This window comes from Chroococcidiopsis sp. CCALA 051 (assembly GCF_003015105.1).
GTDB classification, from domain to species: Bacteria; Cyanobacteriota; Cyanobacteriia; order Cyanobacteriales; family Chroococcidiopsidaceae; genus Chroococcidiopsis; species Chroococcidiopsis thermalis.
The window spans coordinates 1-57,671 of record NZ_PYCI01000013.1; the positions used below are offsets into that span (position 1 = coordinate 1).

A 57,671-nucleotide genomic window follows, 5' to 3' on the forward strand; every position below is an offset into this window, starting at 1 on the left:
AAAAAAATTAGTCAAATTTAAAGGGAATATTTTGAGAAAAAACAAAAATTTTATAAATAATCTATTTGCAAAAAACTAATAAAAACTGACAAAGGCAAAGTCAATCAATTGTCAGGCAGAGATTGTTTCAATTCAAAAACTTAACTTTAAATCGTCAATTTAAATTTGACATAAAGCTAAGGTTACAGCCCGTAGTTTTTATGAAATGCAGGCATTGCAGTTAATAAAAATGCAATTAAAAAATTGATTTTGACTTAGAAATATAGATTTACTTAATCAAACTAAATAAACAAAAATTTAGTCAATTGTTTTTTGTGTTAGAGAAGCAAACGAACTTGCTTGACAATCGGTATTTTAAAACTTCACCCGTTTTCTTTAAAAAGCAAAATATGAATTCAAATAGAGTTCATTCCAAACTAAAAGTTGAGAGTAATTCAATGAGAATGAGGATAATGTCCAAAAAAACCGATCGCCAGAACAAACATCAGAAAAAATGTTTGTATCATTCAGCCTTATTTTTAAGTAGATCTCTACTTCTAAGTACGCTTTTTCTGCTTGTAGTAGGAATACGTCAGTCCCATGCAAGTATAATTGACTCATTGACTGAAATTTCACGATCTATAAATAGGAATTGTTCCAGAATAGAACCTTCGTACGACATAACAAGAGCTGGACAAACAGCTTTCAGACATCGAATAGACCGCTGCGGAGAACGTGCCGAGTTAGAAATGCGTAGAACCGAAATCGGCAAAACCTATTGGTACGGCTGGTCGATGTTTGTCCCCCTAGACTGGAGCGATACCGATCCAGGTTTTGATATTGTCAATCAATTTGCGGCTTGGCCTAGCAGACCAGGTAGGAGATATCCGTGTGGTGGTGTTGGTTCTAAAATCTCGCGCCGAGGTAGTAACTTTATCTTAGATCTCCAACGCAGAGGCGATACTGTAGATGCTGTATGTACTAACTACACTTTAGCGCGAGTTTCTGAAATAAGAGGGCAATGGACTGATTTTGTAGTGAACGTCAAATGGACGGGGAACAATGATGGATTCTTTAGACTTTGGATGAAAACAGGTAGCGGTGACTACATTCAAAAAATCAACTATCAAGGAGCTACGTTTTGGAATGATGAAGGTACAGGACCGTATTTTAAGATGGGATTATACAAAGGCAATCCCAACTTTCGAGGTCCTGCCCCTCGAATTATTTATACTGATGAATATCGCTTAGGCGATGCAAATTCTAGCTTTGGACAAGTTGCACCTTGAGATTGTTTGAATTAATTGGTTACGATGTTTGCGATCGGTAGCTGAGTAGTTAAGTTTGTAGAGCGATATCGTAACAATTGAAACACGACAATACTTTGCCTCAGATCGGACTTGGAAAAGCCAATTTCCTTAACCAATCGGTCTATTGCTTTTTGAACTGAATCGATATTTCATCCTTTTATCTACTGAAAATATCAACTAATTCAGGTGTTTGTAGCGTGTTACAAATACCTGAATTAGTTCTTTAGACCTCCTGCGTGAATACTTGAATTGTCATCCACATGCGAAGCGAAACATCTGGGAGATTCTTCACTACACTGCGTTGCGTACCCTTCGGGAAGGCTTCGCCAACAGAATGACATCCATGATTTTTTGATTCATGCAGGAGGTCTTTTGTATGTGTTTACTTATAGCAAAAGATACTTTTATATATATTCTTTTTGCTTTATACTCAGAAATAACTACAATTTCCAAAAATATTGGTGCCACAAAAGCCAGCTTTGTCAAGATAACTGAACTTTTCCGAACTTTTCTGTATCGACAAGTTTTTGCTGTTAAGAGACCATAACAAGGAAGCAAAAATGTGTATATCAGATTTGTTAAGGTATAAATGAGGCAGCACTATAGCTGCTAAGTTATTCAGAGAAGACACTAAGAGTGCGCTCTAGTAACTTTGGTCAAGAGAGTACCTGTACTTAAAATACCTTCTTGGCTTTTCAAGATTAGTTAATTTTAAAGAAGAGAGAGAAGAAATTTCAGAATTGATTCATGAGATTCACTGGTAGCTATCAGGCGATTCTTTACTTCTCATGTAGTAACTTTTAATACAAATTCTTAGACCTTACCTTAAGGGTATAGGCAATTATTTTATTAATTATAGAATATTTGTAAATCCGCGATCGCATCTATTAGCTATTCTTTATAAATTGCTAATGCTGTTTTATTTGAATAACTTAAAACACAGGCATTGCCCTGTAAAACTGTTATGACAAGCTTTTGAGATATGTTTTATTATGTTTTGCAATCATGAACTTGAAGTATCTGTCATTATTCCAGTTTATAACGGAGGAGAGAATTTTCGTCGCTGCTTGTCTGCTCTAGCTAACACAATCCCTTCTCCATTAGAAATTATTGTGGCGGCGGATGGAGATACAGACGGATCTTGGTTGATAGCTAGAGAATTTGGGACTCAAGTTGTGAGAACAAATACACGGAGCGGTCCAGCTGTAGCACGTAATTTAGGAGCTTGTTTTGCTCAAGGTGAGATCCTATTTTTTGTCGATGCCGATGTAGTCGTTCGTCCAGATGCTATCAGTCAAGTAGTCAGCACTTTCAAGCGCGAACCAGACTTAGCCGCTCTGATTGGCTCCTACGATGATACCCCAGATGCAACCAACTTCTTGTCACAGTACAGAAACCTGTTGCACCACTACGTGCATCAGTCTGGCTGTGAAGAAGCTTCAACCTTTTGGGGTGCTTGCGGTGCTATTCGCCGCGAGGTATTTCTGGAAGTTGAGGGTTTTGACGATAGTTATCGACAGGCTTCCATAGAAGATATTGAATTGGGCTATCGACTCAAACAAGCTGGTTATAAAATTCGACTCAATAAGGCATTGCAGGTTAAGCACCTAAAGCGATGGGAAGTTGGTTCTCTACTGAAGGCTGACTTCTACTATCGTGCCCTTCCCTGGACAGAATTGATTTGGCGCGATCGCCTATTAATTAACGATCTGAATCTCCAAGTTTCTAATCGCCTGAGCATCGTACTAGTATTCGGGTTACTTATTGCTGTAGTTGCAGCCTTCTGGTGGTCTGGATTTTTAGCCGTAGCTTTGGGAATATGCATGGCGCTCTTATTTCTCAACCTACCTGTCTATCGCTTCTTTTGGCGCAAACGGGGGATACGGTTTGCGTTCCAAGTTATCCCCTGGCACTGGTTTTACTACTTCTATAGCGGTTTAGCATTCATTATCGGTACAGCGCGCCATCAATTGCGGCAGTGGGGTTGGCTCAAAACGAGTTCTTCTAAATTTGTGTGAACTCAGAATTTAACTAAACAACTGGATTGACCCATATATGAATATGAACCATTATTCTGTCGTTATTATCGGTGCAGGTCCGGCAGGTCTAACTGCTGGCTACGAACTTATCAAGCAAGGTATCAAACCTATAGTCTTAGAGGCAGGCGATAAGGTAGGTGGAATTTCACGGACAGAGACATATAAAGGCTACCGCTTCGACATTGGCGGTCATCGCTTCTATACCAAAATTGGTGAAGTACAGCAAATTTGGCAAGAAATTTTAGCAGCCGATTTTATCAAAGTTCCTCGGCTATCCCGGATTTACTACGGAGGTAAGTTTTACAGTTATCCACTGTCGTTGTTCAATACGTTATCCAATTTGGGCATTATTCCGAGTATCTTTATTTTGTTTAGCTACTTGAAGGCAAAGGTCAAAACGAGATTGTTTCCCGGTCCTGAACCGGACAATTTTGAAGACTGGGCGATCGATCGTTTTGGTTATCGCCTGTACAGGATCTTCTTCAAAACATATACTGAGAAGGTTTGGGGTATTCCTTGCAGTCGAATTCGGGCAGATTGGGCAGCTCAACGTATTCAAGGGATGTCGCTCAAACGAGCAGTTGTTAACGCTTTATTTGGTAGTCAAAATGCTAAGAGCTTAATCAAAAAATTTGACTATCCAGTTTTAGGACCAGGGATGATGTGGGAGCGCTGCCAGGAAATTATTGAAAGTCAAGGTGCTAGGGTGCAGCTGAACACCGCAGTGACTCGCATCGAACGGGAAGGAACTTGGATTAAGAGCATTACTGCCCGACAAGGAGATCGCACAATTCAGATCTTGGGCGATCGCTTCATCTCTAGTATGCCTATAACAGCACTAGTACAAAGACTCGATCCGCCAGCACCCGAGCGGGTACTGACAGCAGCACGTAGCTTGAAATATCGGGATTTTTTAATTGTGGCGCTGATCGTCAACCAACCAGATTTATTTCCTGATAATTGGATTTACATTCACAGCCCAGAATTCAAAGTGGGGCGGATTCAAAACTTTAAGAATTGGAGTGCAGCAATGGTTCCCAACCCTAATAAGACATGTCTGGGGATGGAGTACTTTTGTAGTGAGGGCGATGCTCTTTGGGAATTATCTAATACAGAATTGATCGATCTGGCAAGTCGCGAGGTTGTTGAATTAAACTTAGCGTCTAAGTTGTCCGCGATCGAGGATGGATTTGTGATTCGTCAGCGCAAAGCTTATCCTGTATATGACGGCGAGTATCGCCAGCATCTCCAAGTCATTCAAGAATATTTAAAGCAGTTTGACAACTTACAAACGATTGGGCGTAATGGAATGCATCGCTACAACAATCAGGATCATTCCATGCTAACTGGACTGCTAGCAGCTAAAAACATTCTTGGAGAGCAGCATGATTTGTGGAATGTCAATACCGAACGCTCTTACTATGAAGATTTTACTAAAGAAGAGAGATCGAGTCTGAAAAAGCAATCTCAACTAGAAAAATTGCCTACGGCAATCTCTAGTAAAGTCAATTAAGACGATATCGTGTCTGTCTAATTGCCAAACCTCATTCTTAAATTCCTCTTGATTAAAAAACGTAACTGCTAGAAACAGAGACTGAGTAGCATGACAAACCCTCAAGTCACGATTGTTGTAGCACCGCGCGAACGTTTCAGCTATGCTCGCCAGTCCCTGGAGAGTATTTATGCGAATACATGCATTCCATTTGAGCTGATCTACGTAGATGGTAATTCCCCTACTGAGGTACAGCGCTACTTAGAAGCCGCAGCACAGGAAAAAGGTTTTCAACTGATTCGGACAGATTATTACCTTTTCCCCAACCGCGCTAGAAACTTAGGCTTAGCTCGCGTTAACACCAAGTACGTCGCCTTCGTCGATAACGATGTTATCGTTTCACCTGGTTGGTTGGAAGTATTAATTCAGTGTGCTGAAGAAACTGGCGCTACGGTTGTTGGACCTCTGATGTGTCACGAGGAACCAGTGCATGAAGTCGTCCACTGTGCTGGCGGGGAAGCACGTGTTGTATGCGATGCTACTGGTAGAAGGCGCTTGCGGGAAAAGATGTACAAACAAGGTCATCAGGTAGTAGACGTGCGCCCCAAGATGCAGCGGACGCAAACGGAGTTATGCGAGTTTCACTGCATGTTAGTCCGCGCTCAAATATTTGAGCAACTAGGTTTCTTCGATGAGTTAATGCTTAATTCCAAAGAGCATTTGGACTTCTGCATGAGTGTGATTCAGGCAGGAGGAACAGTTTATTTTGAGCCGAGTAGTATCATTACATATGTGCCAGGACAACCCTTGAAGCCTACAGATCTGCATTTTTACATGCTGCGTTGGAGCGATGCATGGGAGTTGGCTAGCCTAAGTCGTTTGCGCGAAAAATGGCAATTAGCAGAGGATAGCTACTTCCAACATAAGTACAAAGCTTTGGGATGGAGACGCAGAAACACAATTCTCCTTCCTCTCATCGATCGGTTAACCTTGGGAATTAAAAATCAGTCTCTAGAAAAAATATTGATGTATGGTCTTTTTGCACCACTAGAAGCACTACTGAATCGTTACCTGACTGCAAGTTATGCTAGAAGACACCTAAAGCAGAAAAATACTCAAGCTGCGCCTGCTCTAGAAGAACCGATCGCGACAGCAACACCGCGATGCTAGGTGCAGATGCATGAAGATTCTTCTGATCAATGATTATGGTACAGCAACTGGGGGAGCCGAGTTACAAATGCTAGGCTTGCGTCAGAACTTGCGCGATCGCGGTCATGATGTTCGCCTATTCTCTAGTCGTGCTATGCAAGTTGCTAGCAGCTACTGCCTATCTGACTACAGTTGTTTTGGCACTACAACTCGATTGCAAGTTTTGTCCCAGACTGTTAATTTCTCTGCCTATTTAAAGCTACGCCAGATTCTGCATGAATTTCGACCTGATGTGGTTCACGTACGCATGTTTATGTGGCAGCTTTCACCACTCATCCTTACTTTACTTAAAGACGTGCCGTGTTTGTACCAAACAGCCGTGTATAAAGCAATTTGTCCTGTAGGCACAAAACTTTTGCCCGATGGTCGTCCCTGTAAAGCTACTGCTGGAATTGCTTGTCTGCGCGATCGCTGCCTTACACCTCAATCTTGGGCAGTATTGATGGTACAGCGGCAACTTTGGCAACGCTGGCGCTCTGCTTTCGATCTAGTGGTTGCCCTTAGTTACGGCATGAAAGCACAGTTAGAAGCAGAAGGGATTGGAGCGATCGAAGTTGTACACAACGGTGTACCTGTTCGACCGATGCGTCCACCCCTTGCCAATCCCCCAACAGTTGCTTTTGCTGGACGGTTAGTGTCAGAAAAAGGGGTTGACGTTTTGTTGCGAGCCTTTGCACGTGCTAAAGCACAAGCGCCTAAAGCGCAGTTGCTCGTTGCAGGTCGGGGTTCAGAGGAAGATGCTTTACGAGCTTTAGCGGCGGAACTTGGCATTGCAACTGACGTGACTTGGTTGGGACACTTACCACGTTCTGAAATGGAAAAACATTTTGATTCAGCCTGGGTGCAGGTAGTACCTTCACTTTGGTCAGAGCCATTTGGTAACGTAACAACTGAGGCAATGATGCGCGGTACATCTGTCATTGCTAGTGCTGTTGGCGCACAGCCAGAGATTGTTGTTGATGGTATTACGGGTTTTTTAGTACCGCCTCTCGATGTGGATGCCTTGACCGCTGCCCTGTTACGCTTATTGCTCAATGCAAGCTTAGCCGAGCAAATGGGGCGAGTTGGTCGTCAGTATGCTTTAACCTACTTCAGTGAAGACCGATGTACGGAGCGGTTCTTGGAAATTTACCAGCGGCTGCGCGCATCGGCAGTAAGCGTATCATCGTCGCGAAACCGATCATGAAGAACTATTCCGCACGACGAAGAACGGATCTACAAAGACCGGAACTACCACCAGCGATCGTTTACACGCCAGAGAATCTGCTCAGGCATCCAGTTCATCTATTCAAACTGATGTGGCGGGACTTGTTAGCTTCTCGCGAACTGGCATGGCGGCTGATGGTGCGAGATATTAGCGCTCAATACCGTCAATCATTTCTAGGTTTTATCTGGGCATTCTTACCACCGCTGGCTATGGCAGCAGGATTTACACTTGCGAGCGAGTCCAATATTATCAAAATTGGTGTCACGGACTTGCCCTATCCCGCCTATGTGATGTTTAGCACGGCACTGTGGCAAACGTTTGTAGAAGCAGTCAATGGTCCAGTACAAGCTATAAACTTGTCGAAGCCGATGCTAGCTAGAGTCAATTTTCCCCGAGAGGCAATTATCTTAGCAAAGGTAGGTGAAGTGTTATTCAACTTTGCCATCAAACTAATCTTAATTGTAGGGCTATTTGTCTGGTATCAGATTCCTATGAGGTGGACAATCCTTCTCGCTCCCGTAGCGCTAGTTCATTTAATTATGCTGGGGACGTTAATTGGTACTCTATTGTCTCCTTTGGGAGTTTTATATCAGGATGTGTCAAAAGGTCTAACAATGGTAACAAACTTTTGGCTTTTTTTGACTCCAGTAGTTTATCCCGTGCCTAATGAAGGAACCTTTGGGTTTCTAGTGAAACTAAATCCTGTCACTCCGTTACTAGTAACAACACGAGAGTTAGCAACAACAGGAGATATCTCAAATGCTTGTGGGTTTTGGGTTGTCAGTGTCATAACTTTAGTTGGGATTTTACTAACATGGGTTACATTTCGTCTTGCGATGCCTTACGTAATTGAGAGGGTAAGTTCATAATGTCAATTGAAATAATAGATAGAAAGACTGCAACTCACCCCAAAGAAAGTGAAGTCGTTATCTCCGTCGATCGCCTCTCTAAAAAGTTTTGCCGAGACTTAAAGCAGTCTTTATTCTATGGTATCCAAGATATTACAACAGATCTGGTGGGTGGGAGGCGAAAAAGTGATACTCTGCGTCCAGGTGAATTCTGGGCTTTAAAAGATATCGATTTTCAGCTGCGGCGAGGAGAAGCACTGGGATTGGTTGGAGCAAACGGTGCTGGAAAAAGTACCCTGCTACGAATTATTAGTGGTTTGATTAAGCCAGATACTGGCAGTGTAAAAATTAGAGGTAGGGTGGCTCCATTAATTGCCCTGGGAGCTGGATTTAACCCTATCCTAACGGGACGAGAAAATATCTATGCAAATATGTCAATTTTGGGCTTATCAACTCAAGAAATTAAAGAGAGATTTCAAGATGTGATAGATTTTGCCGAAATCTGGAATGCTATTGATGCTCCCGTACAAACTTACAGCTCTGGAATGGCAGCCCGATTGGGATTTGCTTGTGCAATTTATACGGAACCAGAAATTCTCCTGATTGATGAAGTGCTGGCTGTAGGAGATATCAAATTTAAAGCTAAGTGCTATCGAAAGTTACATGAGCTGCGCGATAAAGGTACATCTTTTATTTTGGTCAACCATAATCCGCAGGCAATATTGCATATATGCGATTTTGCAGTATATCTATCAAAGGGTGAATTAATTGTGTCTGGCAAAACAGAGAAAGTCATAGAAAAGTATGAAAACGATTTATTTTTGAACGATCCGCATGAGTCCTCGCAAGTTTTGTTTTTGCCAGAAAAAACAGAATCTGAAAGTTTAGGACTAGATATACGATCGCTCTTCTTTAGAGATCTTGAAGGAAATATTATTAAATCACTAGTAAGCGGTAAACCAGTAAATTTCTGTGTGGGATGTCAGGCGCATCAGAGGGTTGATAATGTTACTCTTCACTTGAAAATTAAAACAATAGGTGGTGAAGGTGGAATGGGTACAGTTTTATTTCTGAGTGGCGAACACGATGAAAAATTTTTTGAAATTCCTTCAGGCAAACAAGAGCTTCAAGTTGAACTGCCTTATCTAGGGTTAGGACCTGGTACATACACTATGAGTATCAAATTAAAGCAGAGTTCTATTTATACTTTTGATGTGGTTGAGTCATTCAGGTTTACAGTCAAGTCAAATGGAAAAATGAGTGAATGTTGTTTTTATCAACCACGCCTATGGAAACTTGCGAGTCCAGAAAAAAGCTAACCCACTCTTGAGCTATGCAATCAAATAGGTATTCTTCTATTAGCACAGTTTTTAGCTATAGATTTAACAATTACTGTAAGTTTGTTCTACTAACTCTACTTAACGTAGTCAAGATATTAATTAAAATTGTTACTCATAATGGATAGAAAATTTAGAATAGCACGAGTTTGGTCGAATCGAGAACTTAAGAAGTTAGCTCCCCTTTTTAAAGGGGATGTAGTTAATATTTCTGCATGGGACGATCGAGATAAAGAAGGAGGTTACTACCAAGATTATTTTACTCAAAAAGATCGCTATTACTTCACTAATTATTCTGGGGAGAGAGGGTGGCAAGGCAAGGAAAATGAATATTTCCTCGATCTAACACAAGAACTCCCCTCCGAACTACACCAAAGATTTGATGTGGTGTTTAATCACACCACATTAGAACATGTCTTCGATGTAAGAAAAGCTTTTCAAAATCTTTGTCTTGTATCGAAAGATATCGTTATCGTTGTAGTTCCCTTTTGTCAGAAACAGCACGGAAAAGATATGTATTGTGACTTCTGGCGTTTCACGCCGACTTGTCTCAGATATTTATTTAAAGAAAATGATTTTGAAGTTATATATGAAGCACAAAGTCAACACAAAAATGCTGCGATTTATCTCTTATTTGTTGGTTCTCGTTATTCTGAAAAATGGAGGCATATTATGCCAACTCACAAAGAAATTAAAGAGTGCGGTAATTGGATTGGTCATCCTTTACATCCATTAAACTTTCAATTCATAAAAAATATTTTAAGTTTTTTGAAAAATTTCCGTTTTGCATTCTAGGAAATTTAATTGTCATTACAATGGTTTGACGTAGCTAATAAAGTCCCTTAATACCATCTATTACAAGCAATTTAATTGTCTGGAATTGCTTCACAATTCTGGAGAAAACTGCATGAAATAGACTATCGGAAGTATATGACACATGAGCAACCTTTCTTCTCAATTATTATCCCTACCTACAATCGCCCCGAACGACTAGCAAATTGCCTTCAATCGATCGCTCAGCTAAACTATCCCCCAGATCGCTTTGAAGTCATAGTGGTAGATGATGGTAGCGAGATACCAATAGAGCCAGTTGTTGCATCCTTGCGCAAACAACTCAATCTCACTGCGATCGCGCAACAAAATTCTGGTCCGGCAAACGCACGCAACTCTGGTGCGACTCGTGCCAGGGGTAAGTTTCTAGTGTTCACCGATGACGATTGTATGCCTGCTCCTGAATGGTTAAAAACCCTAGAGGTTCGTTTCAAGGCAGCACCACATTGTCTCGTCGGTGGTCGGACGCTCAACGCCCTGCCCGATAATCTCTACTCAACAGCTAGCCAAGTACTAATTGATTTTCTCTATGAGTACTACAATGCCGATCGCGATCGGTCAAGCTTCTTTGCCTCTAACAATCTAGCTTTACCCGCAGAACGTTTCCACTCCCTGGGCGGCTTTGACACCACTTTTCCCCTAGCTGCGGGAGAAGATAGAGAGTTTTGCGATCGCTGGTTACAGCACGGTTATCAAATGATTTATGCACCAGAAGCCCAAGTTTATCACGCTCATAAACTCACGTTATATGCATTCTGGCGACAACACTACAACTATGGACGCGGTGCTTTTTGTTTTCATCAAGTACGCGCTCGTCGCAATATGGAACGCATCAAAGTAGAACCTTTATCTTTTTATTTCAACTTGTTAAAGTATCCTTTTTCGCAGGGAGCAAGTCAGCCAGCACTAGCGATCGCAACTCTATTTATGTTGTCTCAAATCGCCAATGTATCGGGCTTTTTTTGGGGAACAACAAGTTATTCAAGATGAGCTACTCGTCTTTTTAGCTCTGCGCTTCATGACATTATTCTAGGATATTACTGTCATGAAATAGGTTCTTCCAACTACTAAAGAATCTATTTAGAGCCAGCAATTCTTACCATTCTTAGCGATCGAAACATGCTTGCTTAGGTATTAGCTTAAGCCAGCAATCTGTGTTGCTTGACAACTAGCACTCGCTTTCACTGCATCGAAAACAAATAAGGCGATTTAGCCAATTAATTCTGAATTGATTCCATTTAGAGGTATAAAATGAAATTCTCTCAAAAGCTACAACATCTAGCTCAAAAGTACTCACTATTACAAGCGCATAAATTCTCTAGAATATTTACTTCTTTACTCGTCACTTCTACTCTGTTCTACACTCTACCAGCGCGATCGCAAACTAGCTATTTAGGTATCAACAACGGTACTGGCTACAACACCGATCCCACATTTACCGACCGCTCTATCCAGCAAACCAAGGACTTAGGTATACAATTAGTTCGTATGGGTATGGATGGAGTTTATGGCAATCGAGAGGGTGCTAGCTTCAATTGGTCGGCTAGAGATATTGTCGTTAACAAATATATCCAAGCTGGACTGAGAATTCACTCAACAATTTCTCCTCGCCATCATGTTGACCGAGATAGTAACTACGAGCAATGGAAGGCAAATTATCGCTACTTCGTACGTAACGTAATGGAACGTTACAAAGGCAAGATTTTCTACTACATTATCAACAATGAACCTGAGCTAGATTTTGGCAAAGGTACGATGACAGCACAACAATGCGTAGATATGACTCGCATTGCTTACGAAACAGCAAAATCAATTGACCCTAACATCAAAATTGAATCTCCCCCTCCTACAAGTCCTAGCAGCTATATCTTAAAAGAGATGATCGATTTAGGAATCGATAAGGTCACCGATTTTATTGGCATTCATGCTTATGGGGGGCAGATTCGAGAAGGTGAATTTGGCAATCCCTGGCGATTGCTAGCAGCTCGTAATATTAGAAAGCCAGTTGTAGTAAGCGAATCCGGTACAATTTCTAGTTGGTATCAAGGTTCTAGTACTGAAAGAGAAAACTATCGCAAAAGATGGTTTGTCATCTTTGGACAACAGCTAAAAAGATACGGCTATAACCATGCATTGTTTTTCGATCTGGACAATCATGGCGAATGGGCAATTTCACCGAACTTTAACCCAACAGCAACGTACTATCAAATTCAAGATCTGCGGTTGAACAAGAAGTTCTCTAACCCTGGTTTTGAATTAGCTAACAACGCAGACAACGAATGGGTACATTTCGATAACGATGATGTCCGGCTGGGAGCTTCGCCAAATGTTGCTTTTATCTGCGGCGATCCTAATGGAGCGCGTGGGGGCAATTGCTACGCCAGACTCGATAGTGGTAGAGCATCACGAGGTAAGCAGATTTTTATCCGCCGAATTTTAGGCGATGTGCCAAAAAATCGAAATATAAAAATCGGTGCATGGGTGTATGTTAATGGCGGAGCAACAGCAACGCTCAAAGCTTTGGGCTATGACTATCTTGATGGTGATGCTGAGATATCAAAAACTGCAAGTCAGAAAAACGTTTGGCAGTATTTAGAAATTACCGTGCCGATTTCAAGATACTGGGCGGTTGTCGAACTAGGTACTTCGGGAACAGGAAATTCAGGAGACTATGTAAAATGGGATGATGTAAGCGTTGTAACACCTTAAATAGTCATTTGACGATATACTAAAAATTCATCAAGATTTCTCCAAGTAAGTTGAAGAATTCTCAAGTAGAGTATTACTCGATCTCCACGCCGATCGCGAACAATAACCGTGCAGTCTGTTGAATTCTATTTCTGGAAATCATAAGATTTGAGAGTTTTAGGGGCGGGTGCTTAGCAACTATTTCTACATCTAACAGTTCTTGCTTTTTGTCTGATGATAAAAAGCAAGAATTAATCCATATCTTGTCATGCTGACAGTGAAGATAGAATTATCAAATCGGTCATTTTTTAGAAACCCTCTAAGAGTTTTTTATGGATGTTCTACTAAAAGCTAACAAGCGACTTAATCGTTCTATCCTTGGCTTGAGAAAACAGATATCTTGGTTAAACTTTGCATATAAAGAGGATACAGCTTGGATAAATGTGTTAGTTATCGCTTTTTTAGTACTCGGTTTGATTGGCGTTTTCAATCACGAAATGTGGCGCGATGAGCTACAGGCATGGATGATAGCTAGAGACAGCTCATCTCTAATTGATTTATATAGAAACTTAAGATATGAAGGGCATCCTAGTTTATGGTATATCTTTTTATATGCAATTACTAGATTCACTGATAATCCGTTAGCAATGCAACTTTTACATTTGCTAATTGCCAGCGGAACAACTTATGTGTTTGCCAAGTTTTCTCCTTTTACTAAATTGCAAAAAATCTTATTTACTTTCGGGTATTTTCCTTTTTATGAGTATCATTTAATTAGCAGGAATTATAGTTTAGGTGTTTTATTAATTTTCCTTTTTTGTCACTTTTTCACGCAGCAACAACGAAACTACCTACTTCTATCAGTTGTTCTAGCTTTCCTAGCAAATACTAACGTATATAGCTTAATCATTGCTATTTCTTTAGCAATAACCATCGTCTTTGAAAAATTTTTCACTAAAAGCTCTGCTACTAAGAGATTAAATTTTACTAACATAGCTATATTGACTTGTGGTATAGCAATAGCAATTGTTCAAATTATTCCACCTAGCGATGCCAAGTTTCAGGGAATTGCCAAACAAGACTTAACGCCAATCAATCACATTAATTACCTTCTATTTACTATTCTGCCGTCTGTGTGGAAAAGTTATATCCCTATACCAGATTTTCTTAATTATAATTTTTGGAATACTAATGCTTTTATAAATGATAATAGCTCTAAACTTATACTACTATGTATCTGCTTATTATCTTTATTACTATTACTATCTGCCATAGCTCTATTTAATCAGAAACCAGTTGTGTTATTTGCCTACACATCCGGAACATGCCTTCTGATCTGGTTTGCTTATGAAAAGTTTTTTGGTTCTTTAAGGCATCACGGACATTTATTTATTCTATTTATTGCTTGCCTATGGATTTCCACTTTCTATCCTGAATCAAATCGTCCTGTAATTTCTTTTATTAAAGGTGCAGCCAAATTTCTAAGCGATCGCAAAAATCAATACGTAAACTTTTTATTATGCATTCATCTTTTAACTGGGATTCATGCTTATAGTATGGATTTAATTCATCCCTTTTCTGCTAGCAAAGAAGTGGCAAAATTTATTACCGAAAATCAACTACAAAATAACTTAATTATTGGTAGTCAGGACAACGAAGTTTCTCCCATTGCTGCTTTATTAAAACAACCAATTTATTACTTTGAGAGCAGTAGATATGGTAGCTTTATTAACTGGAATCAAAGAAAAAATCTTGACTTCCAAGCAGTAGCTCCTACTAAATTAAATAGACTTATACAACAAGATAACAGAAAAAGTTTACTGATACTTAGTCATAAACTCAATCAGAAGATACCAGGGCTTCATCTAACTGAAATATACAACTCTAGCCAGAGTATTGCTCCTGGTGAAACTTATTATTTATACCAGGTAGAATCTAAAACTGGGGTTTGAGATTTCTGTTAAACTTAATTTTTAATTTGAGCTGCTCCAAGCTGAAAAAGAGATGTGAAACAACAATTCTAGCTGCTTCGCAGTCTCGTAATCATCTAAAAGTGTTTCTTAAAAATTTATCCGTGAATTTGCAAAGTAGCGAGAGTGATGCGTGAATCTTACAACTGAAGGATAAAAGCTTTACTCTCCCGATCGCATTCTTCTCTTTTTGCTAAAGATTGAATCCAGTTCCATTCTCTTGCCAACCCGTCTTTCAACGAAACCTGGGGTTGATAAAGTAGTATCTTCCGAGCTTTTGATACATCTACCGCTGTATATAGCTTCAATCTTTTGCGAGTATTTATAAAAACGCTCGGAGAATTAATACTACTTTTCTAGTAGTTGCTGAACTGCAAGTGAAAAGTTATTCCATGTCAAGTGTTCGACAGTTTTTCTAATATCTGTTTCGATCTGATAGGCTTGTTCGATTAACTTGCATACTGATTCAGCAGGTGCATCAACTTCAAAAAGAAAGCCATTGTTGCCGTGGTGAATAATGTCGGGAGCAAATCCAGTTTTGCTCGCCACAGGAACAACATTGCACATCATGGCTTCAATCAGAGGAATAGGACCACCTTCTAAGATTGCGGCGGAGACGAAGACATCCATTTGGGCGTAGTAGCTAGGGTATTCGGCATAAGACGCTTCGATATAAGAAAAGTTAGGCATGGCAGTCAGCTCTGTAAACTTTTCATACCGATCCCAATCTCTACCCAGAAGAATAAACTTTCGGTGAGGCAACATTTTAATAATGTTGAAGATGCGATCGGGGTCTTTACGAGCATAATATGCAGTGCAGAAGCCAATAGCTCCATTCATGCGCTGATGCGATCGGAAAAGTTTTGGGTCGGCTCCGCCGCCGATAATGAAGCTAACTTTCTCAGGTTTCACACCATCCTTAAGCATTTGTTTAGCGAATTGCGAACACATAGAGATGACTTTCGTGGAACAGTTCATCGCATAAACAAGTTCTTCATTATTGATGATGCCTTTGGGGTGAGTGTAAAAAATCAGAGATTTACTACCCCAAAGACATGGATTTAGTTTTAAACATGCTATATAGAATGAGTAGTGAGCGAAAAAGTATCCTTTCGATAAAGGTAGGGAAGATGGTGAGTAGTGAAAGCAGTATTTTCCTTTAAAGTAAGTAGCAATTTCTTTACATATTGCTTCAAGTATCCAACCTTTACTTTCCTCAAAAATCACGAAAACGAGATCGTAATATTCACTTGAAGATTTACTAAAATACTTGTCGATCAAAAAATCAGTATAGCGAACATAATAAGAGTATTTATAAGTTTGTATTTTAAATATTTTAAAAATTAAAAATATGAATTTGTAAGCAATCTTCTTAAGAAGGTTGCGTATAATTTTTATATCAAATTTAGTCATGTTGCATAATTATGTATGACTTAATCTGGACAAGGCAGCTAAAGTTCTTTTCACCATCTTTTCTTCAGAAAAATCTTGAGCGCGCGATCGAGCATTCTGTGCCATCAGTTGCATCTGTTCGGGATGTCTAAGAGCCCAAAGAATGTTTTCTAGAAAACCATAACTATCACCTGGATGGCATAACAAACCATGAACGTTATTTTTCACAATTTCTGGAATACCGCTTGCATTTGAAGATACGATCGGCAAGTTATAGATCATTGCTTCTAATAAAGCCCAGGGAAAGCCTTCAGAATGTGTCGGAAATATAAAAAGATCTGCTGCTTGCAGAAGCCTTGGCACATCAGATCTATAACCTAGCAGCAATACCTTATCTTCAATTCCATATTCTTGCAATCTACTGATTAGATTCTTTGATTGACCTCCTCCAGCCCACACGAACCTAATATTTGGAAACTCTTTGATTAGGTATGGTGCTATCGGTATAAGATCGCCATGACCCTTGCGAGGATTTAAGTCAGCAACTGTTAGTAAAATTTGACTTGTTTCAGCTAGTCCTAGCTCTTGACGTACTTGGCGACGAATTTCAACAGTTTTTTCTAAGGCGCTACGATGACTTGAAAGTAAATTAGTTCTAGCGCCATTATAAATTTGAACTATTTCTGTTTCAGGAACATTAAATGATTGACATATAATCTGGCGATCGCATTCTGTGATCGCAATCCATTGCTGATTTCTAGCACGAGCCCATGCGTAAAGTTTCAATCTTTGATTAGTAAATGCCTGGTTGGGAAAAATCAGAGCAAAACGTACAGCTGTTGGCTTTTTTAAAAGCGCGCAGGCAAGTATAGAACCTAAGCAGAGATCGGCTAGAGGAAGGTTAATTAAAACAAAATTTGGCTTAACCTTGAGTAATAAGATAAGAGTTTTAAGGAACCACAAAAATTGCCATGTTATTTTCTGTTTCTGCGCTTCTACATCATCAACGGTTGCCTCATGATATTGCACGCCACTCTTTGAGAAGTCAGTAATTAAGGATACTGTTTTTTCAGTTTTGGGAAATGCTGCATGTACATCCCATCCTTGTCTTACAGCTGCCGACGCAATAGTAAGAGAGTATTCTTCAGCTCCCCCACGAAGCCGTGAAGGAAAAAGGATTAGCAATCTCATCTTACTTTTATTGCTCATTCTAAAACCTGAATAGCTGACATTTGTACTTTATAATGCAAAAAAATAAAAATACTATATTTTTATTTCTCAGCAACCACAAGACAAGTAATATAATATTTACGCTGTTGTCTTTTTAGTAAAAATTTTTGCGCGAACTTACCTAATAATCCAGATAAGTTGAACGCTTCAGTCAACAAAGGTAGTAAGGAAAGCTGATTAATATAGTAATGTTTTACAACTTTAAAGCCTGCTTCTTTAACTGCTTCAGTAATGGTATCCATATCAAAAAAGTTGACATGAGTTCTATCAACCCAATGATAATAAGTCATGAGGCTTTGACGCATTCCAGAAGTAATATCGCAATTTGGAACTGTAAGAATCAGATTTTTGCGGCAAATCCTATAGTACTCTCTGAGAGCCTTTTTTGGTTCTGGTAGATGCTCTAACGTTTCAAAAGAAAGAACTGTATCAAAGCTACTATCTTTAAATTTAAGTTCAGAAGCATCTGAAACGGAAAAAAGATGAGGCATTGCATTCCAGGTTTCAAAATGCTGAATGTCAGCACCTAAAATATTGTATCGATCTGCAAGTTTTAGTACGTAGGTTCCATTACCACATCCTACATCGAGTACAGATTGCCCAGCATTTTCTAAAATAGCATTTAATCTTTCAGTATTTACTCCTCTAGCAGCATACGAAATAGAGTTTTTGAGCGTTAACATGTATTCCTTCCAATCATTTGTTTAAAATTTTGTTCTTACTATGAAACTATGCTATTTTAGTTATTATTTGATTAATTTGATACAAGCAACTGCACCTGCACACACAGGATTAGATGTATAAAAGAAAGGATCGTTAGAGCGGTGTGTATTATATCTTATAGATGAACATAAATCCGAACTACATAGATTCCATCCTTTATCTGTATATTTATAGTAAGTAATGCTGTGTTCTGTAGGTACAAAAGCTTCAACTATTCTATTAACCATTGTTTCATCAAACTGCTGAAACCAACCAAAATCCTCGTAAGTACCAAAAGGTACTGTAATAAGTAATGCACCTGAGTTTTTTAACACTCTTTTCATTTCTAAAAGAGCTACTATATAATCTTCTAGATTATGCTCGACTGTAGACCCATACCTCTGATTGTTCATACCTACATGCTCAATAGTTGATATGCAGGTTATCTGTTCAAAATAATTGTTGATAAAAGGAAGCGATCGAACGTCACCTAATACATAAGATACTTTATTATGATAAAAACACCTTGCATCAGGAGTCAAGGATAACATTGTAACTTCTTGATTTGGATTAGAGCTTAATAACCGATCTAGACAAAATTTATAATTAAGAGCAGGACCAACATCCAAAAGTTTAGAATTTTGATTATAGTTAAGGTTGGCAAAAATCCAAGGATACTCTACTACTCTTTCATCAAAAACAGCTCCAAAACCTTCAGGTAAAAGAATTTGATGTACAAAACAACTAAAGAGTTCTTTCGAGGAGATGGTTGATTGAATGAATTCGAGCTTAGCTTCTTGATAACCAGGACTAAATGGAATTTTTTGACTTTTATGATAGCTATTGAGAAGATTGATATAACTTGGAGTTCTGCCTTTTTTTAAAAAATTATAAATTCCATAAGGAACTAAGCCTTTAGCTATGGTATGAGGTAGATACTTAATAAAATCATGCTTTGAGTTATGAATCATTTCTTAATTTATCCAACTATTACAAAAAGATAGTTTGATGGGTGAGCAAACAATTAAGCTACTTTCTAAATATATAATCAGTGACCTTTGTACTTGTTTTTTCATCAGCTCCAAATTCTGTTTTTATATGGGCATCGAACTCCGATATAGGCTTGAAATTGCTATAAAATACTTCATTCCTCTTTGGTACTTCAGCAAAGCTAGTGAAACTACTTTTGACGATTTGAATAAAATTACTAGGTTCATAACCCGCTCTACGGATACCATAAGGCCAATACTCTGTAACTAAATATTCTATTTTTTCTAATGTCTTGTGCGCTCCTCTCAGAATTGCTACTTCAGAACCTTGGCAATCGAGCTTCATCAATCTTACTACTTTATTTTTTTCGAGATTATCCGCAAGAATCTCATCTAAGGTAATTGCCTCAACAGTTATAACTGAACGAGAGCTTTCATTATACTTTTCTACTTCTTTAGAGTTAAAGTGACGAAACCTAACTCTATGGTCTCCAAAATTTGATTCGGATAACTCAAAGCTTACAGTAGACTTTGAATCTAAAAGAGCAGATTGATACGTTCTAACTTGATTTCCTACTTGGTTAAGACGGATATTTTCTAGTAAAAGATGATGATTTCTAGGATTAGGCTCAAAAGCAAGTATAAAACCATCTTTACCTACTAAGTTAGCAAGCGTAATTGTGTACCAACCTAGATTTGCTCCTACATCAATTGCAAAGTCACCTTCTCTAACAATCGTTTTTATAAAGTTGGTTTCTGATTCTTCCCAAACACCTTCAAGTGCAATTCTCCATCCTACCGCTTTGTCACGAACATCAAAAGTAAACAAGCCTTCATTAGCTTGTGCAATTAACTGTTTAACATGAGAACTAGATATTGTAGCTTGCGGCAAGTCAAAATCATTTGCTTGCTGCTTATGCATGTTTCTAAAAGGGGTAGAGATTAATTTTTTTAAGGTTTTTCCCATCATTTTTTTAAACCAACTGGGTGTAACTTAATTTATTAGTAACTTTCCATGCCCGCGGCTGGTAAAATGAACACTGATTCATACTTTTATTCCCTTTCACTGTAAATCTGAAGGACTCGATCGCATCAAAAAGTGTAAGGGAGTTTTGAGCAATATGAACCTTCATACTATAAACACCAGGTTTTAAACCTAGATAAGGCATCTGAAGTTGAATTTCAGTATTTTTATCATCTATTTGTAATGGGCAATCATCCATGTATGCCGACAAATTTAATACAATATCATTTTCTCCAGACATTTCTGTAATTAATATAGCTAAACTTAAATCATTAAGTTTTTTGGATACTTTACATCCCACACAAAAATAAGTAGGTTCACCAGTAATAGGATAATCAATAATATTTTCTTCTTTATCCTTAAAACATAAGTATATGATATATAAATCAGATTCTGGATTTCCAGCTTTCTCTGATAAAAGCATTAATCCTGAAGATTTTTCTAATCCATTCAAAAATAGATCCTGCTCGTATCTATTCATGACTAAATCAGTGTCACCTGTTGCTATCAAATTACCTTTGGACAAATACATAGCTCTGTCACAAATAGACAAGATTGAATGCGGGTTGTGTGATACTAGAATGAAAGATGTTCCTTGTTCGCGTAGCTTAGCTAGTCTACGGTAACATTTAGCCCTAAACTTTATATCTCCTACTGCCAGCACTTCGTCAATCAGGAGAATGTCAGGTTCCGTGTAAATCGCACAAGCAAACCCTAATCTTGCAGCCATTCCCGAACTATAAGTCTGTACTGGAGCATCAATTGCAGTACCAATCTCTGCAAAATCTAAAACTGCCTCAAATCGCTCGTCGATTTCTTTCTTAGACAAACCTAAAATAGACATGTTGGCATAGATATTCTCTCGCCCTGTCAATATTGGGTTAAACCCTGCTCCCAGCGCAATCAGTGGTGCTATTCGACCCTTGATTTCCACAAATCCACTGTCTGGCTTAATTAAACCACTAATAATTCGTAGTAGCGTGGATTTTCCACTGCCATTTGGTCCTACTAAGCCGAGTGCTTCTCCGCGTCGCACCTGGAAACTAACATCTTTAAGTGCCCAAAACTCATCACGTCTTAGTTTTTCGCTCTTTTGTCGTATCCCTACTAACTCAGTAGCAATATCTTGAACTGCATAAAATAGCGATCGCTTCAAGTCTCGGCAAAATTTTTTGGAAACTCCTTCAACTGAAAGAACTACCTCATTATCCAATTGTTGTTCTGATGTTTCCTGGCTAGCAATACTAATTGTCATTAAAAAGTTATCCTCCTACTAACTATAATCAAGAAAAAAGCTGAAGTAAGTGCATCTAACAGTCTGATAAAATATATACAAATATCTAACTCATCGCTTCTTCGCTTTTAGCCAGTATGCAGCTGGAAAATTAGGCACAGAATTATCTATTGACTTGAGTTCGAGAATTTCGTAATCATCTCGAAGCATATATCTCAGACCATGCTCGGTGAAACGCCAGTAATCATTTGAAGCCATATGAATTGCTTGTCGAAAAGGCAAACCGAGTAACAAAATACCTCCCGAGCGGAGAATTCTAGTTATCTCTTTTAAACCAGCAAGATAGTCATCAACATGTTCAAGTACACCAGAGCAGAACACGCAATCAAATGTGTTATTCTGAATTTGCGGCATCGATCGCACGTCAAGTACCAGATCGACATTGAACTCAGAAGTGGCTTCTGACGTGGTATATGACGAGCATTTCTGGAAATAATCTCGATACCGTCCTCCGTCATTATCTTCGTCAGTATCGCTGCCAATAGAAAGAACACAACCCTCAATATTTGCTGCATGACACTTAAGCCATTGGTTTGATTCTTGCCTTGACTGTGAGGCTTTCGACAAGGTAGTGACTTTTAATGTGTTACGTCTGCTGAAAATATTTAGTATTGAAACAGGGAAGGAACGTTGTGTCAGTACTTTAATCATAAAATAATATTTCTAATTGGTAGAATGAGTTTTTAGCAAGAGGTAGATCGATCGATTTAAGTACTTAAAATTCTGCTTCTCGAAAATTTAATTTCTTTTAAGAACTTATTCTCTCAACTACAAAAGGCATTGCTAAACGATATACTAGCCACCCTAAGAGCAATCCTATGATGGCAAGAAGACTGACAAGCCAAAATCCAAATGGATTTGATACCACACCTGTTGTCGTTAACTCCCGCGTCGTTACTAGTAAAGGAGTGACTGGATTCAGTTGTACAAGTGTTGCTAATCCTCCTCCGTTAGGAAGTGGATAAACTACTGGCGTTAAAAATAGCCAAAAGCCAGTAATGTAAGTAATCCCTTTGAGAATGTCGTTATATAAAACTCCTAGAGGTGCTAGTAGCAAACCGAAACATGTTCCTAGTATGACTAAGTGAATTAATGCTACTGGCGCTAAGATCGCAGTCCAACTTACTGGGATCTGATACCACAAAAACAACGTTATAATTAAAATTAACTTAATAGCAAAACTAAAAAATATCTGACCTAGTTTAGCTAGAATTAGTGCTTCTCGCGGAAAATTAATTTTAACCAACATTTGCTTTGCACTAGTAACTGCTTGAATAGGGCTAGTTAGTGCTTCTACGAATGTCTGCCAAAGGGTCATACTAAACATCACGTAAGCTGGATAAGGCATGTCTGTTGCTCCAATATTTACGATATTGGTATTGTTAGCAAAAGTGAAGCCCAAAGCTGTGATAATAGGTGGAATTACAGCCCAGCAGATTCCAAGTAAGGACTGGCGATATTGAGCGCTAATGTCTCGCACCATTAACTGCCATGCTAGTTCCCGAGAAGCAAGTAGATCTCGCGCCATCTCTTGACATAGCCGAACCGGATTTCTCAGTTGGCTATCGGGCTTGTAAACTACCTTAGACAATTTTTGGTTAACTAATCGAGTCATCTGCGGCTGTTTACCCCTTGTTTTATATATAAATTAGCTAGAATTCTAGATTAGCTTTTCAATTTCTCGCTCTAAGTTTTAATCTCTTCTTGAGTTAGTCGAAAGTAAACTTTTTTCAATATTGGATGGCTTTAGATGTTGTTTACATGCTATTCTGGAGAGTGAATGATGTCGATACCATAAAGTTCAGTCCTAAGAGACTTGAATGACATTCATCTCTAAGTTGTAAAGATTGCTAAATTTTGTTCAAAAAAACACACTGTTCGCGCCGAACAAAATGAGAAAATAACGAACGCTAAAGCCAGAGCTTCTATTGAATTAATTCTGTCTTTACCTATAGCTATTGAATTTTCACAAAAATATCTCCATAATTGTATTCCTGGCGAGAACGAAAACTATTAGGAAAAGACTTAAGAAATTCTTTGACGGGTAACCATTCTTGAAATGTAAACAGTAACGTTTCTGCTGGCGTAATGTTAATATGTAATTCTCCAAGGTGCGACAAGTAGTCAATACAGGCAAGGGTTTTATCAATATTATCTTGCTGAAGATGGTATTCAAATGAAATTAGCGGTATTGGTTGCGTTAATCCCTTTAAAACTTCATACTCCCATCCCTCAACATCGATCTTGCAGTATCGTGGTTTGCCAAATTTAGCGATCGCGCGATCGAGAGTCACTACAGGTACATAAATACTAGATACAACCTCACTTACTGTCCAATTCTGGTCTAGGCTTGAGTGAGCGTGGTGAGTATGAACGTACAATTCAGTAATTCCAGGTTCTGCACCAACGGCGCATTCACATTTGGCTAATTTGCTACGATAGCGACTGCATCGTGCCGCAAGTTCTTTCATACAGTTAGGTTGTGGTTCAAATGCTACCACTCTCATACCGGCTTTGAAAAGTGCTTCTGTCTTCTCTCCAATGTTTGCACCGATATCGAAGCATAGGCTGTCGGGTTCTAATAGCTGAGAGTAGAAGGTGACTTCTTGATGAAATTTTACTAGACGCTCTTGTTTTAGCAATCGCCAATATAATGTTCGAGCTGGGTGATACAACCGATTAGACTGGTATAGATGTTTTATGGTAGAAAGGTTTGCCATATCTCAATTCCTAATAATTTTGTAGCCTACTCCAGGCATGATAAGTGTATTGTCAGTACACAGTTCAACCTTTTCAGAAGGTGTAGACAAATCTTGTTTTCTCTCCAGCATCTCAGTTATAAGTTCTCTAGCTTTGGCTACTGCAACCTGCCAATTTAAACGCTCTTGGTATTCTGAGCGTGTAGCTTTTGCTAGCCGAATATACAGATCGAAATTGCGAAAAGTCTCTTCAATGTATGTAGCATATGTAGAAGCGGGCGTGCTTGCTGGAAAAGATACACCATTTTTTCCGTTTTTAATAATGGTGGGAATACCACCCACGGAACTCGTAACGCAAGGAATACCAAATGAACAAGCTTCACATAGAACGCAACCGTAAGCCTCTGCACGCGCTGGATGAACCAAAAAGTGAGATTGTTCGAGTAGATGCTGCAACTTTGTACTGCCTTCACTGGTAAACTTATCTACCCGTCCGTGAATGCGAACTTTATGACTGATTGCTGGATCGACTGCGAAGTCTGAACCGATAATATCCAACGTCGTAGGAATGCCCCTCTGATTGAGAATACGACAAATCTCAATAGCTGTATCACCACCTTTGCGTTCCCACTCAATACCAATAAATAGTAAGCGGCACAAATCGCGCGATCTGCCAGTGATATAACGCTCAGTATCTTCTGAACTCACTACAAAATCATGGTTTGCACCAAACGGTACTACTGCGACTTTGGCAGATGGAATACCGTAAGTTGAAGTCGCAGTTTTATACGAACATTCAGAGGAGAATATATTTAAGTCTGCACGATTCATCGCCTTACGTTCGTGCTTATGAGCCCACTCAACGCTGAGGGGATGAAGATTTGAGTATACTTTGTAAGCGTCTTGTATGTCAGCAAAGTTAGCATCTCGCCAATAGACAAGTGGAATACTAGGCGGAAAGTAAGCCATCACAGTAGAATCTTGAGCGAGCAAAACATCTATTTTTCGATCGGCAACTAGCTGCTCTGCCTGCCGCGCCATTTGCTCTAGAATCACAGGATGGTATTTACCATAGACATGTGGGCTAAACACTTTTAACCGATTAAGTACTTTAATCCCAGTGTTCACAGACTTAGCTATTAAGTTCTGTTGAACTGGACCAATATATTCAACTCGATCTCCTTGAGCTTCAAATTCTTTAAGAACATGCCATATAATCCCAGAAAATGCTCGGCGGCGAATCTCTGGATCTGCTAAATTCCATCGAGAAACAAATCCAATTCTCATTATTAACCTACTACAATCATTTTAGTTGCTTGTGAATCAAACGAGTTTTCAGTTAAAGGTTAAAAAATTGCGATCGCTAATCAGGATAGATTTATCTATACTATACTTGATATACATATATACGCTCGAAAAATTTTATTTTTAAAGTTTGGGGAAACGTTACGCTTATGATAGCTGTTAAGCTCAGACTTTGTTGATATGGAAAAGTTCTGATATTTTATGAAGGATAAGCAACGCTATGAATATATGGCGGTTCTATTTGAATTACGAACATCTAATTGAAAGATTTAATAGTTGATATTGGGTAAGTACGCTGACAATATATTATTCACTTTGCAATTGGTTGAGAAGCCTATAAAAATATCTATAAGTAATAGAACTTATCTTATTCTTGAAGTTCTACAAAAAACTTACCATGTTCTCCACACACTAATTCTTCCACGGTAGAATTACTCTCAATAATTTGTTGTCGATCGCCTGAGTTACTCATAAGAAACAGAAATAATTTATGTTTTCCCATATACCATAACCGTCGATTACAATAGGGACAGTAAATAGGTGGAATGTTTCGATCTTGTTCACAGTGCTTTTCAAGCATAAAAGAGTATAGTTGAATAAGGATATGTGTTGATGACAGCGAGTACTTTACTTTGAAGTAAAATAATTGTTGTCATACTTGTCTTTTGCGATCGGTTATTATATTTCAACATTTATCACCTTTAACTCAAATGAAATTACTATGCGTACACGAGATAGTAATTTCATTTACACTAGAAATATAAGTTGCATAACTATAGCAGTTCTAAATGATTTATAAAGTATGCTTCTAGCCTGCGGCAGGCTGGAAGCCTGTTCCACGTTCATGAATCAAATAGGATTGCCCCAGTAAATATATTGTTAAATTCACGGCTTGTTTAAAAGTAATATAGGTTAATAAATTATTGGATTTATTTTGTTTGAGTTTAAATTTAAAGAGCTAATTTAAAAAAACATTGTAAACGATAAAAGCAAAACCTATTTTTTCAAACTAAATATGCAGTAGCTCATAGAAATAGCTACTACCTAACATTTTAGACCAAGTGGTTCAATTCAATATCAGGCTAATTGTTTAACATCCGAAGCTCTGAAGGAACGCGCTCGGCGATCGCATACCAAACAGAAAGAATTTGAGCGTCAGTCAGGCGCTCTATATGATTAATAAAGAGCTGACAAAGCACGTCAGTATTATTATTAGCTAATAATGAGATTGTAGAGGAGTTAGCATTAGCTACGGTGTAACTCAAATGATTTTCGTTTGAGTTTTGAAACAGCGATTGACCATACACAATTGGTTCTGAGGTATGGCTTTCAGACTGTAGTTCTTGCTCATCTATTAGTAAATTAGATGTAGGTACGATAGAAACAGAAGTAGGTTGCTGTGAAAAACTTACTGCTGAAGACCGATCTTTTTCTAAAGTTTTAGCTTCAATGTCAATTGTAGTTGATTCGGGTTCAGGTTGGATTACTTTTTTATATTTTTGAGTAATTACCTTAGCTTTAGAGTAAGTAATTGTCTCTCCTGAACTAGCGCGACGGAGAGCCTCTTGACGAGCTACTTCAGGCGTAGAAGGAGCAGCCAGAAGATAGAGGGCAGAATTAGCAATATTTAAATGGGTAAAATTTACACATTTAAACTGTTCGCTGACTTGGATGAATTTGGTTGAAGCAGAGACACTCCAATCAAATTCAGCTTTTAGCCACTTTCGGAAACGTCCATGTTCTAGCTGTTGCTTAACTGCTCTCAACTTTTGTCCAATATGAATAATATCTTGAGAGGTACGACGCATTAAACTTTTGATCTCAGTGGTATTTTGCTGAATAGCGGCTCGCGTTTCACTGTCTAGTTCAGCATAGTTAAAAGTAACTATCTCAGTAGTAGATGATAGTTCTTGCAATTCAGAAGATAGCTGAGTTGAAGCCATAGTATTCTCCTTCTCTCAGAATTAAAAAATGCCAGAGCTATTGATGTTGCATTGAAGTATGGATTTTATTTAAGGAACAGCTCTTCATATAAACAAACTACTAATTTTAAATATGCGGAGTCTATTAACTACTGTCCAGTGGGGAAAGTTCAGGTATCTTATAGTAGTCGGATAATAGTATTATCAAGTGAATAGTAAGTTCATAGAATAAAAACTATTTATTACATTGTTGTTGTTGCGATCGCTAAATTGCTAATATTGGCTCAAATAGAGAACTACAGTTTTTGTTCAAGTACGTATCTTTTTTGTGAGGAAGCGCGAAGGTACATAAACAATTAAAAAAGAATATTGGGATTTGCAAGGAGGTGCGATTACTATGGAATCTAGAATTCAATAATTCTGAAGTAGAAAACTAGTTATACTTAAACTTCTCAGTTCATAGTGAATGCTCTCTCTAAAGTTATAGATAATTGTTCTTTCTGCTACAGGCAATAAAATTTTATAAACTATGGAACCGTTCCTGAACTTTCCTGTATCGACAACCTTTATAGAGAGGGAAATAATAGAATGTGTTTACTCAAACAGCACTCTTTATTTTTTTGCCAATGAAGAAGGCAAACATAGCGAATGCTTTATGTTATTCATGATGCTCGGCAAATTCAAATAAATTGCGCATCCGTAGAAAATTTACGAATTATTGTAAAATTCTGAATTCAATCGGATTTGCGATAGTAATGAAGTCAGTGCATCTAGCTCATGAAACCTAGAAGGCTAGCGTCATAAAAAATGTTATTAATTAAGTTTTTCAAACTCAATTTTCACCATACTCTGTTGAATTCATCCAAAACAGCTTACTTACTGGTTTAGCTCCAACTAATTGTTCTGACAATTTGAACAAATAGTATTGATTTAACAAAATCTATTATTTTTAGCTGTGATATGCAAGCTCGCCTAATTGCTTTTTACCTTCCTCAGTATCACCCTATCCCAGAAAATGATGAATGGTGGGGTAAGGGATTTACTGAGTGGACTAACGTCACTAAAGCTAAACCTTTATTCTCAGAGCATTATCAGCCTCATTTGCCTGCCGATTTGGGCTTTTATGATTTGCGTCTATCTGAGACTCGTCAGGCTCAAGCAGACTTAGCTAAAGAGTATGGAATTTATGGCTTTTGTTATTATCACTACTGGTTCAATGGCAAGCGTTTATTAGAACGCCCTTTCAATGATGTTCTAAATTCTGGAAAACCAGATTTTCCTTTTTGCCTTTGTTGGGCGAACGAAAATTGGACGAGAAGATGGGATGGTAAAGAGCAGAATTTGCTATTCAAGCAAGTTTACAGCGAGGAAGACGATAGGTTACACATGCAGTGGCTTGCTAAGGCATTCTCAGATCGTCGATATATCAAAGTTGATGGTAAGCCTTTATTTTTAGTGTATCGAGCTACGAAACTACCAAATCCGAAGCAAACCGTAAAAGTTTGGCGTGAGGAGGCAAAAAGACTTGGTGTTGGAGAAATTTTCCTCTGTAGAGTCGAAAGTTTTGCTAGCGAACAAGAAGATCCAGGATTGATTGGCTTTGATGCATCTGTGGAGTTTCAACCAGACTGGACTCAACTAGGTTTACCTCTGCAAAAAGGTAGGTTTTGGCATCTAGCTAGAAAGTTAGGACTAGCCCATCAAGCTTATGGAACTCACAACATATATGATTACTCTACTGTTGTTAAACGTATGCTTGCGAAGCCAAATCCAAGCTATCAGCGATTTTCCTGCGTTACACCATCATGGGACAATACTGCACGCCGTCAAGCTGGTGCCATAATTCTCCAAAATTCTACACCTCAAGTTTACGAGTCTTGGTTAAGAACGATTGTTGACAACACTTTAGCTAGTAACTACTCTACCGAGAAAATTGTTTTTATCAATGCTTGGAATGAGTGGGCTGAGGGTAATCATCTTGAACCTTGTCAGAAATGGGGACATGCTTATTTAGAAGCTACGCGAATGGCACTGAGAGATAGGAAAACTGACTTTACAACCTCCTTATCAAGAGAAACATGCCTAAAGTAAGCGTTATTATTCCAAATTATAATCATGCTCAGTTTCTCGAACAACGCATCCAAAGTGTCTTAGATCAAACTTATCAAGATTTTGAAATTATTTATTTAGATGATGCTTCTACAGATAATAGTAATGAGGTATTTGCAAAATTTGCTAACAACTCTAGGATTCGAGCAATTTACAATCAAACGAATAGTGGCTCTCCATTTAAACAATGGAATAAAGGAATTCGTTTAGCACAGGGAGAGTATGTTTGGATTGCCGAGTCAGACGACTACGCAGATAAACGACTGCTTGCAGAGCTGGTTGACAAGCTAGATAATAATCCTACAGTTGGGTTAGCCTATTGCTTGTCATGGTTTATTGATGAGCGCGATCGCTCTATATTTAATAGTAAGGATTTACTCTATTTCCCCGACAAGGAACGATGGGAGAAAGATTTTGTAAATAATGGAATAGATGAATGTAGTAAATACCTAATTTTTGAAAACATAATTCATAACGCTAGTGCAGTTTTGATCAGGCGTAGTATCTACGAAAAAGTAGGATATGCAGACGAATCTTTGCGGCTCTGTGGAGACTGGTTGCTGTGGGTAAAAATGCTTCTAGTTTCTGATATCGCTTTCATAGCAGAAACGCTTAACTATTACCGCGCCCATTCAGAAACAGTAAGATATGAAGCTAGTAGAAATGGGGTCTTTGCAGAGGAAAGCTATCAGATTGTACGTTATATTTTAGCTAATATAGACTGCCCGAAAGAGGTTGTCGAGCAAGTCTGTGAAACGAGAATTCATCGATGGTTGAAAATCATGTTTTCCAAGAATGAGAAAACATCTTGGGAACGCCAATACAAGATCTATAAAGTTGCTAGCACGGTAGACTCAAAGCTTAATTTTAGGCTTACTAAAAAAATTATTAAAAAGCTTTTAGTAAACGTTTAGTCTTGAAGCATTCAGTATAGTTCTTGCTTTTTTCCGCTTGTAGCCTAAACCTTTTATCCTAACGTCAGTTTGTTAGTACTGAATGAAAGAAGAATAACTTACCGACCTAAAAAAAGAAAGGATAATCTTTATGAAACTTGCAAGCTCAATCCGGTATGGTGGTCAATTAGTGGCAGCAGAAGAATGTAGTTATGATGATTTTTTATTATTAGGTCTTCATTGCCCAGAATGTCAGGAACCTGTTATCCTCCGAAATACTTATCAACGACAACTCCAGAATGGAAAAATCGTTAATATAAGTGCTGCATTTGTTCATAGAAAAGCGATCGATCCAGCCACAGCTCAATTATGCCATTTGCGCGTCAGTCGTTACGATAAAACAGAGATCGAGCATCGTGCTTCGATCGCCAGGGGTCAACGAGAAAAGCTCTTAAATATGTGGTTTTGGGAGGTCTTTGGTGCTTATAGTCCTTCGTTTAATATGTATAAAAATCTTTTACAAAAAGAGGGTTTCCCCAAACATTGGTCGCCAAGGCTAAAACTCTTTAAGCGATACGTTAAGGAAAATAAACAACAGATTCTCAAAACTGCTAAACTGCTTGTGGAGAGATCTCCAAGCGTTCTTGACAGAGCCACATTACTAAATCCTTCTCCTGATGCAAAAGAGCAAAAAAATCATTTTTTAAAAGTTGCTAGGCGTGTTAGTAAACTTAATATCGAACTACACTTAGCTATTTGTTCAGAAGTTTTAGATTTTTTATCACAACCTCGCTCTAACGACCTACTCCTCAAGGTTGCAATGTTGTGCGTATTAGCAACGCACGCGAGTGAAGATAGCACCTCGCTAGCAATAGAAGAAGTACTACCGATATCATGGTTTGTATCATGGTTAGTTTTCACCCCGTGGGCAGATGAATTTGCTAAATTATCTGAAAAATCTCGTCCAGAAGAACATACTACACAACAGCTCAAACAGGCAGAAAAGGCTCTGAGGCGTATGGTTAGACAGTGCAGAGCTAGAAAACAACCTTATGATGAGGCTCAGCTCAGGGAGCAGTTACTTTCTACTGCTTCAGTTGCTAGAAATTAACTCGACTAACGTAATAACTTACAGATTTAGATTAAAGATATAAAAGGTACTGAGGATGCAAAAACAAAAGCGCGCGTTAATTACTGGCATCACAGGACAAGATGGCTCTTACCTCAGTGAGTTTTTGCTAGAGCAGGGCTATGAAGTGCATGGTATTATTCGTAGAACCTCTACATTTAATACTGACCGAATCGATCATATCTACGAAGATCCGCACCAAAAGGGAGCGCAGTTATTTTTGCACTATGGAGACTTAACTGATGGCACTACATTACGTCGCATTTTAGAAGAAGTTCAACCAATAGAAATTTATAATTTAGGCTCTCAATCCCATGTGCGGGTGAGTTTTGACTCGCCAGAATATACTGTAGATTCGGTGGGAATGGGAACGCTACGCTTGTTGGAAGCGATTCGCGACTACCAGCACAGAACTGGAATTCAGGTACGGTTCTACCAGGCAGGCTCCTCAGAAATGTTTGGTTTTGTGCAGGAAGTACCGCAAAAGGAAACCACACCATTTTATCCACGTAGCCCCTATGCCTGTGCTAAAGTTTACGCCCACTGGCAAACAATCAACTATCGCGAATCATATGGGCTATTTGCTTGTAACGGCATATTGTTTAACCACGAAAGCCCGCGACGAGGAGAAACTTTCGTCACTCGCAAGATTACACGCGCGATCGCTCGGATTGTCGCTGGTAAGCAAAAAGTTCTCTACTTGGGCAATCTAGATGCCAAAAGAGACTGGGGCTATGCCAAGGATTACGTCAGAGCCATGTGGATGATGTTACAGCATCCACATGCAGATGATTACGTCATTGCAACCGGTGAAACCCACTCGGTGAAGGAGTTCCTCGATCTCGCTTTTAGTTATGTCAATCTGGATTGGCAGCGTTATGTGGAATTTGACGATCGCTACCTCAGACCAGCGGAAGTAGACTTGTTGATCGGAGATGCTACCAAGGCGCAACAAAATCTGGGCTGGAAACCTTTAGTAACGTTTGAGCAACTAGTAGCCTTAATGGTAGAAGCCGACTTGAGAGCTATAGGTCAAACTTCACCTAACTGTAGTGGTACGTATGCGATCGAGGATATTGCCACGATTCGGCATGAAATGATTTCTTCCCATAACTAAAGTAGTCAGAAAATGACCTGTCGAAGTCATTATTTTTTTTATCTAATTGAGGTTGTTATCAACCAATGGTTACTCAATCGAGATCGGTTTTAGTAACAGGCGCTGCCGGCTTCATTGGTCGATACGTCTCCCGTTACTTTTTAAGGCAAGGTTGGACTGTTATCGGTATCGATACTTCTTCTGTTAAACATGCTTCCCTACTCAACTTATCAGCCTATTACCAAATTCATCTGCCAGATATGGCATTAGGCGATTTGTTACAAAAACACTCTCCTCACGTTTGCATTCATTGTGCTGGTAGCGCCTCCGTTAATTTATCTGTTACAGATCCAGCTAAAGACTTCTACGCTAATACAGGAGTGACATTTGAGCTACTTAATACTTTGCGTCTTAATGCTCCAGATTGTCGGTTTATCTTTTTATCGAGTGCAGCAGTTTATGGAAATCCGCAGTCACTACCTGTGAGTGAATCTCATTTTCCTCTACCAGTTTCACCATATGGATTTCATAAATGGCAGTGCGAACAATTGTGTTTAGAGTTTACCAATGTTTATGGTTTACCAACTGCTAGCGCTAGAATTTTTTCAGCTTACGGTCCTGGTTTACGACGACAGGTAGTCTGGGATATTTTTCAAAAAATCATTACGCAAAGGTCGCCAACGCTACAAGGAACGGGTCGAGAAAGCCGTGATTTTATTCATGCTATTGATATCGCTGCGGCTTTATTTGTTATTGCCACTACTGGCTCTATGCAGGGTGAAGTTTATAATATTGGTAGCGGTCGTGAGGTGACTATTGCAGAGTTAGTAAGTCTAGTTCTAGATACACTATGCTACGACTGTAATCCAGATTTTGATGGAGTTGTACCTACAGGTGTACCGCTTTATTGGAAAGCAGATACAACAAAATTAAGTACTTTAGGATTCGATCCAACTGTGAGTTTGGAACAGGGCATTAGCTCTTTTGCAAGCTGGTGTCGTGCGGAATTAGTAGGGGTATGACTTATATGTATACTATGATGCATAATAAGTGACATAAAAAATTAATCTATCTATAGTAGTTCTAAATAATTTGTAAAGTAGGCTTCTAGCCTGCGGCAGGCTAGAAGCCTGCTCCACGTTCATGAATCAAATAGGATTGCTATAGAAGATATATGTCTCTAACCCGAGGCGGACATAAATATATTATTTGTTTGAGATAACAAAACAAGTAGATAGATTGATGTATAAATAAATTAATACTAACGATGAAGTTTCGACGCTTGACCTGCTAATACACTAATCTAGTCAAGCTCGATTAAAAATACATTTATTTTTACAAATAAACTTTTTTATTCTGCTATTGTTTGCTATTATTTAAAGTAAGTTAAAAAGGATAGCAACATTCAGGTAAGTCATAGTTGTTTGAGTCATGCATATCTGACTAGCTGACTTCTGTTGCAGTATGAGGTTTTCAAGAAGATATTCCGAATACATTTTAGCTACCTTAGATAAGATAGGTTAGTCTTTAACAGAAATAATGAAGTTGCCCGATCGCGATTTTTATTATTTTTAGCTTCCGAAATACGCTATTGCGATCGCCAATCCTTGCAACTATCATTTTAATGTCAGCAAACCAATCTTATCGGCGCAGCGAGACAAAATCTTCTTTTTCGCACTGCTTTCGACTTAACGATAATTCATTCTCTCTGCACCTCACTCCAACCACGTACTTGAAAGCATCTGTTAAAACATTTAACACTGAAGGAATTAGTGATGGCTGATACTAGTCTAGATAACGAGCGACTGTCTGTAGAGCATAGAGTAGAGAATAGAGCCAATGCAACCGATCTTCGGCAACTATTTACAGTTTTACTGCGTCGCCGCCTTTTGATCTTAAGTCTTTTCTGCATTCCTCTGTCCGCCTCAAGCTTTCTGGCACTGATGGCAAAGCCGACATATCAGAGTTCTATGCAATTGCTAGTCAGCTCTAATCTTTACCAGGGACAAAACAGTAATGCACAAGGAGGAGTAGAGGAGAGTGATTTTACTGACTCAAATCTTAAAGTTGACTACACGGCACAACTTAGCGTGATGACAAGTCCAAAGCTCGTAGAGAGGGCTGTGGAACTACTTCGTCCTGAGTACCCTAATATTACAGTAGAAGAGATCAACGGCAAACCAGCGAAAGTTAAACAATCACCGCTAAAAGTAACTCAAGTAGAAAGCGGAACAAAAACTTTGCAAACACTCAGTCAAGTTTTTGAAGTAACTTTTGTAGCAGGAGACCCTATTAAGAGTCAAAAAGTTCTTCAAGCACTACAAAATGTCTATCAAATTTATAATTTAGAACAGCAGAAATTACGCCTAACCAATGGACTTGCTTTTGTTAACGAGCAATTGCCCAAAATCCGAAAAGATGTGTCACAGGCTGAGGCGAACCTAGAAAATTTTCGCAAGCAAAATAAACTACTCGACCCAGAAGTACAGGCAAAAAATTTGTTGGATGCACTTGCGGCTGTCGAGAGCGAGCGACGAACAATTCGCGCCCAGTTTCAGGATCAACAAGCTCGCTACAATAAGCTACAGCAGCAAATAAGTCGATCGCCACAACAAGCACTCATTGCCTCTCGTCTCAGCCAATCTCCTCGTTATCAGTCATTACTGGATGAAATTCAAGCACTAGATGTCACTTTAGAAAAGCTGCGGGTGCAATACAGAGACGATTACCCCAAAGTTCAAGATTTACTCAAGCAGCGTCAAAACCTAATTGGTTTATTACGTACGGAAGCAGGGCGCTCTGCGGATCGATTACCTGCCCAACTAAGTACCACAGAAAAATCTCTGCCCAAACAACTACAGCTTGGCGATTCTGACCGGAAGCTAGTTGATGCCTTGGTTGATGCACAGGTAGTTTGGTTTGGTTTGAGTGCCCGCGACCAAAGCCTTGCTAAATCGGAACAGCAACTGCGCTCTACTCTGCTTAAATACCCACAACTATTAGCAGAGTACAACCGTCTCATGCCAGAAATTGCGATCAATCGAAAAACCCTGGAGCAACTTCTCCAGACGCAACAAAATTTGGGGATTAAAATTGCGCAGGGCGGATTTAACTGGCAAATCATCCGAGATCCCGAACCTGGCGTATACATGGGAACTGGCAGAATAATGCTTTTGGTATCAGGGGCAGTATTTGGTTTAGTTTTAGGTATTGGAGCTGCCTTTCTTCTTGAAGCACTCGATGATACAATTCACTCTTGCGACGAACTACAGAAACTGAGTTCCCTACCTGTATTAGGTATTACACCAAAATTACCAAACTTTGAGCTTAAGAAGCCGTCGATCGCTCTACCTTTCTTCAAACAGCAAAGTTTAACCTCTCAACGAATACAAGCATTAAACTGGTTTCCTTTCCGCGAGTCGATGGATCTGATATATCAAAACATTCAAATCTTAGGTTCGCCCCTATCCTTCAAGTCTTTGCTACTCACTTCAGCACTGACTGGTGAGGGTAAGTCAACACTGGCTGCGGGTATGGCACTGAGTGTAGCCCGTTTACAACGGCGAGTTCTCCTAATTGATGCGGATCTACGACGCTCCAATATTCACAAACTACTGAATCTATCTAACGATCGAGGGTTATCTACACTATTGACTGAAGAAGCAGATGTACGGGAGCGGGATTGCATTCAATCTGTGCAACCTTCACTGGATGTTTTGACGGCAGGACCAACACCAACAGATATAGTTAAGCTATTAAGCTCTCAACGCATGAAGCATCTAATCGAGTCTTTTGAACAATCTTACGATTTGGTACTCGTAGATGCTCCTCCTATATTGGGATTGGCGGATGCCAGCATTGTTGCATCACTCTGTAGTGGTACTGTGGTAGTCGAACGCCTGAATCGCGTGACTCGATTTGACCTCAATCAATCTTTAGAAGCCTTAAGTAAGCTGAACGTTATTGGAGCCATAATTAATGAGTCTAAGGAGTGTAACAGTAGGTACACTGTATATGACGGGACTTCCCAGGACAATCTAGAGCGGGGTTTTACAACTAACCCTAATTTAGCAGGTAGAGGAATTTTCTAGAATTCAGTCGTGAGACAGTAAGAACACACAGGCTGCTAGATTCTCAGATGACTTGGGAGAATACATCGTATTCCAAGAGATTTTCCAACTTAGGTTCCATCTAGTTTCACCTATAGACAGATGAGATTGCTTAAACCTTCTGCCAAAAGATCCGTCCTTTTCCATGTTGTCCTGGCGATCGCATGTACAGCAACAGTGGTTCTTTCTACTTTCAATGATGCTGTTAGTACGTCTGATGCTTTTCAAGTTAGGGTAAGTTCAAAACAACCTGGTAACTTATTTATTGAGTCTCAGCCAGTTGACTTAATGATTCAAGTTTCAGGAAATAAGCCTGACGTTGTAGAGTATAAGATCCGGGAACATAATGGTTCTTGGACTAGCAATGCTAAGATTCCATTACGATCTCAGGTCGATCCACTTAAAGGGATTCCGTTGCATCTTCAACTACCTAGTCGTGGATTGTATTACTTGACAGTTTCAGCCCGCGCAGGGCAGTCAAAAGTTGAGGCTAAAACCAAAGTTGGGGTGGTGTTCGATCCTAGTCCAGTTAACCCTGACTCTCGCTGGGGTTTGTTTACAATTCCTTATGATGGAGAAAACGATCCTGCTAAAGCAGCCGCTTTAGCTCGCAGCCACCGACTACTGGGTGCTGCTTGGAGTCGCCTCAACTTTTGGCATTGGTCTTATGAAAATCTACAAGTTAAGCCGACCTCAGCTCAAGCGCGGGATTTAAAAATCTCTGCCTCTTCAAATCAACTTCAGCCAACAGATAAAACAGAGTCTGACAACTTTTTTCAAAAAATCGTTGCAAAAGCTGATTTTCTGAAACTGCATACTTTGTGTCCCTTGCTTAGTGCCAACAAAAATGATTCGCAGGTTTCAGTTAGTTTTAGCAAGTGGAAAGGAATAGCTCAGGCTCTGCATCGGGAAGGGATTAGCGTTATGGGCGAGTTTGCAGAAATGCCTCGCGAATTGTCTTCTCGTCCACAGGAAACCCAAGAAACAGGCGAAGGTGCAGCAGTATGGGCGCGTGTAAAGCCGAGAGACTATCAGTTATGGAATCAACTTGTGGAGAAAACTGCGCGGGAGTTTAAGCAAGAAATTCAATTTTGGGAAATCTGGAACGAACCAGATGCTAATAACTTTTGGTTAGGAACACCAGAGGAATTTGCCGAACTGATCCGGCAAACTGCCAGAGCAGTGAAATCTGCTAACCCGAAAGCTCAAATTGTTGCATCTGGTTTTACTAGTCATGGCGTGTCCTTTCTAGATCGAGTGCTAAAGCAAGGCGTAGCTCCTCTCATCGATGTCTTTTCTTTTCACACTAATGACTTAGCCCCTTATAAAGCCTTACTCTCAAAACACGGCGTGCCAGCGGAACGTCCCATCTGGGGAACGGAAGATCCAACTTTAGTTAGTCTTAGAGGGATGAAGGAAGGATATGCACGGCAATTTCATTTCTTCCACAAACGATTTGGCACGAATTACGATAGCTTTGCTGCACTTGTAGATCGCGACTTAACGCCGCTCCCAGATGGAATTACTTACTCAGTAGCGGCGCATATTATCGGTAATGCGCAGGTAGTGGAAAGCATAGATCGCCCATCCGCGCAAATTTACGTCTTTCAAAAAGGCAACGAGGCGATCGCAACATGGAAAGTCTTACAAGCTGGTTTGAGTGGTGGAAGTGTCACTTATGCAGTAACACCTTTACCAGGTAAAACTCCTCAGCTTATTGATGCCATGGGTCGCAGCAAACCCCTAAAGCTTAAGAATGGTGAGGTCACTCTACCAATCGACCAAACGACATTCATCCGAGATGCAAGTAAAATTAAAATAGCCAAGTACAGCCTACCGCGAGAGAAATCCGATCCTTTACAGTACGTATTTTTAGCCAAAACAGGTAAATGGACAAAGGAATGGATGTTGGCTCAACCTGGAAAGCACAATCCTCCACCTGCGAGTGACTTCTGGCAACCTTTTCTGCAAATATTTGCAAGCAGCGAACCCAGTCCAGAAGGATACTCAGTCGAGATCCCGATTAACGTGCCTAAGCCTGGACGTTACCAGTTACTGTTTACGGGCATAACCACAAACTCCTTACTTGAGAAGTATCGTTGGACATCACCGTTTGCATGGAGTATTGATGGAGGTCAGAAGACACAAGTTACAGCTCCGCTTAAAAGCTATTGGCGTGTCAATCGGCAGACACAAACTAAGAATGAATTGGTCAAACCAGAGGAGATGGCAGCTACGGGTGGTCCAGAACTTTATCAAGAACTTGGTGTTGTAGAGTTATCTCAAGGTCAGCATACTTTTCGCCTTGAGTTGACCGCAGGAAGGACAACTCCAGATAAACTCTATACCACTTTTTTTGAAGGTATTGTTCTAAGACCTATTCAAGAAAACTAAGTTTGAGAATGAACCATTAACGAGCGATCGCCCCGCTGAAAGCTTGCACGAATCATTTAGCGATCGCCAATAGACCAATATTATCAGTCTTAATTAGCATCAAGCTGCGGATAAAGTTGTTCACAACTAACGCTCTTCAACATCTAACTAATAGTTACTAAACTATTCAAACCTTAGTCAAAAAATAACAAGCCATGTTATTTACCAGCCCAGAATTTGCTATTTTCTTTTTAGTTACTTTTATAATTTACTACTTGCCGTTTTTTCAAAAACAGCAACCCATAATCATCATTGCTGGAAGTTTCATTTTCTACGGATGGAACTCCTCATGGCTTACTGGATTGCTAGCGCTATCAATTAGCCTTAACGCGATTGCTAGTTTTCAAATAATCAATTTATTGAACAAACGCAAAAAACGCCTTTGGATGACTTTAGGCATAGTAGGAAACTTGCTTATTTTAGGTTTTTTTAAATACGGCATACTTATAACTAATTTTATTACTACTACTTTTCATATATCAAATGTTTTGACCGATAGCATTATCACCTTGCTATCCGATCTACCAGTACCTATTGGTTTATCTTTTTACACATTTTTATCTATTGGTTTACTAGTCGATCTTACTAGAGAACAAAGTTTTGTTTTAAGAGGAAGTTATAGCAAAAAAATCAGTTTCAGGCATCATCTTCTTAGCACGTCATTGTTTATTACTTTCTTTCCCAGCTTAATTTCAGGACCTATTTCAAGAGCAAGTGACTTTTATGCTCAAATTCAACCAAAATTTTTGAAGAATATACCTTGGTACGATGTTTTGCGATCGCTGATAATTGGCTATTATTTAAAAATGGTAATAGCTGACAATTTAAAGGATTACACGTACTGGATTAGCTTTCCTTACTATCAAAGCTTAGGAACTATGACAAATATAGTTCTATTAGTTGGCTACTCAATACAGATATTTGCAGATTTTGCTGGTTACTCATTAATAGCGATAGGTCTAGCTGCGGCTCTAGGTTATAGACTACCACAAAACTTTAATTTTCCTTATGTATCTCTCTCGCTGTCAGAATTTTGGAGACGCTGGCACATTTCATTATCAACATGGCTAAGAGACTATTTATACTTTCCTTTGGGAGGGAATAGAAAAGGTAAAATTAGAACCTATATCAACTTGATAGTCGTTATGACACTAGGCGGACTGTGGCATGGAGCAACATGGAACTATGCAGTATGGGGTATTTTCCACGGTTGCGGATTAGCTGTAGAAAGATTACTAGGTGTCAATCAAACATCAAAAGAAATACAAGCTCGGTCAAATTCTTTTTGGCAGCAATTCTTATTAGATTTAATTCGTTGGTTTCTGATCTTTAGCTTTGTTTCAATAGGTTGGATATTCTTCAAATTAGTTAATTTTGATGCTGCAATAGATTTTTTCATTACTTTAACTAGAAATATTCATCAAAAATTGTCTCTCGACCTCATCGTCCCTACTACTTTATTTGCTTTACCAGTTATTATCTCGCACTCATTTTATCTCTTAACTTATAAATATTTTTCTAATCATAAACTACTAAAAAATATTTCATTAAAAAGTGGTATGGATTTAGTCTTAGGAATACTACTAGCACTGACTCTTCTCGATGCTGGCAGCACTGATACATTTATATACTTTCAGTTTTAGGAGCGATCGCATGTTTTTTATTTCTAACTTAAGTTTAGTAATTCGTCCGTTATTAGTTTGTATAGCTTGCCTTATTTTATATCAAAGTTCTATATTCTATGGTTTTTTACCTTCTAGTGAAGGAATCAATCAATGGCAAGCTAATATTATTAAAGCAGAAAAATATATTTACGATCGAAGCTCAACACCTATTGTTTTAGTAGGAAGTTCATTAGCAAATAATCTTCCTATTAAATATTTCAGCAATCGAGCAACTAATTTAGGTATGTCTGGAGGTTCTACCCAAACTGGCTTAGAGATTGTTAGAAGAAAAGACATAAAACCGCGTTTATTATTAGTTGAATTAAATGATACTATCGGGCGAAAATTAGATACTAAGTTAGTCAATCCTTTATTTCATCCTTTAACATCATTTATAAAAATTCATTTTCCGATGTTTAGGCAAGAATATCGTCCTACTAGCGTTTTAATACAGTATTTAGAAAATGAGTATAAACAAAGAAATGTAAGAGACGTTGAACGCCAAGATGAAAAACAAGTTATTAATTCAGATTTTCGTAAAAAAATGATAGAACAGTTGGTTGAGGATCGTAATATTGAACTAGATACTCAACAAAAACAGTTGATAGTAAAAGAAGCTGAATTTATCAAAAATCAAATTGCAGATATTCAAAAAGAAGCTGTTCGAGTTATTTTATTTGATATACCTGGCGAACCAGTTGTTGATAATACTACAAAACAAAGGCAAATTAGAGAATTACTAAAATCGCTTTTTCCGAAAAACTCTTTTGAGTGGTTACCAGAATTACCCGCTGGTAAATGGATAACGAGTGATGGAATTCATTTAGTCCAGTCAAATGCTAAAGAGTATGTTTCTCAACTCGATCGAGTAATTAATAAATTACTGAATCAAAGTCACAACTAACTGATTTTTTCTGATTTTTTCTCCATTGAAACTTAGGTTTTGAAAATTTAGAATAAGGGAGTTAAAACTATTTCTGGAGATGCGATCGTGCGAGCCTTAAATGTTGCTAAAAGTGCAGTAAAAAATTTTGCTTTTCACAAGCTGGGGAGATGTAATGTATGTGGAAAAATATCGTTATTCGTCTGCTTGGATGTGGATATGGCACGCAATAATATGTACTGCATGTTTTGTCGTAGCTCGTCTAGAAAAAGACACGTTGCCAAAATCATTCTTAGTGAAGTTATTCAAAATACTCCTTCTATTTCTTGTATTCCAAAAAAACAAAGCTTAAAAATTTATAGTACTGATACGAACGATGCTTTTTATAAAGTATTACGTAATTATGACTCATACACATCCTCAATTTTCTCACCTAATATCAAAACAGGAACGGAAATTCATGAAAGAGTATTTTGTCAAAATTTAGAAAAATTAACTTTTGATAATGAAACTTTCGATCTTGTCATCACAGAAGATGTATTTGAACATGTCAGAGATTATCAAAGAGGATTTTCTGAAGTCAATCGAGTTTTAAAAACAGGAGGTTATCATATTTTTACTGTTCCTTGTTATTTTGATAGACCGACTCTTGTTCGCGTTGATACTTCTACGGATGAGGACGTATATCTTTTGCCTCCCGAATATCATGGAGATAAAATTCGCGGCAAGATTTTAGCCTATAGAACTTTTGGAATCGATCTTTTTCATTTCTTACACTCGCTCGGATTTGAGACAAGAGTGGATTTTTCTAATTACTCCGACCAAAAACTAGGAATTTTTAACAGCTATGTTTTTATTACTAGAAAGGTTTTTCATCATGAAAGTCTCTCTGTCACTGCGGTAGATCCTAGTTATTATCAACTTCATTCCAGCGAAAATTAACGTAAAACTAGTCGTTTTACATCATCAACTGAGGTATATCAAATGAAAGGCATTATTTTAGCTGGTGGCTCTGGAACTCGACTTTATCCTTTAACTCGTGTTGTTAGTAAGCAGTTAATGTCTGTTTACGACAAACCAATGATTTACTATCCCTTATCCATACTAATGCTAGCGGGGATTAGAGAAATATTGATTATTTCTACACCTAACGATCTACCGCTGTTTCAAGAGTTATTGAAAGATGGTAGTCAGTGGGGATTGAAGTTTAGTTATATCGAACAGCCTAAACCTGAAGGGTTAGCGCAAGCTTTTATCTTAGGTCAAGATTTTATTCAAAACGAACCAGTTTGTCTGATTCTAGGTGATAACATTTTTCACGGACATGGGTTAAGTGAAATATTAGCTCGTGCTTCCATGCTTCGCAAAGGAGGATTAATATTTGGTTATCCAGTTAAAGACCCGCGACAATACGGTGTAGTTGAGTTCGATCCTCGCGGACGTGCTGTCAGTATTGAAGAAAAACCTCTCATTCCTAAATCCAAGTATGCAGTACCTGGAATATACTTTTATGACTCTCAGGTAGTGAAAATCGCTACGAGCCTTAAGCCTTCTGCTCGTAATGAATTAGAAATTACAGATGTGAATTCAGTTTACCTCAACCGAGGTCAGCTAAGAGTAGAGGTTTTGGGTCGAGGATATGCTTGGTTGGATACAGGTACACACGAATCGTTGCATCAGGCAGCTAACTTTATTCAAACTTTAGAAGAACGGCAAGGACTCAAAATTGCTTGCATTGAAGAAATTGCCTATCGACAAGGATATATTGACTCAGTTCAGTTGCGCTACCTTGCTAAACCTATGCTCAAAAGTAGTTATGGAAGATATTTGATGGAGCTTCTAGACGATGAATCTCATGTGATGACGACACTCAGCGAGCTAGAGCAGGCATTTTATGCGCTTAAAGGATAGAACCATGAGAGTTATAGAAACTGCCATTCCTGACGTTCTCATAATTGAGCCGCACGTGTTCGGAGATAACCGAGGCTTCTTTTACGAAAGCTATAACGAAAAGGCTTTTTGGGAAAAAATCGGCATTTCAGCTCGTTTTGTCCAAGACAATCATTCTCGCTCTACCAAGAATGTATTGCGTGGTCTGCACTATCAAATTCAGCAACCTCAAGGCAAGCTTGTAAGAGTTGTACAAGGAGCCGTATTTGATGTTGCGGTAGATTTAAGAAAGCAATCGAAGACTTTCGGTCAATGGGTAGGAGCCTTTTTAAGTGCAGAAAATAACCAGCAGCTTTGGGTTCCTAAAGGCTTTGCTCACGGGTTTATGGTACTCACTGAATACGTAGAGTTTTTATATAAAACCACAGATTATTATGCTCCACAGCACGAACGCTGTGTTTTGTGGAACGATCCCGATCTGGCGATCGCTTGGCCTCTTGAAAATGAGCCAGTTCTATCTGCCAAAGATCGAGCTGGGAAATTGCTACGAGAAGCAGAGGTATTTGCATGAAAATTCTATTGACAGGTATAACTGGGCAAGTAGGTTGGGAACTACAGCAGACCTTAATGCCTTTGGGTAAAGTCATCTCTACAGGACGCAGCACCAGTCAAAGAGCGCTGCAAATGGATTTGGCTCAACCAGACACTATTCGTCGGACGCTGCGCGAAGTTAAACCCACCTTAATTGTTAACGCTGCTGCGTATACATCTGTGGACAAAGCTGAATTAGATTCGGATACAGCAATGGCAGTGAATGGAATTGCCCCTGGCATCATTGCAGAAGAAGCAAAATTACTAGGTGCAGCAGTCATTCACTATTCAACAGACTACGTGTTTGATGGTAAAAAAAGTACAGCATACACCGAGCTGGATTTACCCAACCCTCAAAATGTTTATGGTAAAACCAAACTCATAGGCGAGCAGGCTATTGAGGCAGTGGGTGGCTCGTATTCTATCCTTCGCACTAGTTGGGTATATAGCCGACATCGGAACAATTTTCTGCTGACAATCCTGCGGCTAGCTCAGGAACGAGAGGAATTGCGAGTCGTTAACGACCAAGTTGGATCTCCCACCTGGAGTCGCTTAATTGCTGAAGCTACAGCACAAATTTTATTTCAAGCCACAAAACACAATCTATATGATTTCTTAGCTCATAAAAGTGGGATATATCACTTGAGTGCTACGGGACAAGTTAGTTGGTATGGTTTTGCTAAAGCGATTCTCGAACAAGAGCGAAAGTTTAACATGTTCAAGTTACAGAGGTTAGTCGCGATCGCCTCAGAGCAGTATTCTACACCAGCAAAGCGACCGGCTTATTCTGTATTGAACAATCAAAAGTTATCTGACACATTCGGGATCGTATTACCAAACTGGCAAAGAACCCTACAGTTGTTACTAACTCCAGAAGCGATCGCGAGTTAACTGCTACAGCCCTTTCTGGTTGAGAACTATTGAAAACTATCAGGGTGTTTTAGCATCGCGCTTCAGCTCTTAAAATGCTGACTGAATGCTAGTTTGAGATTTCACTTTTCGATCTACAGAATACCTCAAACTGAGCGATCGTCACGATACTTCACCTTAAGAACTACTCTTCCAATGCTGTCAATTGTAATCCCACTTTTCAACGAAGAAGAGAATATTCCGAAGCTCTACGAGCGTATCGTTGGTGCTTCCCCTACTTGGAATTCTGCGTTTGAAGCCATCCTCGTAGATGATGGAAGTACCGATCGAACTCTTTCTCTTTTACGCAAACTCTATCAAAAAGATTCGCGTTTTAAGTATATTAGTTTTTCTCGTAACTTTGGTCATCAAACAGCTGTCAGTGCAGGTCTTCGTTATACAACTGGCGATGTGATAGCTGTCATAGATGCTGACTTGCAAGATCCTCCTGAAGAACTTTACCGCTTTTTAGATAAGTGGCGACAAGGATATCAAGTAGTTTACGGAGTTAGAACTAAAAGAAAAGAAAATATCTTCAAACGCTCTGCTTACTACATTTTTTACCGCATACTAGCGTGGTGTTCGTCTATTAAGATCCCCTTAGATTCAGGAGATTTTTGCATTATGGATAGAACCATCGTGGATTGGTTGAATGTCATGCCCGAACGCAATCGTTTTGTCCGAGGACTGCGCTCTTGGATAGGTTATCGGCAAATTGGTATTCCCTACGAACGACATAAGCGTTTTGCTGGAGAGGTAAAATATACGTTTCAGAAACTTTTGCGTCTTGCCCTGGATGGCATGATCGACTTCTCCTATCGACCTTTACAAGTTAGTGGCATTTTCGGTCTATTCATTTGTTTCTTTTCCTTAGTAAGTATTGTATTCTTTTTCCTGCATCGGATTTTAGGATTTAGGGTTTTCGGCTATTCTCCTCAAGATGTACCAGGCTTTACATCTTTGATTTTAGCAACTTTATTTCTTGGAGGCGCTCAACTAACAACGTTGGGACTTTTTGGTGAGTATCTAGGGCGAATTTTTGATGAGGTGAAGCAACGTCCACTCTATATTGTCAAAGAACAGGATGGTTTTGAAACTAAAAAAGAGGCTTACAATACTGCGACACTTCTCCCAGGAGATATTAGAATTTGAAACGCAATTCACTAGTTTGGTTAGGGTGGTTAATTAGTTTTATTTTTCTCTACTTTGTTTTCCGTAGATTGGATTGGGTATCGGTAATAGAGGCTTTTAATAAAGTTTCTTTATCCACTCTCATAACGATGGTAGGAGTATATTGTTTAGGATTCATCATCAGAGCGTGGCGCTGGAAATTTTTACTTCCTCATAGAGTTTCTATGGGTGATTCTTTGGGAGCAGTAGTTTTAGGATATGGAGCCAATAATATCTTACCAGCTCGTTTAGGTGAAATTGTTAGGGCGCAGGCGATCGGTAAAAGTTGTCAAATTAGTCGCTCTTTTGCTCTAGCCAGTATCCTAGTCGAACGTATTTTTGATGGTTTAGTGCTAGTAGGATTGTTATATTTGGGAACGAGAAACAGTAGCATTCCTACATGGGTTTCGTCAATAGGAGGTTTAGGACTCGCTATCTTTGGAGGAGCGTTAACAATAGTCGTGCTGTTAACTTTGACTCGTTCTCTATGGGATACAAAAACTAATATTTTACCTTCGACAAAGTTACAAAATTTTCTCCAGCAGTTTGCCAAAGGATTAACATTAGTGTGGCGAACTCCATTCCTTCCTTTAACTATATTAGGATTGAGCCTTACTATTTGGTTAGTGGAGGGAATCGTTTTCCATATTGCTATTCAAGCTTTTGAACTGGAAGTGCCGCTAACAGCTCCCTTATTTGTAATGGGGTTAGTCAATTTAGGCATCCTAGCTCCAACTGCTCCAGGATATTTAGGAGCTTTTCAATATTTCGGAACGCTAGCTCTAAATGTTTGGCAAGTGCCATCAGAAACGGCTTTAGCTTGTATTGTAGTCATTCATGCCTGTCAGTATTTACCTATAACAATCTGGGGATTGAGCTACATTCCTTACTTTGGCTTTACGTCATTAACAAAGCTGAAAAGTGAAATTGAGTAAACCTAGCTTTTACACAGAGCAATTTTTAGACTGCAATTACAAAGTCCGAATAATTCAATCTATATCTAAATCACAAAAAGAGATTTGAACAAAGCAATGAATCTATTAATTATCGGAGGTGGTGCAACTGGCTTAGCATCTGCCTACATCGCAGCTAAACGTGGTGAAAAAGTAACTTTATTAGAGGCTTCTAGTAAGCTAGGAGGACTATTATCAACTTTTGACATTGGAGGAACAAAGCTCGAATGCTTTTATCATCACTTTTTTACTCACGACGCAGAGATTAACTGGCTACTAAAAGAACTAAATCTTTCTCAAGATGTACGATTTGTTGAAACAAAAATGGGTATGTATCGTTATGGAAATATTCATCCTTTCACAACCACAAAAGATTTATTACAATTTCCAAAATTAAGCTTATTAGATAAAATCCGCTTTGGGCTAACTAGTTTATTTCTATCTAAACAAAGAAAGTGGCAAAAATATGAAAATATTTCTGCTTTAGAGTGGTTTTATAAGTGGGCAGGGAGACGGGTTACCAATACTATTTGGTATCCAATGCTTGAAATTAAATTTGGTGAATACGCCGCTAAGATTCCACTTGCTTGGATGATTGGACGAATGACACAGAGGTTGAAATCTCGCTCCAAAGGAAAAGAAAAACTAGGATATTTAAAGGGAAGTCTACAAAGATTAGTTGATGCGCTTGAGGTTAAACTTAGAGAAAAGAAAGTAATTATTTTCAAAAATACTCCAGTCATAGAGCTACTCTTCGAGAACGATCGCGTTATAGGTGTAAAAACTCCTCAAGGAGAGTTTAGAGCTGATAAAATATTAGTCACTATTCCCACCATTTATTTAGCTAAGCTCATTCCAAGCAAATTTTCTAACTATCGCAAACAGCTAGAAAAAATTGAATATTTTGGGGCTATCTGCGTCGTTGTTGTTACAGAAAAACCTTTAAGTAACATCTATTGGTTAAATGTCGGAGATCCTGGTTTTGATTTTGGAGGCGTAATCGAGCAAACGAACTTTTTATCTCCAAAGGAATATCAAGGGTTACACGTCACGTATTTATCTAGATATGCTACTTGGAGGGAACCAATATTATCTAAAAGCGATCCAGAAATTATTAGTCTTTTTAAGAAACAGCTACAGTCAATTTATCCCGATCTAGAAACTAAAGGAATTAAAGATATCCAAGTCTTTCGCACAAAAACAGCTGCTACGGTTTGCGATAAAAATTTTTCTGACAAGATTCCAGCTTACAAAACTCCAATTCCCAATCTTTATATAGCTAGCATGGCACACGTATATCCAGATGAAAGGAGCGTGAATAATAGTATAAAAGTAGCACTCAATGCAGATGCTGTATTGCAAATTTCTTAAAACTAATTCAATATCGAGTTAGTTGAACTTAAAAACTTCTAATAAAAAATAATTTTCGATTCAATAGCAAAGGATGAAATGAATACTCTACTTAGTTTTAAGCATCATAAAAAGAGTTTTGCTCTCATCATTTTATTAGTTGTCGCATTTTTCTCTTCTTTTCCTTGGTCATTTTATGGCATGAATTGGAGAGATTCAGCTTTATACTTTCATCTTGGCAATAGATTACTTCATAATGACTTTCCTTACAGAGACTATGTATTCCAAGTTGGTTTTATACCCATTATCTTTGACGGTTTCTTCCAAAATATTTTAGGTCAAAGTTACTATGCTAGCTTGTTCGCCGCTTTTATAGTTAAGACGACTAATTTGCTAGTTTATTATTTTATATTTCGTCAATTCTCATCTCAGGTTATATCAGTAGCCCTTTGTAGTGGATTTGCTTTGATGAACTCTTCACTAGTTCACTGGAGTACTTCTTACGTATACTTATTTTTGTCGATTTCCGCTCTTTTCATTATTCTTGGGTTAAACAAGCTAGAAAAAGGAAGTTCTACTTTATCATTTCTATATATTGCTACTTCTGGATTCTCTCTTGCTCTCGTTATAGCAGCGCGTCAGAGCAATGGAACCCTTTGCATATTAGTAACATTAGGAGTTATCTTAATTTATTCCTTACGGAACCCAAAAAAATATTTACGTACTCTAACTACTCCTTTTATTACAGGTCTTCTATTAGGTTTAGGAGCATTAGTTTTATTCTTAGCTCTGAATCAAGCTCTTATCCCAGCCTTTCAACAGCTTTTTTTAGATGCATCTGAGAAAAAGAGAGTTGGTGGATTTGCTGCATTAATAGATGTTTTCTTAGGTGGTATTAAATTTGATTCTTCTATTAAAGAAGTTGTCAAAGTTGTTATTATTCCTATATTGTTATCTGCAATAGTCTTTAGATTAATTCAGTATCCGACCAAAGCAAATTCTAAATATAATGTAAACTTAATTGGGATACTGCTACTTCCTTCACTATTACTGATTGGAATGAGTATTTCACTGATAGGACATTTAATAAATACTCATAATTTACCAACTATAATTACTAGTACAGCCCTTTTATTCACCTACGATTTACCAAGTACATTCTTTAGCTTCGCTCTTTTAGGAAGTTGTATTTTTCCTAAATTCAGTCAGAAACTTTTAGGAGTACCAGAGCCAATTTTTCCCTTACTAATAGCTCTCACCCTCGGCTCGACCTGGGCTATGCAGATGTCGTGGCCTGGCAGAGCATATTTAGACTCTGTAATGTTGATGCCACTAACTATTATAACTATATTAATGTCATCTAAGGTTCCTACTTACTGGAAAAAAAGCTTTTGTTTACTATTTCTTGGAATTACAGTTATTATATTTACCGTGTCTCAAATAGGAGGATTTAGTAACAAGGGTTTATATGGGGATGTTCGCTATTCTCTAGATTCACCAATGACAAAATTTATTCAAGTTCCAAAAGATAAAGCTGTTGCTTTCTCAATGCTACGTCAAAATATTAAACCAGGTGAATCTTGTTTTATCTATGGTTCAGCACCTGTTCTTTATACCTTATTACAGTGTAAAAATCCAACATTAGTCGATACTACATATAGTGATTTTTATACTTTAAACGATATTAAAAAAGTCATTGCTTCACTTAGAGAAAATCCTCCAGAATGGATTATTAGTACAGTCGGCGCTCGTCCAATTGATGATACTTTTGACGGCTCGCCAGATTTCTATGGCGTATTTAACCAAGCGGCTCCAAAGGAGTTACATGGATTCATCAAAGAATTCATTAAAGACTACCAACTAGTAAGTACAGTAAGAGATTTATTTCCTAATGGTAAAGATTTGAAAAGCAAAGATCTTGATGATATCCTCGATCTACGTTTATACAGATATACAAAATAAAATTAATTTTTTTAAAAATTACGTGCTAAATCGAAGTTTTTCCTACTATTAAGTAGATTTTTCCTAGTAAAGTTTAAATTTACTAAATAGCTCGTCGCTTTTATCCTTGCAATCTCGTTACCAAGATAAAAATATGGCAATAACAGTCGTATTTTTAGATAACTCTTATTTGCGATCGCCATCATTATTCAAAATCAATACTCATAATTTCCGATGTTTATTGAATTTATCGTATTGACAATATCTATAGACTAGAATTAAACTAATTTATAACAAACTTTAAATATAAGTTTCTATCTTAACTTTAGATATTATTAAGCGCAATTCAGTTGCATAAAAGGTTATTCTGAAGCACGAGATCGATATTTGTGAAGTATGCTTTCGATAAATGCTTTTGATAAAGTTTTCAATTGCTTCAAAACTTGAAAAAATAATATCTATTAGTGTCGCTGCTACTAAGTTTAGGTGTTAAATCTATACGAGCCAGTAATTATAAAAGAAAAACCTATAGCATTGTAGACATATAGAATAACTTGAGTAGTTTTTACCATCTATAAAATAATTAACTGGTATTTTTAACTGAAGACATCAGTAGCTTGTTCGTCAAAGCAGAAACGTTACTTAGTCATCTGAAGATAACTGAGTTTGAAGTAGTTATTTCAAAAAAAGGAATTGCTTATGTAGATTGATACCTAGCAATATCTTCCATATCACCTTTATTCTCCAGTTCTATACAACAGATGGCTATTTTTAATAAGTCAACCTCATCTCAAGCACTAAATATCTTCTGAAACAAGGTTGTTAACAATGATTGAAGTATTGGTGGGAGCGATAATTCTCTATTCTACTTTTGAACGAAGCCCGACTTCCGAAGGCTGGATATTTCGTGGTCCTGGTGCTAGTTGGGTTATTGGGGGTACATCTGGTACTCGCTCCATTCGAGTTCAGCATCCTGGTCCTACAAACTATACATTTGATGATGCATGGTCGAGTCCTCTACTAAATACCACTCCCCTGCAATGGTATCGGCTCTCGTTCAACAGTAAAGCTCCTGGAACGACTAATAACCCCGGAAGTGTTGGTTATGGATATTGGTCGGCGACGTTCTATGACAAGCAAACTGGCAACCAATTACCAGATGCTACATTCTCTAGTGTTTTTCAGTCGAACAACTGGGTGCATAATGAATTTCGTTTCCGAACCAAAGCTACTGTTGGAGCGAACGGGAGCCTACTACCAGTTCAAATGAGAATCAATTTTCACTCGCTCGGTTCGCAGCCTCTTTTTATTGATGATATTACCGTACAGTCAACAACTTCCCAAGAAGTAGCACAGTGGGCTGACGGAATTTATAATAGCTTTCCTGCCAAACTGAATTATGTTCCCAAAACCAGCCGATGGCAACGTATTCCGCTCACGATGCAAAAGTTACGAAATGGGCAGAATCTCCGCATCGTTATGCTTGGAGACAGCATTCAGAATGATACAGCAACAGCACCTATCGATGTCTTTTTAGAACGCGAGTATCCTGGTAGTAAAGTTGAAATTATCCCCTCTGTAATAGGTGGTACGGGGGTTCAGTACTATAAAAATTGCGTGCAGGACTGCATACTGAAATATAAGCCAGATCTGCTGATAATTGGAGGAATCAGCAATGGCAATAACATAAGTGATTTCCAAAGCGTAGTTAACCAAGTGAGAGCTAGCGATCGCGTCACTAAGCACAAAACCGAGATCTTGTTGTTGACGAAAGCATGGAGTCCTAACAACTATCCTAACCCAATTGACTATCAACTGAATCCAAGTATTAAGGAACTCGATCAAAATCCGACAAATAATACGACAATTCCTAATGATTATCGCGGTAACTTATTGTGGTTTGCTTATGCAAATAATCTAGAATACCTGGACATGACAGGAATTCAAAGTGAGTTTATCTATGGATCGGCTACCGCTGCTGGTCTCGGTTCACCAGATGCTAACGGTAATCCATATAGCATTTGGATGCGAGATAATTACCACTTAAATGATTATGGAAAACAAATACTAGGAAGGATATTGGAGACATACTTCAGTCTATAAACCTATTGTATTAAATACGAGCAGGTAAAAAATCTGATAGCGATCGCAAAACTTGAAATCTGTATGAGCGATCGGCTAGCTTTCGCGCTCGTGCTTCTACAGCAATCCTACTCCATGAGCGGTAGATCTCGATACAGATGCAGCAGGGACTCAGCTGTACCGTAAAGCATTATGACAACTCTATATGCGAGCGATCGCAAAAGCTACAGAATTGAAAATTATTATGAAATAAAAAAGTTACATGAAAGTAAATGATGTAGTAGAAACAGATTCGCTCAAACGAGTGTTTGGATTGCCAACTCTAGTTGTCTATGGAGTAGGTGACATTCTGGGTGCGGGAATTTATGCAGTAGTCGGAAAAATTGCTGGACTTTCCGGTACTTTGGTTTGGGCTTCGTTCTTGACCGCTATGATTGTCGCGGCATTCACGGCTTTAAGTTACGCCGAACTAGGCAGTCGATTTCCACAAAGTGGTGGAGTCGCCTGCTTTGTCCACAGGGCGTTTCGCATTGACTGGCTCTCGATCCTGGTTGGCTGGCTGATGTTTTGTACCTGCTTGGTTTCAATGGCAACGCTCTCGAAAGCATTTGCAGGCTATCTCAACGCTTTTGCGCCAGCTATTCCAGATTGGCTGATTATCATAGCGCTTTTTTCTGTGCTGGCATATGTCAATTTCAGAGGCATGAAGGAATCCTCGGCTCTGAATATCTTTTGCACCTCTGTCGAGGTTTCGGGTCTTGCGATCGTCATTTTGGTTTCAACCTTGTTTTTGAGCGGTGGTGGCACGGTTAATCCTGCTGCTGTTCCCAACGCGCCAGCAATCGGTTGGACGGCAGTGATTCAGGGAGCAGCACTGGCTTTCTATGCCTTCATTGGATTTGAGGATATTGTCAATGTGGCGGAAGAAGTCAAAAATCCCGAACGCAACGTGCCAAGAGCAATCTTACTTGCTTTGGCGATCGCGGGTGTCGTCTATATACTCGTCTCCTGGCTGGCAATTCAGGTACTCAATCCCTCAGATCTTGCTGCTTCTAGCGCTCCGCTACTGGATGTGGTGCGTCGAGCGCAGCCCAATTTTCCCCAGGTCATTTTTACAATCATTGCTCTGTTTGCCGTACTCAATACGGCGCTGCTCAATTTTGTCACAGCATCGCGGCTGTTGTTTGGGATGTCGCGTGAAGGACTGCTACCAGCTTGGTTAGGAAAATTACATCGACGTAGAGCCACGCCTTATCGAACGCTGTTGGTCATTTTACCCATTGCCATTTTTCTAGCGCTCTCCGGGACACTGCAATTTTTAGCAGGAACCACTGCCACCTTGATTCTGGCAATGTTTTGTCTGGTCAACCTTTCACTACTGTCGATCAAACGTCGAGAACCTGAAACTAGTGGGTTTCGGGTTCCTTATATAATTCCGGCGATCGCGTTACTGTTCGATCTCGTTTTGGTGGCTTTTGCTTCTCCTGCAAGTCACATTTTGGCGTTGATATTTGCAGGAATTGGAATGCTTTTAATTCTGATCCAAAAGGCTTTCCGAAAAGGACACATACCAAGCACTTAGCTGGCAAATTAGTTTGCAAAAAGGCGATCGCTCGATCGTGACAGGAGTTACGCGCTTGAATTTTCAGATATCGATCCCCCAACCCCCTTCAAAAGGGGGCTTTGTTTTCCCCTTGTCATTTAGAACAGGACTACCGCGTCAAAGTTGAGGCGATCGCATTAGCCTAACGCGATATTCAATGATTTGCCCAACTTTACCACCTATCAGTACAGCACTCAAGTCCAGACAATAGACATCTCCACACCCATCAGAGGTGCGAGAAATCACCACTACTTGTACGCTATGTTGTACAATAGAGCAAAAACACATGAATTGCAAATATGGAAGAAGCAATGGATGCTGTTTCTACATCTGAGGCTCGCACCAACTTATTTAGTCTCGTAGATCGAGTATCGGAAACTCACAAACCAATCCTGATTACAGGCAAGCGAAACAGCGCCGTTCTCATCTCTCAAGAAGACTGGAACTCTATCCAAGAGACTATGTACTTGCTGTCAATACCTGGAATGAAGGAGTCAATTAAAGACGGGATGGCAACTCCAGTCGAAGAATGTATCTCTTGGGAGGATCTCAAGCGTGAGCTGGCAGATTCGATTGACGAAGCAAGCAGCTAAGGATGCAGTTAAATTACGCTCTGTTGGGCTTTTTGATAAAATGGAGCAACTCTTAGATATTTTAGCTGACAATCCTTTTACCAACCCTCCCCCATATGAGAAATTGAGCGGCGATCTGGAAGGAGCTTATTCTCGTCGTATCAACATCAAACACCGATTAGTGTACGAAGTCATCAAAGAAGCGAAAACAGTCAAGATCTTGAGGATGTGGTCGCATTACGAATAAGTGCGATCGCCTACCATCATAGTACATTAATACCACTGAAAGATTATAGATTTGAGTCAATGCCTGTTTTAAGCATTCACTTTAGAGGGATAATTAATATATGTTGACCAAATGCAAATTGTTCTGGTCACTGGTCACTGGTCACTGGTCACTGTCTAATGACTTCTGTAGCTGCAATTTATTTCTTTGAAGGGATTCCCGAAGAACTGAGTAACGTTAGCTTACGCCGCGATCGCCGTTCGGGAGTTCGTTCGGTTTTACTGCGCTTTGAGCAACTCAAATCTTTGGAAAGATTCAATAGTTTTACCAAAAAATTCAATAACTTCGTGCGTTTGGTCGATGAAGAAGGTGAAATCCAAGTCACGCCTGACTCGACAAAATTCATTTTTGGTGGCATGGACGGAGATGAATTTCAACGCTTAGATTGTACATTTGCGATCGAGCAAGAAGACCACTGGGAGAGATTTATGCGGTTTATGAATCGCTATGCAGAGGCTAACGGTATGGCTTTCAGCGAATCAAATAAATAGAATAAAGGCGCATAACTATGCGCCCTTACTAAGAACGTAATCACACTCCCTAGATTTATGAAAGTAGCAATTACTGGAGCCACTGGATTTGTTGGTAGTCGTCTGGTCGAACGACTAAAATCAGAAGGTCATCAAGTTGTCGTATTTAGTCGTAATGTCAATAAGGCAGAAAAAGTATTTCCTAAATCAGCTTTTCCAAATGTAGAAATTATTGCCTATAAACCGACAGAATCGGGTGCGTGGCAAGATGCGATCGCGGGTTGTGATGGCGTAGTCAACTTAACCGGAGAACCAATTGGTGAAGGACGCTGGACACCCCAACGCAAACAAGAAATTCTCAATAGCCGCAAGCTAGGGACGCAAAAAGTTGTCGAGGCGATCGCCAAAGCAAATCCCAAACCTAGCGTGTTAGTCAATACCTCGGCAATTGGCTACTACGGGACGAGTGAAACTGCGACATTTGATGAATCTAGTCCTGCTGGTAGTGATTTTCTCGCCCAAGTCTGTCAGGAGTGGGAAGCAGAGGCGCAGAAAGTGAAGGAATTGGGAACGCGATTGGTAATTTTGCGCTTTGGAATTGTCTTAGGAATGGGAGGTGCGATCGCCAAAATGATTACTCCCTTCAAACTTTTTGCTGGTGGTCCCATCGGTAGCGGTCGCCAGTGGTTTTCATGGATTCATCGCGATGACTTGGTAAACTTAATTATCGCAGCATTGACAAAACCGGAAATGGAAGGAGTGTTTAATGCAACAGCACCAAATCCAGTACGGATGTCAGAGTTAGCCCAGGCGATGGGAGAGGTGATGCAGCGTCCCTCCTGGTTGCCCGTTCCCAACCTTGCGATTGAGGCATTATTAGGAGAAGGGGCGATCGTGGTTTTAGAAGGGCAACAGGTTTTACCCGAACGTACTCAAGCATCGGGTTTCAACTATCAATATTCTAGTGTTAAAGAAGCATTAAAAACAATTGTGTAGTCGGTAGGATTAGCTAGCAAAAGTGAAATTTGCTGACTGCTCATAGCCTGAAATTACTCGGTAGATCTCTAGCTGGATCGGGGGTAAAAGGACGATGTTCGAGGTCGAAAACTCTCCTTTGAAATTCTGCTTGAATGGGTTGGGCAAAAGTTCTAGTTTGTTCGATTTCGTATAGCGCTCTGGTAATATCCGTATTAAATTCTGCTCTTTGCCGCTCGTTCCTAGCTTCTAACTCAGCTCCTGATTCTCCTGGTAACCGCAACTGAGTTTCAGAAAGATCGAAAATCGGTTCTTCGTCCGAACGTGCAGGTTGGGCGATCGCTAGTGATGCGATCGCCAGCATTGCTGTCAGTAATCTTGCTAACCTCATAGCTTTTCCTCCTTACAGCGATGTAGCGTTTGGCTGTCTGGTGCGATCGAGCGAATATATGTATTATAACGTTTGGATTAATTCGCCTTTTCGGAGAAAAAATAACGTTGCATTAGTGTAGTAATGGCGATCGCCAAAGCTAAAATCAAAGCAATTGCTGCGGCATAACCCATATCCAAGCTTTTGAAAGCATATTGATAAATGAGCAGCACGACTGTTAAGGTCGAGTTATCTGGACCACCCGTACCGCGAGAGAAAATGTATGATTGATCGAATAATTGGAATGTACCAACAATCCCCATCACAACCACAAAAAATGTGACAGATTTTAGACTTGGTAGAGTGATATAAACTAGTTTATCCCACCAACTTGCGCCATCAATTGCTGCTGCTTCGTAAAGACTTTCAGGAATATCTTGTAAAGCAGCTAGATAAATAACCATGAATAAAGGTGCTGTTGACCAAATATTCATAATTGTAATTGCTTTTAAAGCAACATTTGGATCGCCAATCCAGTTATAAGTTGGTAAACCTAAAAAAGCCAGAACGCTATTTATTAAACCATTTGAATTATACATCCATAAAAATATTATCGTTAATACTGCCGAGGAAGTAACTGTCGGCATAAAAAAAATAATTCTAAACCAATTTTTACCTTTTAAGTTAGCATTTAGAATTAAAGCCAAGCCGAGAGCAATTATAGTT

Annotated in this window: 50 protein-coding genes (1 of these 50 running past the window's edge); 34 read left to right on the plus strand and 16 right to left on the minus strand. The window is 39.1% G+C overall.

The genetic code is table 11. The annotated features are described in order from the left end of the window. Positions 1-452 precede the first annotated feature (452 nt). From C7Y66_RS04825 to C7Y66_RS04875, 11 genes are all read left to right on the plus strand, one after another. Positions 453-1,268: a polysaccharide lyase gene (locus C7Y66_RS04825; protein WP_106544690.1), complete on the plus strand. Its 816-nt coding sequence runs from the start codon at positions 453-455 to the stop codon at positions 1,266-1,268. 1,013 nt (positions 1,269-2,281) lie between these two features. After that, positions 2,282-3,307, plus strand: a complete 1,026-nt coding sequence (locus C7Y66_RS04830) for a glycosyltransferase family 2 protein (RefSeq protein ID WP_106544691.1) — start codon at positions 2,282-2,284, stop codon at positions 3,305-3,307. A 43-nt stretch (positions 3,308-3,350) separates the two neighbouring features. Further along, the gene (locus tag C7Y66_RS04835; protein WP_106544692.1) at positions 3,351-4,841 is read left to right on the plus strand and encodes an NAD(P)/FAD-dependent oxidoreductase; all 1,491 of its coding nucleotides are present in this window, start codon (positions 3,351-3,353) and stop codon (positions 4,839-4,841) included. A 90-nt stretch (positions 4,842-4,931) separates the two neighbouring features. Beyond that, on the plus strand, positions 4,932-5,990 hold the full coding sequence (locus C7Y66_RS04840; RefSeq protein WP_015156539.1) for a glycosyltransferase family 2 protein: 1,059 nt from the start codon (positions 4,932-4,934) through the stop codon (positions 5,988-5,990). A gap of 10 nt (positions 5,991-6,000) precedes the next feature. Continuing rightward, entirely contained in the window at positions 6,001-7,215 is a 1,215-nt protein-coding gene (locus C7Y66_RS04845) for a glycosyltransferase family 4 protein (protein ID WP_015156540.1), read from the plus strand. Next, on the plus strand, positions 7,212-8,105 hold the full coding sequence (locus tag C7Y66_RS04850) for an ABC transporter permease (protein WP_106544693.1): 894 nt from the start codon (positions 7,212-7,214) through the stop codon (positions 8,103-8,105). Before C7Y66_RS04845 ends, C7Y66_RS04850 begins: the two co-directional genes overlap by 4 nt. Then, positions 8,105-9,403, plus strand: a complete 1,299-nt coding sequence (locus C7Y66_RS04855; protein WP_199197250.1) for an ABC transporter ATP-binding protein — start codon at positions 8,105-8,107, stop codon at positions 9,401-9,403. The genes C7Y66_RS04850 and C7Y66_RS04855 overlap by 1 nt, the downstream gene beginning before the upstream one ends. 138 nt (positions 9,404-9,541) lie before the next feature. After that, positions 9,542-10,216 carry a hypothetical protein gene (locus tag C7Y66_RS04860; RefSeq protein ID WP_106544695.1) on the plus strand — a complete coding sequence of 225 codons (675 nt, stop codon included), beginning with the start codon at positions 9,542-9,544 and terminating at the stop codon, positions 10,214-10,216. 135 nt (positions 10,217-10,351) lie between these two features. Beyond that, positions 10,352-11,242, plus strand: a complete 891-nt coding sequence (locus C7Y66_RS04865; protein ID WP_106544696.1) for a glycosyltransferase family 2 protein — start codon at positions 10,352-10,354, stop codon at positions 11,240-11,242. A gap of 261 nt (positions 11,243-11,503) precedes the next feature. Then, complete coding sequence (locus C7Y66_RS04870; protein WP_106166978.1) at positions 11,504-12,961, plus strand: hypothetical protein; 1,458 nt, start codon at positions 11,504-11,506, stop codon at positions 12,959-12,961. A gap of 311 nt (positions 12,962-13,272) precedes the next feature. Beyond that, positions 13,273-14,892: a hypothetical protein gene (locus C7Y66_RS04875; protein ID WP_106544697.1), complete on the plus strand. Its 1,620-nt coding sequence runs from the start codon at positions 13,273-13,275 to the stop codon at positions 14,890-14,892. 158 nt (positions 14,893-15,050) lie between these two features. On the opposite strand, the gene C7Y66_RS30880 is transcribed toward C7Y66_RS04875, so the two are convergent. The 13 genes from C7Y66_RS30880 to C7Y66_RS04930 all read right to left on the minus strand — a co-directional run bounded on the left by C7Y66_RS30880 (position 15,051) and on the right by C7Y66_RS04930 (position 27,488). Then, a complete protein-coding gene (locus C7Y66_RS30880; protein WP_158265867.1) occupies positions 15,051-15,218 on the minus strand; it encodes a hypothetical protein in 168 nt (55 codons plus the stop codon). A 40-nt stretch (positions 15,219-15,258) separates the two neighbouring features. After that, positions 15,259-15,837, minus strand: coding sequence for a glycosyltransferase family 4 protein (locus C7Y66_RS32280; protein WP_233222531.1), 579 nt, complete (start codon positions 15,835-15,837; stop codon positions 15,259-15,261). Between the two features lie 495 nt (positions 15,838-16,332). Next, a complete protein-coding gene (locus C7Y66_RS04885; RefSeq protein ID WP_199197251.1) occupies positions 16,333-17,511 on the minus strand; it encodes a glycosyltransferase family 4 protein in 1,179 nt (392 codons plus the stop codon). A 62-nt stretch (positions 17,512-17,573) separates the two neighbouring features. After that, the gene (locus C7Y66_RS04890) at positions 17,574-18,215 is read right to left on the minus strand and encodes a bifunctional 2-polyprenyl-6-hydroxyphenol methylase/3-demethylubiquinol 3-O-methyltransferase UbiG (RefSeq protein WP_106544699.1); all 642 of its coding nucleotides are present in this window, start codon (positions 18,213-18,215) and stop codon (positions 17,574-17,576) included. A gap of 63 nt (positions 18,216-18,278) precedes the next feature. Further along, positions 18,279-19,205, minus strand: a complete 927-nt coding sequence (locus C7Y66_RS04895; protein WP_106544700.1) for a methyltransferase domain-containing protein — start codon at positions 19,203-19,205, stop codon at positions 18,279-18,281. Positions 19,206-19,263: 58 nt separating this feature from the next. Beyond that, complete coding sequence (locus C7Y66_RS04900; protein ID WP_106544701.1) at positions 19,264-20,193, minus strand: FkbM family methyltransferase; 930 nt, start codon at positions 20,191-20,193, stop codon at positions 19,264-19,266. 4 nt (positions 20,194-20,197) lie between these two features. Continuing rightward, complete coding sequence (locus C7Y66_RS04905) at positions 20,198-21,502, minus strand: polysaccharide ABC transporter ATP-binding protein (protein ID WP_106544702.1); 1,305 nt, start codon at positions 21,500-21,502, stop codon at positions 20,198-20,200. Between the two features lie 90 nt (positions 21,503-21,592). After that, the gene (locus C7Y66_RS04910; protein WP_158265868.1) at positions 21,593-22,108 is read right to left on the minus strand and encodes a class I SAM-dependent methyltransferase; all 516 of its coding nucleotides are present in this window, start codon (positions 22,106-22,108) and stop codon (positions 21,593-21,595) included. Positions 22,109-22,289: 181 nt separating this feature from the next. Continuing rightward, the gene (locus tag C7Y66_RS04915) at positions 22,290-23,156 is read right to left on the minus strand and encodes an ABC transporter permease (protein WP_015156553.1); all 867 of its coding nucleotides are present in this window, start codon (positions 23,154-23,156) and stop codon (positions 22,290-22,292) included. Between the two features lie 340 nt (positions 23,157-23,496). After that, on the minus strand, positions 23,497-24,261 hold the full coding sequence (locus C7Y66_RS04920; protein ID WP_106166926.1) for an FkbM family methyltransferase: 765 nt from the start codon (positions 24,259-24,261) through the stop codon (positions 23,497-23,499). A 3-nt stretch (positions 24,262-24,264) separates the two neighbouring features. Continuing rightward, entirely contained in the window at positions 24,265-25,527 is a 1,263-nt protein-coding gene (locus C7Y66_RS04925; protein ID WP_015156555.1) for a glycosyltransferase family 4 protein, read from the minus strand. Positions 25,528-25,912: 385 nt separating this feature from the next. Then, positions 25,913-26,047: a hypothetical protein gene (locus C7Y66_RS32820; protein ID WP_255409933.1), complete on the minus strand. Its 135-nt coding sequence runs from the start codon at positions 26,045-26,047 to the stop codon at positions 25,913-25,915. A gap of 580 nt (positions 26,048-26,627) precedes the next feature. Further along, the gene (locus tag C7Y66_RS04930; protein ID WP_106544704.1) at positions 26,628-27,488 is read right to left on the minus strand and encodes a DUF3102 domain-containing protein; all 861 of its coding nucleotides are present in this window, start codon (positions 27,486-27,488) and stop codon (positions 26,628-26,630) included. Between the two features lie 939 nt (positions 27,489-28,427). Between C7Y66_RS04930 and C7Y66_RS04935 the strand changes: the two genes are divergently transcribed. The 19 genes from C7Y66_RS04935 (at position 28,428) to C7Y66_RS05025 (ending at position 54,251) form a co-directional block, all read left to right on the plus strand. Further along, the gene (locus C7Y66_RS04935) at positions 28,428-29,558 is read left to right on the plus strand and encodes a glycoside hydrolase family 99-like domain-containing protein (protein WP_106544705.1); all 1,131 of its coding nucleotides are present in this window, start codon (positions 28,428-28,430) and stop codon (positions 29,556-29,558) included. Then, the gene (locus C7Y66_RS04940; protein WP_106544706.1) at positions 29,546-30,490 is read left to right on the plus strand and encodes a glycosyltransferase; all 945 of its coding nucleotides are present in this window, start codon (positions 29,546-29,548) and stop codon (positions 30,488-30,490) included. The genes C7Y66_RS04935 and C7Y66_RS04940 overlap by 13 nt, the downstream gene beginning before the upstream one ends. Positions 30,491-30,620: 130 nt before the next feature. Further along, a complete protein-coding gene (locus C7Y66_RS04945; protein ID WP_015156560.1) occupies positions 30,621-31,580 on the plus strand; it encodes a hypothetical protein in 960 nt (319 codons plus the stop codon). A 55-nt stretch (positions 31,581-31,635) separates the two neighbouring features. Then, positions 31,636-32,715, plus strand: coding sequence for a GDP-mannose 4,6-dehydratase (gene gmd / locus C7Y66_RS04950; RefSeq protein WP_106166932.1), 1,080 nt, complete (start codon positions 31,636-31,638; stop codon positions 32,713-32,715). A 65-nt stretch (positions 32,716-32,780) separates the two neighbouring features. Beyond that, complete coding sequence (locus tag C7Y66_RS04955) at positions 32,781-33,716, plus strand: NAD(P)-dependent oxidoreductase (protein ID WP_106544707.1); 936 nt, start codon at positions 32,781-32,783, stop codon at positions 33,714-33,716. A gap of 753 nt (positions 33,717-34,469) precedes the next feature. After that, complete coding sequence (locus tag C7Y66_RS04960) at positions 34,470-36,785, plus strand: polysaccharide biosynthesis tyrosine autokinase (RefSeq protein WP_106166933.1); 2,316 nt, start codon at positions 34,470-34,472, stop codon at positions 36,783-36,785. Between the two features lie 195 nt (positions 36,786-36,980). Beyond that, positions 36,981-39,197 carry a hypothetical protein gene (locus C7Y66_RS04965; protein WP_233222532.1) on the plus strand — a complete coding sequence of 739 codons (2,217 nt, stop codon included), beginning with the start codon at positions 36,981-36,983 and terminating at the stop codon, positions 39,195-39,197. 194 nt (positions 39,198-39,391) lie between these two features. Beyond that, positions 39,392-40,879, plus strand: a complete 1,488-nt coding sequence (locus tag C7Y66_RS04970; protein WP_106544709.1) for an MBOAT family protein — start codon at positions 39,392-39,394, stop codon at positions 40,877-40,879. A gap of 10 nt (positions 40,880-40,889) precedes the next feature. Further along, entirely contained in the window at positions 40,890-41,804 is a 915-nt protein-coding gene (locus C7Y66_RS04975) for a hypothetical protein (RefSeq protein WP_146149734.1), read from the plus strand. Positions 41,805-41,891: 87 nt separating this feature from the next. Next, on the plus strand, positions 41,892-42,725 hold the full coding sequence (locus C7Y66_RS04980; protein ID WP_106544711.1) for a class I SAM-dependent methyltransferase: 834 nt from the start codon (positions 41,892-41,894) through the stop codon (positions 42,723-42,725). 42 nt (positions 42,726-42,767) lie between these two features. Continuing rightward, positions 42,768-43,694 carry a glucose-1-phosphate thymidylyltransferase RfbA gene (gene rfbA, locus C7Y66_RS04985; protein ID WP_015156568.1) on the plus strand — a complete coding sequence of 309 codons (927 nt, stop codon included), beginning with the start codon at positions 42,768-42,770 and terminating at the stop codon, positions 43,692-43,694. Between the two features lie 4 nt (positions 43,695-43,698). Beyond that, positions 43,699-44,244, plus strand: a complete 546-nt coding sequence (gene rfbC, locus C7Y66_RS04990) for a dTDP-4-dehydrorhamnose 3,5-epimerase (protein WP_015156569.1) — start codon at positions 43,699-43,701, stop codon at positions 44,242-44,244. After that, on the plus strand, positions 44,241-45,155 hold the full coding sequence (gene rfbD / locus C7Y66_RS04995; RefSeq protein WP_106544712.1) for a dTDP-4-dehydrorhamnose reductase: 915 nt from the start codon (positions 44,241-44,243) through the stop codon (positions 45,153-45,155). Before rfbC ends, rfbD begins: the two co-directional genes overlap by 4 nt. Positions 45,156-45,329: 174 nt before the next feature. Further along, positions 45,330-46,325, plus strand: coding sequence for a glycosyltransferase family 2 protein (locus tag C7Y66_RS05000; protein ID WP_015156571.1), 996 nt, complete (start codon positions 45,330-45,332; stop codon positions 46,323-46,325). After that, complete coding sequence (locus C7Y66_RS05005) at positions 46,322-47,278, plus strand: lysylphosphatidylglycerol synthase transmembrane domain-containing protein (protein WP_106544713.1); 957 nt, start codon at positions 46,322-46,324, stop codon at positions 47,276-47,278. Before C7Y66_RS05000 ends, C7Y66_RS05005 begins: the two co-directional genes overlap by 4 nt. 96 nt (positions 47,279-47,374) lie before the next feature. Then, positions 47,375-48,667 carry an NAD(P)/FAD-dependent oxidoreductase gene (locus tag C7Y66_RS05010; protein WP_106544714.1) on the plus strand — a complete coding sequence of 431 codons (1,293 nt, stop codon included), beginning with the start codon at positions 47,375-47,377 and terminating at the stop codon, positions 48,665-48,667. A gap of 78 nt (positions 48,668-48,745) precedes the next feature. Continuing rightward, positions 48,746-50,608, plus strand: a complete 1,863-nt coding sequence (locus C7Y66_RS05015; RefSeq protein WP_106544715.1) for a hypothetical protein — start codon at positions 48,746-48,748, stop codon at positions 50,606-50,608. A gap of 807 nt (positions 50,609-51,415) precedes the next feature. Continuing rightward, the gene (locus C7Y66_RS05020; RefSeq protein WP_106544716.1) at positions 51,416-52,690 is read left to right on the plus strand and encodes a hypothetical protein; all 1,275 of its coding nucleotides are present in this window, start codon (positions 51,416-51,418) and stop codon (positions 52,688-52,690) included. 241 nt (positions 52,691-52,931) lie between these two features. After that, entirely contained in the window at positions 52,932-54,251 is a 1,320-nt protein-coding gene (locus tag C7Y66_RS05025; RefSeq protein ID WP_106544717.1) for an APC family permease, read from the plus strand. A gap of 138 nt (positions 54,252-54,389) precedes the next feature. On the opposite strand, the gene C7Y66_RS32825 is transcribed toward C7Y66_RS05025, so the two are convergent. Further along, positions 54,390-54,521 (minus strand): hypothetical protein, encoded by a 132-nt coding sequence (locus tag C7Y66_RS32825; RefSeq protein WP_255409934.1) that lies wholly within the window; start codon positions 54,519-54,521, stop codon positions 54,390-54,392. Positions 54,522-54,571: 50 nt separating this feature from the next. On the opposite strand from C7Y66_RS32825, the gene C7Y66_RS05030 reads away from it, so the two are divergent. From C7Y66_RS05030 to C7Y66_RS05045, 4 genes are all read left to right on the plus strand, one after another. Beyond that, positions 54,572-54,865, plus strand: a complete 294-nt coding sequence (locus C7Y66_RS05030) for a type II toxin-antitoxin system Phd/YefM family antitoxin (RefSeq protein WP_233222533.1) — start codon at positions 54,572-54,574, stop codon at positions 54,863-54,865. Further along, positions 54,828-55,091, plus strand: a complete 264-nt coding sequence (locus C7Y66_RS05035; protein ID WP_015156579.1) for a Txe/YoeB family addiction module toxin — start codon at positions 54,828-54,830, stop codon at positions 55,089-55,091. Before C7Y66_RS05030 ends, C7Y66_RS05035 begins: the two co-directional genes overlap by 38 nt. A 158-nt stretch (positions 55,092-55,249) precedes the next feature. Further along, on the plus strand, positions 55,250-55,621 hold the full coding sequence (psb28, locus tag C7Y66_RS05040) for a photosystem II reaction center protein Psb28 (RefSeq protein ID WP_015156580.1): 372 nt from the start codon (positions 55,250-55,252) through the stop codon (positions 55,619-55,621). Between the two features lie 57 nt (positions 55,622-55,678). Then, positions 55,679-56,596: a TIGR01777 family oxidoreductase gene (locus tag C7Y66_RS05045; RefSeq protein ID WP_106544718.1), complete on the plus strand. Its 918-nt coding sequence runs from the start codon at positions 55,679-55,681 to the stop codon at positions 56,594-56,596. Positions 56,597-56,636: 40 nt separating this feature from the next. Here the strand turns inward: C7Y66_RS05045 and C7Y66_RS05050 are convergent, their stop codons facing one another. Both C7Y66_RS05050 and C7Y66_RS05055 read right to left on the minus strand, forming a co-directional pair. Continuing rightward, a complete protein-coding gene (locus tag C7Y66_RS05050) occupies positions 56,637-56,966 on the minus strand; it encodes a hypothetical protein (protein ID WP_106544719.1) in 330 nt (109 codons plus the stop codon). A 77-nt stretch (positions 56,967-57,043) separates the two neighbouring features. After that, positions 57,044-57,671: the 3' portion of a carbohydrate ABC transporter permease gene (locus C7Y66_RS05055; RefSeq protein ID WP_233222534.1), read on the minus strand. It continues 281 nt past the right edge of the window; only the last 628 of its 909 coding nucleotides appear in the window; its start codon lies off the right edge, out of view; the stop codon is at positions 57,044-57,046.

Coding starts and splice junctions, on each gene's coding strand:
- C7Y66_RS04875 (WP_106544697.1), top strand. CDS start 13,273: ATGGATGTTCTACTAAAAGCTAACAAGCGACTTAATCGTTCTATCCTT.
- C7Y66_RS04840 (WP_015156539.1), top strand. CDS start 4,932: ATGACAAACCCTCAAGTCACGATTGTTGTAGCACCGCGCGAACGTTTC.
- rfbA (WP_015156568.1), top strand. CDS start 42,768: ATGAAAGGCATTATTTTAGCTGGTGGCTCTGGAACTCGACTTTATCCT.
- C7Y66_RS04960 (WP_106166933.1), top strand. CDS start 34,470: ATGGCTGATACTAGTCTAGATAACGAGCGACTGTCTGTAGAGCATAGA.
- C7Y66_RS05025 (WP_106544717.1), top strand. CDS start 52,932: ATGAAAGTAAATGATGTAGTAGAAACAGATTCGCTCAAACGAGTGTTT.
- C7Y66_RS05000 (WP_015156571.1), top strand. CDS start 45,330: ATGCTGTCAATTGTAATCCCACTTTTCAACGAAGAAGAGAATATTCCG.
- C7Y66_RS04890 (WP_106544699.1), bottom strand. CDS start 18,215: ATGTTAACGCTCAAAAACTCTATTTCGTATGCTGCTAGAGGAGTAAAT.
- rfbD (WP_106544712.1), top strand. CDS start 44,241: ATGAAAATTCTATTGACAGGTATAACTGGGCAAGTAGGTTGGGAACTA.
- psb28 (WP_015156580.1), top strand. CDS start 55,250: ATGACTTCTGTAGCTGCAATTTATTTCTTTGAAGGGATTCCCGAAGAA.
- C7Y66_RS04900 (WP_106544701.1), bottom strand. CDS start 20,193: ATGATGGGAAAAACCTTAAAAAAATTAATCTCTACCCCTTTTAGAAAC.
- C7Y66_RS05015 (WP_106544715.1), top strand. CDS start 48,746: ATGAATACTCTACTTAGTTTTAAGCATCATAAAAAGAGTTTTGCTCTC.
- C7Y66_RS32280 (WP_233222531.1), bottom strand. CDS start 15,837: ATGCTTAAGGATGGTGTGAAACCTGAGAAAGTTAGCTTCATTATCGGC.
- C7Y66_RS04855 (WP_199197250.1), top strand. CDS start 8,105: ATGTCAATTGAAATAATAGATAGAAAGACTGCAACTCACCCCAAAGAA.
- C7Y66_RS04860 (WP_106544695.1), top strand. CDS start 9,542: ATGGATAGAAAATTTAGAATAGCACGAGTTTGGTCGAATCGAGAACTT.
- C7Y66_RS04865 (WP_106544696.1), top strand. CDS start 10,352: ATGACACATGAGCAACCTTTCTTCTCAATTATTATCCCTACCTACAAT.
- C7Y66_RS04845 (WP_015156540.1), top strand. CDS start 6,001: ATGAAGATTCTTCTGATCAATGATTATGGTACAGCAACTGGGGGAGCC.
- rfbC (WP_015156569.1), top strand. CDS start 43,699: ATGAGAGTTATAGAAACTGCCATTCCTGACGTTCTCATAATTGAGCCG.
- C7Y66_RS04915 (WP_015156553.1), bottom strand. CDS start 23,156: ATGACTCGATTAGTTAACCAAAAATTGTCTAAGGTAGTTTACAAGCCC.
- C7Y66_RS04940 (WP_106544706.1), top strand. CDS start 29,546: ATGCCTAAAGTAAGCGTTATTATTCCAAATTATAATCATGCTCAGTTT.
- gmd (WP_106166932.1), top strand. CDS start 31,636: ATGCAAAAACAAAAGCGCGCGTTAATTACTGGCATCACAGGACAAGAT.
- C7Y66_RS05050 (WP_106544719.1), bottom strand. CDS start 56,966: ATGAGGTTAGCAAGATTACTGACAGCAATGCTGGCGATCGCATCACTA.
- C7Y66_RS04945 (WP_015156560.1), top strand. CDS start 30,621: ATGAAACTTGCAAGCTCAATCCGGTATGGTGGTCAATTAGTGGCAGCA.
- C7Y66_RS05030 (WP_233222533.1), top strand. CDS start 54,572: ATGGAAGAAGCAATGGATGCTGTTTCTACATCTGAGGCTCGCACCAAC.
- C7Y66_RS05045 (WP_106544718.1), top strand. CDS start 55,679: ATGAAAGTAGCAATTACTGGAGCCACTGGATTTGTTGGTAGTCGTCTG.
- C7Y66_RS04895 (WP_106544700.1), bottom strand. CDS start 19,205: ATGATTCATAACTCAAAGCATGATTTTATTAAGTATCTACCTCATACC.
- C7Y66_RS04930 (WP_106544704.1), bottom strand. CDS start 27,488: ATGGCTTCAACTCAGCTATCTTCTGAATTGCAAGAACTATCATCTACT.
- C7Y66_RS05020 (WP_106544716.1), top strand. CDS start 51,416: ATGATTGAAGTATTGGTGGGAGCGATAATTCTCTATTCTACTTTTGAA.
- C7Y66_RS04975 (WP_146149734.1), top strand. CDS start 40,890: ATGTTTTTTATTTCTAACTTAAGTTTAGTAATTCGTCCGTTATTAGTT.
- C7Y66_RS04905 (WP_106544702.1), bottom strand. CDS start 21,502: ATGACAATTAGTATTGCTAGCCAGGAAACATCAGAACAACAATTGGAT.
- C7Y66_RS04970 (WP_106544709.1), top strand. CDS start 39,392: ATGTTATTTACCAGCCCAGAATTTGCTATTTTCTTTTTAGTTACTTTT.
- C7Y66_RS04835 (WP_106544692.1), top strand. CDS start 3,351: ATGAACCATTATTCTGTCGTTATTATCGGTGCAGGTCCGGCAGGTCTA.
- C7Y66_RS32820 (WP_255409933.1), bottom strand. CDS start 26,047: ATGGGAAAACATAAATTATTTCTGTTTCTTATGAGTAACTCAGGCGAT.
- C7Y66_RS04920 (WP_106166926.1), bottom strand. CDS start 24,261: ATGGCAAACCTTTCTACCATAAAACATCTATACCAGTCTAATCGGTTG.
- C7Y66_RS04825 (WP_106544690.1), top strand. CDS start 453: ATGTCCAAAAAAACCGATCGCCAGAACAAACATCAGAAAAAATGTTTG.
- C7Y66_RS04925 (WP_015156555.1), bottom strand. CDS start 25,527: ATGAGAATTGGATTTGTTTCTCGATGGAATTTAGCAGATCCAGAGATT.
- C7Y66_RS04935 (WP_106544705.1), top strand. CDS start 28,428: ATGCAAGCTCGCCTAATTGCTTTTTACCTTCCTCAGTATCACCCTATC.
- C7Y66_RS05010 (WP_106544714.1), top strand. CDS start 47,375: ATGAATCTATTAATTATCGGAGGTGGTGCAACTGGCTTAGCATCTGCC.
- C7Y66_RS04850 (WP_106544693.1), top strand. CDS start 7,212: ATGAAGAACTATTCCGCACGACGAAGAACGGATCTACAAAGACCGGAA.
- C7Y66_RS04870 (WP_106166978.1), top strand. CDS start 11,504: ATGAAATTCTCTCAAAAGCTACAACATCTAGCTCAAAAGTACTCACTA.
- C7Y66_RS04885 (WP_199197251.1), bottom strand. CDS start 17,511: ATGAGCAATAAAAGTAAGATGAGATTGCTAATCCTTTTTCCTTCACGG.
- C7Y66_RS04830 (WP_106544691.1), top strand. CDS start 2,282: ATGTTTTGCAATCATGAACTTGAAGTATCTGTCATTATTCCAGTTTAT.
- C7Y66_RS04955 (WP_106544707.1), top strand. CDS start 32,781: ATGGTTACTCAATCGAGATCGGTTTTAGTAACAGGCGCTGCCGGCTTC.